Below are 56,019 nucleotides of genomic sequence, written 5' to 3' on the forward strand. Positions count from 1 at the left end.
AGACCGAGCGCGCCGAGCGAGAAGGCGACGGTCCACGAGGTGCTGCCCTCGTAGTCGACCGGGCCCTCGAAGCCGAACAGGCCGTACAGGACGTGCGTGATGCGGTCGGCCAGACTCGGGTCGCCGAGCATGCGCTCGGAGTGGACGCTGACGATGACGAGACCCAGCGCGAGGGAACCGGCGCCCATGAGGATGAAGTTGGCGAGCGCGCGCCAGCGGCTGCGCGGATCGGGCAGGGCCGTGAACTGGTCCCGGTGCCGCAGCAGCGGCGCCAGGAGGGCCAGCGAGATGATCACGCCCACGAGCGAGTGCCGGTAGGTGAACTGGGCCACGGCGCCCGCCGGCAGCAGGGCGACCGCGGCGCGCCACGCCCGGCGCTTGCCGCGCTTGAGGCCGTGCGCGAGCAGCAGGAGCAGGACACCGGCGCTCAGCGAGAGGGCGGCCGCGAAGGGGCCCATCGCGCCGGGCAGCACCTCGGCGAGCGTGTGCATACGGCTGTGCCGGAACCGCGGGAAGACGCCCGCGGCGACGTCCAGCAGGCCCACGAGGGCACAGGCTCTGCCGACGAGGACGGGAACGGACTCGGGGCGCGGCCCCCGGAACGTGTGTCGTAGCCGACTTGATCGGTTCGGAACCCCGCCCGACATTTCCCCATCTTCCGTGACAGACATCGCATCCCGTAGTTCTGCGAGAGACCTTGGATCCGGGCCCGATTCGGGCATCCGGCGACATTGCGCCCTCTAGGACGGTGTCTCGGGGAGAGAGGTTCACTCTCTTCGTCAAAGTCGCTTCAAAGGCGAGGGAAAGCCCGGAACAAGTCCTTGCGAAGGTGTGCTGGTCCGGGCGGAAAGGTGCGGCAGCACCCCATGGGTCTCACGAGCAAGAAAGTGCTGGTGCTGGCGGTTCTGGCCGCCGTCCTGCTGTTCGTCGGCACGGTGTGGTTGTGGCCTCGGCTGGCACGGCGGAACTGGCGGGCCGTCAGTGGGCGCGTCGGTCTGCTGCTCGCCATCCAGCTGGCGCTGTTCGCATCGGTGGGGCTCGCCGCCAACCAGGCCTTCGGGTTCTACGCCAGCTGGGCGGATCTGTTCGGGCAGGAGACCGACCAGGGCGTGGTGGTCGACCATGCGACGGGCGGGCGCCCGGGCGGGCCTCTCCAGGTCCTGGACGCCCGGCGCGTCGAGGGGGTGAGCGGTGTGCGGCCGCACACCGGGGGGCAGGTCCAGGAGGTCGACATCGCCGGCCGGACCTCGCGCATAGCCACGCGCGCGTACGTGTATCTGCCGCCGGAGTACTTCCAGCCGCGGTACCGCACGCGCACGTTCCCGGCGGCCGTCGTCCTCACCGGCTATCCGGGGACGGCGAAGGCGCTCGTGGAAAAGCTGCACTTCCCGCGCACGGCCCAGCGGCTCGCGAAGGACGGTCGTATGCAGCCGATGATCCTGGTGATGCTGCGGCCGACGGTGGCGCCGCCGCGGGACACCGAGTGCGTGGACATTCCGGGGGGACCGCAGACGGAGACGTTCTTCGCGAAGGATCTGCCCGAGGCCGTGACGGCCCACTACAGAGTGGGCAGAAAACCCGGCAGCTGGGGCATCATCGGGGATTCCACGGGTGGTTACTGCGCGCTGAAGATCGCGATGCACCATCCCCAGATGTTCGCGGCGGGCGCGGGTCTGTCCCCGTACTACAAGGCACCGATCGACGCGACGACGGGCGACCTCTTCCAGGGCGACAAGGGGCTGCGCAACCGCGCCAACCTGTGGTGGTACCTCAAGCACATGCCCGCGCCGGACACCTCACTGCTCGTCACCAGCAGCAAGGTCGGAGAAACCAACTACAAGGACACGTTGCGGTTCATAGACGGGGTGAAGGCCAAGGGGCTGACCCGGATCTCGTCGATCATCCTCGACAGCGGCGGGCACAACTTCAACACCTGGCGGCGGGAGATACCGGCGACGCTGGAGTGGATCAGCGGTCGGCTCGGCGGTCACTGAAATCGATCTTGAATTCCCGGGTTTCGGTATGGCTGCGTTTTTACGGGGCGGGGCACCATCATTCGCCTACGCGCGGTAAGTTTCTGGCCATGCCACGTGGACGTCACCGCCATTCCCCGCCCTTGCACAGGCTGTTGCCCCCCTCGGCGATCGCAGGCGTCTCCGTCGTCTGCGCGCTGGCCCCCTGGGTGTTCACGGAGCCGATGGTGCTGCGCGGTCTGGCCGCGGCAGCCGCCGTGACGGCCGTGATCGGCGCGGTCGTCATGCGCCACTGGGACGCACAGGCCGGCAAGCAGGTCGCCGACCTCACGCGCGCGCGTGCGAGTGACGAGTGGCGTTACGAGGAACGCGTCGCCGAACTGGAGACCGACCTCGAGGAGTCGCGCGAACTGCGCGCCAAGCTCGAACAGCGGCTGCGCGCCAAGCGCGGCGAACTGGCGGGCCTGCGCAACGAGCACGCGGCCCTGCTGCGGCGGTACGCCACGGCGGAGACCGAGCGCGCGAGCGCCCTGGAGGGCCGCCGCCTGCTCGAGATAGAGAGCGGGGCCCCGACGACGGCGCACGCGCTGCCGCCGGGCGCGGAGAAGGCGGACGGGACGGCCGACGAGAAGCCCGACGAAAAGCTCGAGGCCGTCGACGAGAAGGCGGTGGCCGCCGAGGCGGCCGAGGGCAAGCCGGTCGCTTCGGTGATCTTCTCCCCGGAGGGCGCCAAGCTGTTCCTGCGGGCGGCCGCCGCGCTGAGCCGCTTCGACGGTGCCACCGCCCCGAAGGACGAGGACTCCGCCAAGGAGGAACTCGCGAAGGCCCCCGCCGCGCGGAGCGCGACCGCGGACAAGGCCGCGGGCGAGACGGAGGCCGCGCAGGAGGACGAGGCGCGGGGGCAGTCCGAGGCGGTCGACGGGCACACGCGCGCGGCCGCCATATCCACGGAGGCCGCGAAGAGCGAGGCACCCGCCCCGGCCGTTGAGGCGGCCGTAGAGGAAACCGCCGAAGAGACCGCCGCGGAGACCGCTGAGGGCTCCGCCGCCACCTCAGTGCCCCCGGCCACGCAGCGGCCCTCGGGGCACTACGCCGTGCCGACCGCGGTGGCCGTCGTACCGGCCGCGCCCGTGCGGCGGCCAGCGATCGGGGGCGGGTTCGACTTCTTCGGTACGAAGACGTCCACGGCGTCCGACGCGCTGGAGGCCGTGCAGAACGAGGACCTCGCCGACGTGGTCGGCCAGGAGGCGCTCGCCCTCCACAAGGCCGACGCCGAGGCGGAGTTCAAGCCGGCCGACGAGCAGTCCCGTGGCATCGGCCAGGTGATCGACCTGACCGCGCACGACGAGACGGAGCAGATCGACCTCCAGGGGCTGCGCAGCGCGGTTTCCTGAGGGCCGGGCGGGGCTGAACCGGGCCGAACAGGGCAGGAGCGGGGCCCGGCAAAGACGTGAGCAGGGGGCGGCTTCCCCAGGGATGCCGCCCCCTGCCGCACGACCGCTACGACGCCATCCACCGGTCCGGCAGCGCGTCCCTGCGCCCCGTCCGTGACCGCTCCGCCTGCCCCCGCAGCAACACCTCGGCCTCCTGAGCGTCCCGCAGACGTGCCGTCACCGTCTTGTCGGCGCCCGTGTCCACGTGCACGTCGGCGAGGCGCCACAGCCGCTGCCAGGGCCCCTGCGCCAGCCGTACGCTCTGCACCTTCGCGTGGGGCACCAGCGCCAGGCTCCGCCGCAGCACCCCGTGCCGGGCCGCGAACACGGCGTCGGTGACCGCGATCCCGTAGCCTCGCCACCACAACGGCACGCACCGGCCCGCCCGTCGCGGCGGCCGTGCCAGCGACACCGCCGGCGGCACGGTCACCCCGGGCAGCACGCGCGCGACGACCGACTCGGCGACCTCGCGCGGAGCGACCGGCACCAGCACCGAGTTGGACGACCCGGCCACGTCCAGCTCCACGCGCACCCACCCCCGCCGCCGCCACAACAGCGGCTGCACGAGTCGTACCGTCTGCACCCGCCCCGGCGGCACCGTCTCGTGCGTGCGGTCCAGCAACCCGTGGTCGATCCGCAGCCCGTCCGGGGACTCGCCCACCGTCCAGTCGTACTCCGCGACGAACCGCCCCACACTGCTCGCCCCCGCCGCGCCGAGCAGTGGCACGCCGGTCGCGAGGACCGTCCACACGCTGTGGGTGGCGAACCACAGCACCGGCGGTACGACGAGCGAGGCGGCCAGCGTGCCCCAGGTCGCCCCGGTCAGCACGAGCGAGATGGCGAGATCACGCGCGGGCACGCGCACCAGTTGACGGGACGGTGCCTCGCCGACCTCGTGCGCGGTCTCGGGCGCGAAACCGGCCGCCCGCGCGAGCAGTTCGGCACGCAGCGCCCGGGCCTCGCCCTCGCCCAGGAAGGCGAGCTCGTCCTTCTTGTCGGTGCCGACGACGTCGAGCCTGAGCTTGGCGACGCCCGCGACCCGCGCGAGCAGCGGCTGGGTGATGTCGACGGCCTGGATGCGTTCGAGCCGGATGTGCGCGGTGCGCCGGAACAACAGGCCGGTCCGTATGCGCAGTTCGGCGTCCGTCACCGCGAAGTGGGTGAACCACCAGGTCAGAAAGCCGTACAGGGCGGCGGCCGGGACGGTCACCGCGAGGGCGATCAGCAGTGTCGTCGTGGTCAGCCGGGTCAGCTGACGCTGCGTCTGGTCCGGGTCGTGCAGAGCCCAGCCGATCACCACGGCCACGGGCGCCCAGGCCCGTCTGAGCGGCGTCACGGGGTGCAGCCGCCGCTCGGACACCGACCCGTCCCGCTGTACGTCGTCCTCGACGCCCGGCGCCGTCACAGCCCCGCCGATCGGGCCTCGCCGAGCTCCGTGAGCCGGTCCCGCAGCCGTTCCGCCTCGGCCGGGTCGAGGCCCGGGATGGTCGCGTCGGTCGCCGCGGCCGCGGTGTGCAGCTGCACGCTGGCCAGCCGGAAGTGCCGCTCCACGGGACCGGACGTGACCTCGACCAACTGCATCCGGCCGTACGGCACCACGGTCTCCTCGCGCCACAGCACGCCCCGGCTGATCAGCAGGTCGTCGGCGCGTTCGGCGTACCGCCAGGACCGCCAGTTGCGGCCGAGCAGCACCCAGCCCCAGGCCATGAGGACCAGCGGCAGCAGTGCGAACGCCGCCCAGGCGGGGCCGACGAGCAGCCCCAGCAGCAACCCGGTGGTGAGGGCCGTGAGTCCCAGCCACACCACCAGCAACAGCCGGCGCATCCGCAGCAGGCGCGGTGGCAGCCCGGTCCACGCCGGTTCGGTTCCGGTCTCCTCGGTCCCGGCCCCCTGGGTCGTCGCCGCCCCGTCCGCCCGCATCGCGCCCCCCGGTCCCGCGTCGCGCGGGCTCCCCGTCTCCATACGGCCAGCGTACGTAGGGGAGACTGGGTTCATGACTCCTACGACGGAGACCACGGTCGGGATCGGCGGTGCCGCGGAGAGCACCGACATGGTGCTCAACATCGGGCCCCAGCATCCGTCCACGCACGGTGTGCTGCGGCTGCGGCTCGTGCTGGACGGGGAGCGCATCATGCACGCGGAGCCGGTGATCGGCTACATGCACCGCGGTGCGGAGAAACTCTTCGAGGCGCGTGACTACCGGCAGATCATCATGCTCGCCAACCGCCACGACTGGCTGTCGGCCTTCTCGAACGAGCTGGGCGTGGTCCTCGGTGTGGAGCGCATGCTCGGCATGGAGGTCCCCACGCGCGCGGTGTGGACGCGCACCCTCCTCGCGGAGCTGAACCGGGTGCTGAACCACCTGATGTTCCTGGGGTCGTACCCGTTGGAGCTCGGCGGCATCACGCCGGTCTTCCACGCGTTCCGTGAGCGCGAGGTGCTCCAGAACGTCATGGAGGAGGTCTCCGGCGGACGGATGCACTACATGTTCAACCGCGTCGGCGGCCTCAAGGAGGACCTGCCGTCCGGATGGGCCTCACGCGCGCGTGCCGCTGTGACCGCCGTGCGTTCCCGCATGGACGTCTTCGACGACCTGGTGCTCGGCAACGAGATCTTCCGGGGCCGTACGCGGGACGTGGGCACCCTCCCGCCTCAGGCGGTGCACGCGTACGGCGTGAGCGGTCCCATCGCGCGGGCCTCGGGCGTCGACTTCGACCTGCGCCGCGACGAGCCGTACCTCGCCTACGGGGAACTCCAGGACACCCTGAAGGTGGTCACCCGGACCGAGGGTGACTGCCTGGCCCGCTTCGAGGTGCTGCTGGAGCAGACCCACAACGCCCTCGACCTCGCCGACGCCTGCCTCGACCGGCTCGCCGAGCTGCCGCCCGGGCCGATCAACCAGCGGCTCCCGAAGGTCCTCAAGGCGCCCGAGGGGCACACGTACGCGTGGACCGAGAACCCGCTCGGCATCAACGGCTACTACCTGGTCAGCAAGGGGGAGAAGACCCCGTACCGGCTGAAGCTGCGGTCGGCCTCGTACAACAACATCCAGGTGCTCACGGAGCTGCTGCCGGGCACGCTCGTCGCGGACATGGTGGCGATCCTGGGGTCGATGTTCTTCGTGGTCGGGGACATCGACAAGTAAGGGCCGGTCAGGTCGCCGTGCCGAGTGGGTCCGGAATTCCAACCGGCTGGAGCAGCCATCCGAAGTCGCCCAGTCCGCCCGCCGCGGTGAGCTCGGCGGCCTCTCCGGCGCTCGCGAGGGCGCGTACGTAGGCCGGCGGGTCGGTGGAGGCGAGCGCGAGCGGGGGGCGCGCGCCGGAGAGGCCCAGGGCGCGCAGCGCCTCACGTTGCGGGAGCAGGCGCGCGCCGGGGAGCGCGCACGCGTCCAGCGCGACGTGCGCCGTGATGTCGCACGACCCGTCCGGCACGGGCGTCGTCTCGCGGCCCTCCCGGAAGCCGGTGAGCGTCCCGAAGGCGGGCCGTGTTCCGGCCGTGTGCGCGTAGTCGACGGCGACGGCCAGCCCCCGGTCGACGGCCGCGACCGCCGAGGCCCACGCGTCGTCCCTGGGCAGGCCGATCTCGGCCCGCAGGCCCTCCTCGGGCGGCAGCGGCCACCACCGCCCCAGCCAGCGCGCCTCGGCGCCGCCGACCGGCTCGCCGAGCCGCTCGTCGCCGTCCTCCCGTACGAGCACCTGGCGTGCCACGCCCGCGGAGTCCACCTCGGCGACCTCCACCGGCACGTTGTCCAGCCACTCGTTGGCGAACAGCAGCCCCGTGATCCCGCGCGGGGGCTCGGTCAGCCACTCGATCCGGTGATCCAGCCCCTCGGGCCGGTCGGCGATCTCGACGGCGTACGCGCGCGTGCGGGCGGTCAGGTCGGCGGGCAGCGCGGCGAGGACCCCCGTGACCAACTCGCCCCGACCGGCCGCCATGTCGACGAAGTCGAGGGTCGCGGGCCGGCCGAGGGCTTCGTCCACCCGGCCCAGCAGCCGGGCCACGGCCCGCGCGAACAGCGGGGACGCGTGCACGGAGGTACGAAAGTGCCCGACCGGCCCCTCGGGCCCACGGTAGAAGCCGCCCGGCCCGTACAGAGCGGCCTGCGTCGCCGCCCGCCACCCATGCCACTCGTCGGTCGTTCCTGAACTCACCGGGCAAGGCTAAGTGCACGCAATCAACAAAACTCCACCTTGCGGAGTACGCGCGCCCGATACGGATCGGTCCTCCGGCTGACCCTCACACTCACCAGGCTTCCCTACGCTGGGTTACGTGCAGCGCCTCTACGACTTCCTCCGACGGCACCCGACCTGGGTGGACAGCTTCTGGGCCGTCTTCCTGCTCGGGATCTCGCTCGTCCGCGAGGTCGCCCACCAGGAGGCCGTCGGCAACGACTCCCCGGTGGCGACCGTGCCGGTCGTCCTCCTGTTGTGCCTGGTGATCGCGCTGCGTAGGCGCATGCCGGAGCAGATGCTGCTGCTGACGATCGCGGTCGGAGTGGCGCAACTGGCGCTGGACGTCCGGACGGGGCCGGCCGACTTCGCCATGCTGGTGATCGTCTACACCGTGGCCGCGACCGGCGCCCGCTGGGCCTCCCGGCTCGCGCTGGCCATGAGCCTGGGCGCGGCCGCCCTGGGACATCTGCGCTGGCCGAACCAGCAGAGCAGCGCACTCGGCAACCTCGCGGAAGTGGTCTTCCTGACCGTTCCCTTCGCCCTCGCCTGGGTGCTCGGCGACTCGATCCGCACCCGACGCGCCTACTTCGCGCAGCTGGAGGAGCGCGCCGCCCGGCTCGAGAAGGAGCGCGAGGCGCAGGCGAAGGTCGCGGTCGCCGCCGAGCGCGCCCGGATCGCGCGGGAGCTGCACGATGTCGTCGCCCACAACGTCTCGGTGATGGTCGTGCAGGCCGACGGCGCCGCCTACGTCCTCGACGCCGCGCCCGACCAGGCGAAGAAGGCCCTGGAGACGATCTCCTCCACCGGCCGCCAGGCCCTCGCCGAGATGCGCCGCCTGCTGGGCGTGCTGCGCACCGGCGAACACCAGGAGGGCGGCGAGTACGTTCCGCAGCCCGACGTCGAGCAGATCGACGACCTGGTCGAGCAGTGCCGTACCTCCGGCCTCCCCGTCGACTTCAAGATCGAGGGCACCCCGCGCCCGCTGCCCAGCGGCGTCGAGCTCACCGCGTACCGCATCGTGCAGGAGGCGCTCACCAACACGCGCAAGCACGGCGGGCCGAACGCGGGTGCGAGTGTGCGCCTGGTCTACTTCGACGACGGTCTCGGCCTGCTCGTCGAGGACGACGGCAAGGGCGCCCCGCACGAGCTGTACGAGGAGGGCGGCGCCGACGGCCAGGGGCACGGCCTGATCGGCATGCGGGAACGGGTCGGCATGGTCGGCGGCACCCTGGACGCGGGCCCGCGCCCGGGCGGAGGATTCCGCATCAGCGCCCTGCTCCCCCTCAAACCGGCGCACTGACACCGACGCACGCCCCTTGTTGACACCTGTCACGCCCCCGCAGACCGCCTGCTGACGAAAACGGAAGAAATGGAAGAGGACTCGATGACGATCCGCGTGATGCTCGTCGACGACCAGGTGCTGCTGCGCACCGGGTTCCGGATGGTGCTAGCCGCCCAACCGGACATGGAGGTCGTCGCCGAGGCGGGCGACGGCGTCGAGGCCCTCCAGGTGCTGCGCTCGACCCCCGTCGACGTCGTGCTGATGGACGTACGCATGCCCAAGCTCGACGGTGTGGAGACGACCCGCCGGATCTGCTCGGATCCCGAGCCGCCGAAGGTGCTGATCCTGACCACCTTCGACCTCGACGAGTACGCCTTCTCGGGGCTCAAGGCGGGCGCCTCCGGCTTCATGCTGAAGGACGTGCCGCCCGGCGAACTCCTCGCCGCCATCCGTTCCGTGCACAGCGGTGACGCCGTGGTCGCCCCGTCCACCACGCGCCGTCTCCTCGACCGGTTCGCGCCGATGCTGCCGACCTCCGGGGAGCCCCGGCACAAGGAGCTGGGGCGGCTCACCGACCGCGAGCGCGAGGTCATGGTGCTGGTCGCCCAGGGTCTGTCCAACGGGGAGATCGCGGCCCGCCTCGTGCTGTCCGAGGCGACCGTGAAGACCCACGTGGGCCGCATCCTGACCAAGCTGGGGCTGCGGGACCGGGTGCAGGTGGTCGTCCTGGCGTACGAGACCGGACTCGTACGGGCCGGTGGCCACGGCTGACCCCCGAGGGTTGAGGTCCCGCGCGGGCCGGGACCCTACCTGAGGACCCCCTCCAGGAAGTCGCTGCCCAGCCGGGCCACCACCGTGACGTCCAGCTGGTGCAGGACGTACCGCCCGCGTCTGCGGGTGGTGACCAGGCCCGCCTTCTTCAGGACGCTCAGGTGGCGGGATATCTCGGGTGCGCTCATGCCGTGCACCCGGGCCAGCTCGCTGGTGGTGTACGCGCTGCGGGCCAGATTGCGGCAGATGCGCATGCGGACGGGGTGGGACAGCGCGGTCATCCGCAGGGCGACCTGCTCGACCGACGGCGGGGCCGCGAGCTCAGGCGACCCGACCGGGTAGTGCAGCACCGGCTGCCAGCCGTACCGGTAGAGAACGCTCAGGTGGGGCCAGCCCAGGCTCGTCGGGACGAGCAGGAGGCCGCCGTCCCCGGTTGCGGTGCGGCCTCTGGCCAGCTTGTCGACGGCGATCCGCGCGGCGGCCTCATGGAGGGTCAGCGCCGGGGACACCGAAGCCAGCGCCTCGCCCAGGCCCCTGCGCCGCAGCACGTCGGTCTTGTGGCGGGCGTCCGCCGCGAGCTGGTGGCGCAGCCGGGACCACGTGTCGGCGAAGAACGCCTGGTCGCAGTCCTCCAGGAACTGCCGCAGCCAGGACCTGATCCGGGGCGGGTCGTTCAGCAGCCGTTCGCTGAACCGCACCTGCTGAGGCCCGCGGGACGCCGCCAGCTCCAGGGCCCGCCGCCGCACGTCCTCGTCGGAGAGCACGTCGGGCCCGTGGGGGTGGTACGGCGGGACGCAGGTGAACTCCAGGGCCGCGTCCACGAACTGCTCGTCCGTCAGCTTGTCGAGCAGGTCCAGTTCCTCGGCCAGGGTGGCGCCCGGGAGCGTGCTCCTGCCGGGGATGCCGGCGCACGGGATGAACAGGTCCGAGAACGTCGTCCGCCACAGGAAGTCCGCCTCGCACATGCGGTCCGCCAGATGCGGGTCGAGCCCGGCGGTCACGCTCGTCACCCAGCCCTGCACACCGGGATGGTGACCCGGCTCGGCCAACGCGTGCAGCGCCATGCCGAGCTCCGCCAGGGGCGAGGGCACGACGGCCACTCTCTCCGGCCGCAGCCCCGCGATGTCGATGTCCACGCTCATGCCCTCATGGTGCACCCCGCCACTGACAGCGCCGCCCTCGATTGACGGCCGCCGTCAATCGGCGCGACTCGGGCCGCCGTACCGGCGCACTGTGGGACCACCGGGGCAGCCGCGGAGCCCGATCACCCCGTCCCGAGAAGGCGATCCGCCATGACCATCACCCAGCAGTACCTCCTCGACACCTACCGCGCCCGGCAGCTCGGCGAGCCCGCGCCGCCGGCGCCCGGCACCAACGACTGGCAGGTCGTGCGCGAGCTGCGCGATCTCCGCCAGTTCAGCGCGGTCGTCGCGGGACGCCCGGCCCACGGCCGCATACGGCGGACTCTGCGCCGGTGGCTGCGCCCGCGGGCCCGCTCCACCGGCTGACCTCCTCGGCCGCGCGCCACTGGCTGAGCTACTCGGCCGTGCTCTCCCGGACCGCATCCCCGGCCGCGCTCTCCCGGCCGACCTCCTCGGTCAGCCGGGCGACGAACTCCGCGACCGCCGCCTTCACGTCGTCGGCCGTCCACTCCAGGCCGGGGGAGCGGACGCCGACCTCGGTCCAGGACATGCCGGGGAGCCGCTCGTTCCAGGCGTTGCCGAAGAGCGTGGTCCCCGTCTCCTCGGCCGTTCGGATCGCGGCCTCGGAGAGGGGGCGGGCGTCGTACGGCAGCCAGACCTGGAACTCGAACGTGTGCGGCTCGGCCGGGTGCACGCGCGACCAGGGCAGCCCGGCCGCCGCGAAGCCCTCGCGCAGCGCGGCGGCCACCACGCGCGCGTGGCGCACGTAGTCGGGCAGCCGGGGCAGTTCACGCTCCAATCCGATGAGCGCCGCCAGCGCTGTGGGGAACTGCTGGAACACCATGCCGCCGTACCGGTGCCGCCACGCCCGCGCCTCCTCCACCAGCGTCTTCGGGCCGGCGAGGGCGGCCCCGCCGAAGCCGTCGAGGGACTTGTAGAACGACACGTAGACGCTGTCGGCCAGGTCCGCGATCTCCTCCAGGGGACGGCCGAAGTGGACGGTCGACTCCCACAGGCGCGCGCCGTCGAAGTGCACCACGGCGTCACGCTCGTGCGCCGCCGCCACCACCTCGGTGAGCTCCTCCCAGGTGGGCAGCACGAACCCGGCGTCCCTGAGGGGCAGTTCCAGCATCAGCGCACCGAACGGCTCGTCGAAGTCACGCACCTCGTCGGCGGTGGGCTGGCGGTGCTCGCCGCCGATGTGGACCGGACGCAGTCCGCTGACCTGGCTGAAGGCGTGGCGCTCGTACAACTCCGGGTGGCCGAGCGGGTGCAGGGCGACGGTCGGGTTCCCGGTGCGGCCCGCCCAGCAGCGCAGGGCGATCTGCTGCGCCATGGTGCCCGTCGGGAAGAACGCGGCGGCCTCCTTGCCGAGCAGCCCCGCGACCTTCTCCTCCAGGGCCTCGACAACGCCATTGCCGTAGATGTCGGACCGTTCCTCGAGGTCGTAGACGTCGGGGGCGTGGTCCAGCAGCGCCAGGCGCTCACGGAGTGTGCCGAGGAAACCGGCGCGCGAGAGCGCGCGCTTCGAGCGCTGGTGGGCGCTGATGCGCCGCTCCCGGTGCCGCGAGCGCCACTCCTCCTCCGAGGGCTGCTCCGTCTCGCCCGCCACCTGCTCCGTCGCCCGCGCGCCTTGGTCCGCCGTATCGCTCATGCCCGGGATCATGCCGTGCCTCCCGGACGGCGGGCACCCGTATTTCCGCCCGTTTCCCGGACCCTCATCCAGGGACCCGCGCCGTGTGGAACTACCCACAGCCTGTGGACAACCGATCGGCCCTTCGAACCGATCGCGTTAACATGACGAGAAATCGTCCGGTACCCAGAGCGGACTGGAACGGGAAGGCCGCCGTCGCGTGAGTACAGTCCAACAGCCAGACCCCAGGGACCGCCCCGCGCGGCTCACCGTCGGCGTCGTCGGCGCCGGCCGCGTGGGCCCCGCGCTCGCCGCGTCACTCCAGCTCGCCGGACACCGCCCGGTCGCCGTCTCCGCGGTCTCCGACGCCTCCAGAAGGCGCGCCGCCGAGCTGCTCCCCGACGTGGCGGTCGTGCCGCCCGCCGAGGTCCTCCAGCGCGCCGACCTGGTGCTGCTGACGGTTCCCGACGACGCCCTGCCCGACCTGGTCACCGGCCTCGCCGAGACCGGCGCAGTGCGGCCGGGACAGCTGCTCGTGCACACCTCCGGGCGGTACGGCGCCAAGGTCCTGGCCCCCGCCCTGCGCGCCGGCGCGCTGCCGCTGGCCCTGCATCCGGCGATGACCTTCACCGGCACCCCGGTGGACGTGCAGCGCCTGGCCGGATGCTCCTTCGGTGTGACCGCGCCCGACGAACTGCGCCTGGCCGCCGAGGCCCTCGTGATCGAGATGGGCGGCGAACCGGAGTGGATCGCCGAGGAGAGCCGCCCGCTCTACCACGCGGCACTCGCGCTGGGTGCCAACCACCTGGTGACGCTGGTCGCCCAGTCCATGGAGCTGCTGCGCGCGGCAGGCGTCGCGGCCCCCGACCGGATGCTCGGCCCGCTGCTCGGCGCCGCGCTCGACAACGCCCTGCGCTCCGGCGACGCGGCCCTCACCGGCCCCGTCGCGCGCGGCGACGCGGGCACCGTCGCCGCCCACATCTCCGAACTGCGCAGGCATGCCCCGCAGGCCGTGGCCGGCTATCTGGCGATGGCCCGCGCGACGGCCGACCGCGCGCTCGCCCACGGGCTGCTGAAGCCCGAGCTCGCCGAGGACCTCCTCGGGGTACTCGCCAACGGGACCGACGGCGCCGAGGGAGAAGCCGGATGACCACGACCCTGCTGAGCACCGCCGACGAGCTCCACGCACGCGTGCGCGGCGGCCGCCGTGCCGTGGTGATGACGATGGGCGCCCTGCACGAGGGCCACGCCACCCTCGTCCGTACCGCCCGGGAGATCGCCGGTCCGGACGGCGAGGTCGTGGTCACCGTCTTCGTCAACCCGCTGCAGTTCGGCAAGGGCGAGGACCTGGACCGTTATCCGCGCACCCTGGACGCCGACGTCAAGATCGCCGAACAGGCAGGTGCGGACGCCGTGTTCGCCCCGTCCGTCGACGAGGTCTACCCGGGTGGCGAGCCCCAGGTCCGCATCAGCGCGGGTCCCATGGGGGAGCGCCTGGAGGGCGCCTCGCGCCCCGGGCACTTCGACGGCATGCTCACCGTCGTCGCCAAGCTGCTGCACCTCACCCGTCCCGACGTCGCCCTGTTCGGGCAGAAGGACGCCCAGCAGCTCGCGCTGATCCGTCGCATGGTCCGCGACCTCAACTTCGGCGTGGAGATCGTCGGAGTGCCGACCGTGCGCGAGGACGACGGCCTGGCCCTGTCCAGCCGTAACCGCTACCTCTCGCCCGCGGAGCGGCACACCGCGCTCGCCCTGTCCGGCGCGCTCTTCGCGGGCCGCGACCGGCACGCCGCCCAGGAGGCGCTGCGCGCGCGGGCCCGCGAAGTGCCCGCCACGCACGCGCGAGCCGAGGCGCTCAGCGCCCTGGGGGAGTCCCGCGCGGCGGCCGACGCCCACGCCGTCGCCAAGGCCGCCCCCGGTGGCCCGGCGGCCGTCCGGGCGGCCGCCCGCCTCGTCCTCGACGAGGCACTCCGGCTCTCCCCGCCGCTCGTCCTGGACTATCTGGCCCTGGTCGACCCGTCCGACTTCACCGAGATCGGTGACGACTTCACCGGCGAGGCCGTTCTCGCCGTCGCCGCCCGGGTCGGAACGACCCGGCTGATCGACAACATCCCGCTGACCTTCGGAGCCGCCTCGTGACCAGCACAGGCATACGACTGCACGCGCCCGCCCCCGGGTGGTCGATCTCCGCGGACGTGGTGGTCGTCGGCTCCGGCATCGCCGGCCTGACCGCGGCCCTGCGCTGCGAGGCCGCGGGCCTGAACACCGTCGTCGTCACCAAGGCCCGTCTCGACGACGGCTCGACCCGCTGGGCGCAGGGCGGCATCGCCGCGGCCCTCGGCGAGGGCGACACCCCCGAACAGCACCTCGACGACACCCTGGTGGCGGGCGCGGGTCTGTGCGACGAGGACGCGGTACGACTCCTCGTCACCGAGGGCCCCGACGCGGTACGGCGGCTGATCGCGACCGGCGCCCACTTCGACGAGTCCTCCGAAGGCGGACTGGAGCTGACCCGCGAGGGCGGCCACCACCGCCGCCGCATCGTCCACGCCGGCGGCGACGCGACCGGCGCTGAGGTCTCCCGGGCCCTCGTCGAGGCGGTCCGCGCGCGTGGACTGCGCACCATCGAGAACGCGCTCGTCCTGGACCTCCTCACGGACGCCGACGGCCGCACGGCCGGCGTCACCCTGCACGTCATGGGCGAGGGCCAGCACGACGGCGTGGGCGCCGTGCACGCGCCCGCGGTGGTCCTGGCGACCGGCGGCATGGGCCAGGTCTTCTCCGCGACCACCAACCCGTCCGTCTCCACGGGCGACGGCGTGGCCCTCGCGCTGCGCGCGGGCGCGGAGGTCAGCGACCTGGAGTTCGTGCAGTTCCACCCCACCGTGCTCTTCCTCGGCCCGGACGCCGAGGGCCAGCAGCCCCTGGTCTCCGAGGCGGTACGCGGCGAGGGGGCCCACCTGGTCGACGCCGACGGGGTGCGCTTCATGGTGGGGCAGCACGAGCTCGCCGAACTCGCCCCCCGGGACATCGTCGCCAAGGGCATCCTGCGCCGCATGCAGGAGCAGGACGCCGAGCACATGTTCCTGGACGGCCGGCACTTCGGCGCCGACATGTGGGAGCACCGCTTCCCGACCATCCTCGCCGCCTGCCGCGCCCATGGAATCGACCCCGTCCACGAGCCCATCCCGATCGCCCCGGCCGCCCACCACGCCTCCGGAGGCGTCCGCACCGACGACCACGGCCGTACTACCGTTCCCGGCCTGTACGCGTGCGGCGAGGTCGCCTGCACCGGCGTGCACGGCGCCAACCGGCTCGCCTCCAACTCCCTCCTGGAGGGCCTGGTCTACGCCGAGCGCATCGCCGCCGACATCGCGGACGGCCGGGCCGGCGACGGCCTCCACGCGCGTGTGCCCGTGCCCGTCCCGACGCCCGAGCAGCCCGCACATCCCCTGCTGGGCGCCGAGACCCGGTTCGCGATCCAGCGGATCATGACGGAGGGCGCGGGCGTCCTGCGCTCCGCCGACTCCCTCGCCAAGGCCGCCGACCAGCTCCAGCGACTGCACACCGAGGCCCGCGACGCGCTCGCCGAGAACGGCAAGACCGCCGAGCCCGGCGTCGACGCCTGGGAGTCCACCAACCTCCTGTGCGTGGCCCGCGTCCTGGTCGCCGCGGCCCGGCAGCGCGAGGAGACCCGCGGCTGTCACTGGCGGGAGGACCACGCCGACCGCGACGACTCGGCATGGCGCCGCCACATCGTCGTACGGCTGAATCCGGACCGCACCCTCGCCGTACAGACCACCGATAGCGCAGACTTCCCCCCGACCCGGCAGCAGCCGGCTCAGCGTCCCCAGGAGCAGTGACAGAAGTGACCACCCCCGACCTTCCCCTCGCCCAGAGCGGCGGCTGCGGCGACGGCTGCGCCTGCGGTGCCGACACGGACGAGGGCTACGCCGAATACGTGGAGTGCGGGCTCGACCCCGCGCTCGCGCAGCTCCTGGCCGACGCCGGACTCGACCCCGTCGAGGTCGAGGACATCGCCAACGTCGCCATCCAGGAGGACCTCGACCACGGTGTGGACGTGACGACGGTCGCGACCATCCCCGAGGACGCCGTGGCCACCGCCGACTTCACCGCGCGCGAGGCGGGCGTCGTGGCGGGCCTCAGGGTCGCCGAAGCGGTGATCTCCGTGGTCTGCACCGACGAGTTCGAGGTGGAGCGGCACGTCGACGACGGCGACCGGGTGGAGGCCGGGCAGAAGCTCCTGTCGGTCACCACACGCACGCGTGACCTGCTGACCGCCGAGCGCAGCGCCCTCAACCTGATGTGCCGCCTGTCCGGCATCGCCACCGCCACGCGCGCGTGGGCGGACGCCCTGGACGGTACGAAGGCCCGGGTGCGTGACACCCGCAAGACGACGCCGGGCCTGCGCGCCCTGGAGAAGTTCGCCGTCCGCTGCGGTGGCGGCGTCAACCACCGCATGTCCCTCTCGGACGCGGCCCTCGTCAAGGACAACCACGTGGTCGCCGCGGGCGGCGTCGCCCAGGCCTTCAAGGCCGTACGGGAGGCCTTCCCCGACGTGCCGATCGAGGTGGAGGTCGACACCCTGCACCAGCTGCGCGAGGTCGTGGACGCGGGCGCCGACCTGATCCTCCTGGACAACTTCACGCCCCTGGAGTGCGAGGAGGCGGTGGCCGTCGTCGGCGGGCGGGCACTGCTGGAGGCGTCGGGCCGGCTGACCCTGGAGAACGCCGAGGCGTACGCGGCCACCGGCGTCGACTTCCTGGCCGTGGGGGCCCTCACCCACTCCTCGCCGATCCTCGACATCGGCCTGGATCTCCGAGCGGCCGAGTAGGAGCGGGAGCCGGCCATGCTGCTGACGATCGACGTGGGGAACACCCACACCGTGCTCGGTCTGTTCGACGGTGAGGACATCGTCGAGCACTGGCGGATCTCCACGGACGCGCGCCGTACCGCCGACGAGCTGGCGGTGCTGCTCCAGGGACTCATGGGCATGCACCCGCTCCTCGGAGAGGAGCTGGGGGACGGCATCGACGGGATCGCGATCTGCGCGACCGTGCCGTCCGTGCTGCACGAGCTGCGCGAGGTGACCCGGCGCTACTACGGAGACGTCCCCGCGGTGCTCGTGGAGCCCGGCGTGAAGACGGGGGTGCCGATCCTCTTCGACAACCCCAAGGAGGTCGGCGCCGACCGCATCATCAACGCGGTGGCGGCGATCGAGCTGTACGGCGGTCCCGCGGTCGTCGTGGACTTCGGTACGGCGACGACGTTCGACGCGGTCAGCGCGCGCGGGGAGTACGTCGGCGGGGTCATCGCGCCCGGTATCGAGATCTCGGTGGAGGCGCTGGGCGTCAAGGCCGCGCAGCTGCGGAAGATCGAGGTGGCCCGGCCGCGGAGCGTCATCGGCAAGAACACGGTCGAGGCGATGCAGGCGGGGATCGTCTACGGGTTCGCCGGGCAGGTCGACGGGGTCGTGAGCCGGATGGCGCGCGAGCTGGCGGACGATCCCGACGACGTGACGGTGATCGCGACGGGCGGGCTCGCGCCGATGGTCCTCGGCGAGTCGTCGGTGATCGACGAGCACGAGCCCTGGTTGACGCTGATCGGGCTGAGACTGGTGTACGAGCGGAACGTGTCGCGGCTCTGAGGGAGGGGGCGGGCTCTTGGGGCCTGTCCGCGCGGACGCCACGTGGTGGTGAGCGTGCGCTGGTGGTGAGGGCGGGCCACGCGGGTGGCTCGCCGCGCCACACCCGCCCCCCTCTGTCTAATTTGTCCGATTAGCGCGTATCGTCGCTGCATGCCCACGCCATACGGATCCCGCGGCGGCATGGCGTTCGGCGCGGAGGAGCTGCGTGTGCTCCGCCGCGCTCTCGCCCTCGCCCTTCACCCCGGCCCCGCCTCGCCCGAGGACGTACAGGACTGTCACCGTCTCGCCGAGTCCCTGGACGAGGCGATGCGCGAGGGCGCCCGGCTGCGGGCCTTCCTGGTGGCCGACCTCGCCCGGTACCGCGCCGCCCTGCCCGGCACCGCGGCCGGATACCTCGCGCTCCTGGAGGAGGTCCTGGGCACCGGGTACCGCCCCGCCCCCGACGACCTCGCGGCCCTGGGTGCCCTACGCGGCAACCCCACGGCGGCCGCCCTCCTCCTCCGCTGCCAGGCCCTCACCGAACGCGACACACCCACCCGCCTGACCCACCGCCCCCCACGCCAGGCCACCCAGCCCGACCGGGCCGCCCGGCAGCCCCACGGCGCCGCCGAGCCTGACCGGGTGCCGCAGCCGCCTCACTGGGCCGCTGAGCCCGACCGGGTTGTCCGGCAGCCTCACTGGGCCGCTGAGCCCGACCGGGTTGTCCGGCAGTCTCACCGGGCCGTACCGCGCCGCCAAGCCGACCAACCGCCCCATCTGGCCACCCAGCACCTCCGTCGGGCCGTGCAGTCTTCTGGCCAGGACGGCCGGCCCGTCCATGGCGCTGACAAGCCTCCTGCCGGCGCGGCGCGGTCCGCCCCTCAGGGCGCCGAGACGCTCCGTCAGGGCGTCGAGCCGCCCCGGACGGCAGTGCGGCCCGCCCCGGTCGTTCCGGGGTCCCGTGCCCGCCTCCTGGCGCTTCCGGGGGGTCTTTCCGGTGGTCTTTTCCATGGCCTTTCCGGGGGAGAACCCGGGGGCATTTCCGGCCCTGTCCACGACAGTCGGCACGGTGACCTGTCCGACCCGGCGGATCGCCCCACGCCGAAGCCGCGGAAGAAGCCCGCCGAGAAGCCGGCTGCCCCCGCCCCCTCCCCCAAGCCGGCACCCGCCGAGCCCGGCCCGGCGCGCCGCCCGATCCCCACCCCGGGCGAGGTCTTCCCCCGCCGCAAGCCGACCCCGCCCCCGGACGACCCCCCACAGCAACTGGCAGCGGGCTGACACCTCGACCAACGGGCCTCGGACGCCTCGGCTCCGATGCCACCGCCCGCTGCCCCTGCCCCTGGCTGTCGTAGCGCCACCCCCTCCGCCCTCCGAGGCCCCGGCGGTGCGGCCGGGGCCTTGCAGGCTCCGCCCGGCGCGGGCTGCGGCGCGCCTTCGGGCCGCTGTCGCCCCACGGGGGACTGCCACCCCCTCCGCTTGCCTCCCCCCGCGCCGACCCCCACCCCCGCCGTAGCTACTCTGGATCCATGGACTACGTCTCCGCGCTCGTGCCCCCGGTCGTGATGGCCGTGTTCTTCATCGGTGTGATCAGGGTGATCGTGAAGACCCAGGGTGGTGCCAACAAGGCCAAGGAGGACGCCGTCGTGGACGCGGCGCTCGCGCGGGCGGAGGGTGCGAGGCAGACCTCCGCCGGCACCGACGCCTGACGGCGCCCGCTTCTGAGGCGTACGGCTCCCGGGGTGGAAACACCGCCCCATCCGAGCCGTACGCCCTTTTTGTTCTTGTTTGCTGCTGAAAGTGCACGTCCGGCACGCCATTGCCGAGATCTCCCACTATTGTTCTGAGGTGTGCCTCGCCCATTGGGAGAACTCGAAGACGCGGTCATGACGCGGGTGTGGAAGTGGAACCGCCCGGTGACCGTTCGAGAAGTCCTGGAAGACCTTCAGCAGGAACGGTCCATCGCGTACACCACGGTGATGACCGTTTTGGACAATCTCCATCAGAAGGGCTGGGTGCGCCGCGAGGCGGAAGGCCGCGCCTATCGATATGAGGCGGTCTCCACCCGGGCCGCCTACGCGGCCGCCCTGATGAACGACGCCTGGTCGCAGAGCGACAACCCCGCCGCCGCTCTCGTCGCCTTCTTCGGCATGATGAGCGAGGAACAGCGACAGGACCTGCGGGACGCTGTACGGATCGTCCAAGGACCGGAAACACCCGAACCCGCACAACCGAGTGAAGCGCCCGAGGAGAACCCCGGCTCGGCAACGGAGGAGCGCGGGCGATAGCGTCCGCTCATGTCCGCAGAGAGCCCCGAAGTCCACGCTAAAGCCATCACCGTCCGCAGGGCCCGGACCGGCGATGTCCCCGCCGTGCGCCGTCTCCTTGACGCGTACGTCCGAGGCGGCATCCTGCTCGACAAAGCGACAGTGACCCTTTACGAGGACATCCAGGAGTTCTGGGTCGCGGAACGGGACGACAACGCCGAGGTGGTCGGCTGCGGCGCACTGCACGTGATGTGGGAAGACCTCGCGGAAGTCCGCACTCTCGCCGTGAAGCCGGGACTGAAGGGCGCCGGCGTCGGCCACCAGTTGCTGGAGAAGTTGCTGCACACCGCGCGTTGGCTGGGCGTTCGTCGCGTTTTCTGTCTCACCTTCGAAGTGGACTTCTTCGGCAAGCACGGCTTCGTGGAGATCGGTGAGACCCCCGTCGACACCGATGTCTACGCGGAGCTCCTGCGTTCCTATGACGAGGGTGTCGCGGAGTTCCTCGGCCTCGAACGAGTGAAACCGAACACCTTGGGCAACAGCCGGATGCTTCTGCATCTGTGATCGACAAGGGACCCGGCAAGGGAACGTCCACAAGGGAACGTCGACAAGGACTATTCGCCCGGACGCCCGGGCCGAGGTGCCCTATGTCCGAAACGCGTACGTTTCCGGGCGGGGGAGGGGCGTCGGTCTCTGTCGGGGGTTTGTGTTTTTCAGGGAAAAGCGGTTTGCTTTCCGACGTACTGCAGTACTGCATATAACAGGGGACGGCGAAACGGGGACGCCGCGCACCCCGGGCCCTCACGTTATCGATGAAAGGAAATCCGGTGGCACAGAAGGTTCAGGTCCTTCTTGTCGACGACCTCGACGGCGGCGAGGCAGACGAGACCGTGACGTTCGCGTTGGACGGCAAGACGTACGAGATCGATCTCACGACTGCCAATGCGGACAAGCTGCGCAGCCTTCTCGACCCCTATCTGAAGGGCGGGCGTCGTACCGGAGGCCGTGCTTCGGGTGGGCGTGGAAAGGCGCGTGCCGCTTCGAGCGGCAGCCAGGACACCGCTCAGATCCGCGCGTGGGCGAAGGAGAACGGATTCGAGGTCAACGACCGCGGCCGTGTTCCCGCGACCATTCGCGAGGCCTACGAGAAGGCCAACGGCTGAGCGCACGCGCGCTGAAGCCGGATTCGGTGGCACTGCGTCGCCACCGTGTTCACCACTCTCACGAGATCGGGGGCGCCCCCACCGCCCCCCAGGGCCGACAGCGTCGGCAGCGAGGCCTCGGCCTCGCGCCCCGGGACGGGGGGCCGCAGCCACAGGGCGGCCCCCGCTGCCGTTCCCGCCCTCCTCCGCGGAGGCGGGGGCGTCCCAGGAGGCGACGGCACCACCAGCGGCACGTCCGGCGGCACATCCTGGGACCACCCGCCCGGCGGCGCGTCCAGGGACCCGCCCGGCAGCGGCGCTCCCAGTGGCACCTCCAACGGCGCCTCCATGGCCCCGCCCGCGCCGATCGGCACCAGGTCCAGCGGGAGCCCGCCCCACTCCAGCCAGTCGAGGAGTCCCGGCACCTCCTCCGCGCCGCCCGCGGCCACCAGCAGCTGCATCCGGTCGGCCCGCACGGCCACCGGTGCCCCGGGCCCCAGCCGGCGTAGCGCCGCGACGCCCGCCTCGGCCGGCACGTCCAGCACGTCGAAGCGCAGGCCCGTGGCGAGCCTCAGCGGAGTCCCCGGGGCGCCGGGCACCGTCGTCCAGCCCAGTTCGTTCTCGTACCACCCCCGGATTCGATCGGTCGGGTCGAGCGCCCGACGGGGAAGAGGGACGGGGAGAGAGGTGGTGGAGAGCGTGGGGACTGAACCAGTCATGCCAAGTCCAACCGTCGAAAGAGCCCCGAAGTTACGTTGGGTGCCCGCATGGGCGCACAGCGTGTCGAACGAGGAGGCTCGCGGGGACGTAATAGGACGCAAGGTTGTTCGCCCATAGCGGAGGGAACCAGGGTCTGCGGCATGGAGTGTCAGTCCCAGCGGGTAAGACATCCCTAGTGGGAGGGGGCGACACGCAGGAAAGGACGTCTCACGTTCGCCATCGGCGTACTGGCGACTGGGGTAACTGTCTGGCCTGCGGGAACATCGTCTCGCACCATCGGGTTGGAGCAGATGTCGGCGTTCGGGGTCAGGAGGCCATCGACGGTGTCGGCAGTTGGAATGAGCGGTCCCCGCTTGCGGGACTAAGCTGCGGAAGGACAGGGAGGGGAAGTTCCCCCCACTGCCTGACCGCTCTGAGGAGCGATTAACGATGTTCGAGAGGTTCACCGACCGCGCGCGGCGGGTTGTCGTCCTGGCTCAGGAAGAAGCCCGGATGCTCAACCACAACTACATCGGCACCGAGCACATCCTCCTGGGCCTGATCCACGAGGGTGAGGGTGTCGCCGCCAAGGCCCTTGAGAGCCTCGGGATTTCGCTCGAGGCGGTCCGCCAGCAGGTGGAGGAGATCATCGGCCAGGGCCAGCAGGCCCCGTCCGGGCACATCCCCTTCACCCCCCGTGCCAAGAAGGTCCTGGAGCTGTCGCTCCGCGAGGCCCTTCAGCTGGGCCACAACTACATCGGCACGGAGCACATCCTGCTCGGCCTGATCCGTGAGGGCGAGGGCGTCGCCGCCCAGGTCCTGGTCAAGCTGGGCGCAGATCTCAACCGGGTGCGGCAGCAGGTCATCCAGCTGCTCTCCGGTTACCAGGGCAAGGAGACCGCCACCGCCGGCGGGCCTGCCGAGGGCACCCCCTCGACGTCCCTGGTCCTCGACCAGTTCGGCCGGAACCTCACCCAGGCCGCTCGTGAGTCCAAGCTCGACCCGGTCATCGGGCGCGAGAAGGAGATCGAGCGGGTCATGCAGGTGCTGTCCCGCCGTACGAAGAACAACCCGGTCCTGATCGGTGAGCCCGGCGTCGGCAAGACCGCCGTCGTCGAGGGCCTCGCCCAGGCCATCGTCAAGGGCGAGGTGCCCGAGACCCTCAAGGACAAGCACCTCTACACCCTGGACCTCGGCGCGCTGGTCGCCGGCTCCCGCTACCGCGGTGACTTCGAGGAGCGCCTGAAGAAGGTGCTCAAGGAGATCCGCACCCGCGGCGACATCATCCTGTTCATCGACGAGCTGCACACGCTGGTCGGTGCGGGTGCCGCCGAGGGCGCCATCGACGCCGCTTCGATCCTGAAGCCGATGCTGGCCCGCGGTGAGCTGCAGACCATCGGTGCGACCACGCTGGACGAGTACCGCAAGCACCTGGAGAAGGACGCGGCCCTGGAGCGCCGCTTCCAGCCCATCCAGGTCGCCGAGCCGTCCCTGCCGCACACGATCGAGATCCTCAAGGGTCTGCGTGACCGGTACGAGGCCCACCACCGCGTCTCCATCACGGACGAGGCACTGGTCCAGGCCGCCACCCTGGCCGACCGGTACATCTCGGACCGCTTCCTGCCGGACAAGGCGATCGACCTGATCGACGAGGCCGGTTCCCGGATGCGTATCCGCCGGATGACCGCGCCGCCGGACCTGCGCGAGTTCGACGAGAAGATCGCCGGCGTCCGCCGCGACAAGGAGTCCGCGATCGACTCGCAGGACTTCGAGAAGGCCGCCTCCCTGCGCGACAAGGAGAAGCAGCTCCTGGCCGCCAAGGCCAAGCGGGAGAAGGAGTGGAAGGCCGGCGACATGGACGTCGTCGCCGAGGTCGACGGCGAGCTGATCGCCGAGGTCCTCGCCACGGCCACCGGCATCCCGGTCTTCAAGCTGACCGAGGAGGAGTCCTCGCGTCTGCTGCGCATGGAGGACGAGCTCCACAAGCGGGTCATCGGCCAGGTCGACGCCGTCAAGGCGCTGTCGAAGGCGATCCGTCGTACGCGTGCGGGTCTGAAGGACCCGAAGCGTCCCGGTGGTTCGTTCATCTTCGCCGGCCCGTCCGGTGTCGGTAAGACCGAGCTGTCCAAGGCGCTCGCCGAGTTCCTCTTCGGCGACGAGGACGCGCTGATCTCCCTCGACATGTCGGAGTTCAGCGAGAAGCACACGGTGTCGCGTCTCTTCGGTTCGCCCCCCGGATACGTGGGCTACGAAGAGGGCGGCCAGCTGACCGAGAAGGTCCGCCGCAAGCCGTTCTCCGTCGTCCTCTTCGACGAGGTCGAGAAGGCCCACCCGGACATCTTCAACTCGCTGCTGCAGATCCTGGAGGACGGTCGTCTGACCGACTCCCAGGGCCGGGTCGTGGACTTCAAGAACACGGTCATCATCATGACGACCAACCTCGGCACCCGGGACATCTCCAAGGGCTTCAACCTGGGCTTCGCCGCCCAGGGCGACACGAAGTCCAACTACGAGCGCATGAAGAACAAGGTGTCGGACGAGCTCAAGCAGCACTTCCGCCCCGAGTTCCTCAACCGCGTCGACGACGTGGTCGTCTTCCCGCAGCTGACGCAGGACGACATCCTGCGGATCGTCGACCTGATGATCAGCAAGGTGGACGAGCGCCTCAAGGACCGGGACATGGGCATCGAGCTCTCCCAGACCGCCAAGGAGCTGCTGTCCACGAAGGGTTACGACCCGGTGCTGGGTGCGCGTCCGCTGCGTCGCACCATCCAGCGCGAGATCGAGGACTCGCTCTCCGAGAAGATCCTCTTCGGCGAGCTGCGTCCCGGTCACATCGTGGTCGTGGACACCGAGGGCGACGGCGACTCCAAGACCTTCACCTTCCGGGGTGAGGAGAAGTCGGCGCTGCCGGACGTCCCGCCGATCGAGCAGGCGGCCGGCGGTGCCGGGCCGAACCTGAGCAAGGACGCGTAAGCGGTCCGAACGCCCGAAGGGGGCCGGTGCTTTCGAGCACCGGCCCCTTTCGCATGCCCTGAGTCGCGAGCGGCCAGGGTTACGACAGCTGTCCGTCGTAATCCGGCAGCTTGAACGTCTTCTCGGCGTGGCCACCCGAGAGGTCGGTGGCGCTGTTGCCGATGTTCGCGATGATCGTGTAGCCCTTCTTCTCGATGTCGACGCGCTGGGCCGTCTTGTAGGCGGCGACGTCCTTGAAGAGGTCCAGGAAGCCACGGACGTAGAGACCGGAGACCTTGTAGCCGACGTACTTGAGGTTGTAGTCGGTCACGCCGGAGATGATGCCCGGGCGGGCGGTGACGAAGAACAGCGAGACGCCGTGCTCCTGGGCGTACTTGGCGACGTCCAGGACCGGCTTGTTGGCCGGCGCCGGGTAGCTGAAGCCGAAGTCGGTCTCCAGCGTCGTGTTGTCGATGTCGAGGACGATCGCCTGCTTCTCGCCGGGCTTGGTGGCGGCGATGCGCTGCTTGAGGTACGGCAGGGCCTGGCCCATGACGGTCTGGCAGTCCTTCTGCCAGGTGCCGTAGTCGACGTCCTCAGCGGCGGCGGTACCGCTGGAGGCGGCGACGGTGGAGGCGCCGGTGTTCGTCGCGGCCTGGGCGGCGGTGGGGACGGCCATCGCCGTGACGGCCACCGCACTTATCGCGGTCATGCCAATTCTGCGGGTCCAGGTGCCTCTGGTCATGTGTGTGGGGGTCCTCTCGCGTCCGTGCGCTGCCGGTGTCGTGGGCATGCTGGTGGGTGGGAGTGGCTTGAGGGGAACCAGCGGGTTACTGGACGGTAGCGGCAGGTCGGAGAGCGCTCCCATGGGTCGGACGGCGTTTGTGGTGAGGCTCACAAGGGATGCGGTGCCTCACTCGTGCGTCCTGGGGCGCGCGGCCTCCGTGACGCGCACGGACGTATCCGGAAAGAGGTCGGTCAGGAGGGCGTGCTCCCCTCGGGGTTCGTATCCGTCCCGGGCGAAGACGCTGAGGACGTCCAGCGACGGGAAGGCGTCACGCAGGCAGGCCAGTTGACCGTCCGAGGACAGGTCATAGAGGTAGAGGCTGCCGACCTGGGGAAGGCGGAGCCCCGCGCGGGCGGCCTCGGCGGCGTGCTCGGCGGAGAGGCCCAGCTGGAACAGCCGGGGAAGCCGCTCAAGGGCGGTCAGCGGGACATCGCTCGCGCAGTTGGTGACGTACACGGCCACCAGGCGGGTGTACCGGCCCAGTACGGACATGTCCGTGACGCTGCCCCGCAGGTCGAGCCGGGTGAGCCGGGCGGGGTCCAGGTGGGCGGTGAGCGCCCCGGCCGGGAAGTCCCCCTCCAGTTGCAGCCAGGGGCGGCCGCCCATGCCGTCGAGGAAGGCGAGCTCCGCGGGAGAGTGCGCCACCAGGTACAGGTCGTCGTGGCGGAGGCGGGCGATGACCTCGCGGCCGTACACCTCGGTGTCGAACCGGTGCCAGCTCCCCGACAGTTGCTTGCGCGCCCGCCAGGAAGGGTGGTCGCAGAAGCGCGCCAGGTACGGGATGGCCGCGTCGGTTCCGATCAAGGATGCCGTCAGGACGCAGAGGTGGGCCGGATCGGGGTCGTCGGCCTGCGGCGGCGTCAACTCCTCGGGGCCCGGGAGGAAGTCGAGGATCAGGGGGCCCACCGAGGCCAGTTCGTACGCCGCCTCCGCCGTGCGCGGCGGAACCAGGCGCCCGACGCCGCTCTCGATCTCGGCCCGCACCGACGGGTCCAGCTCCGTGGCCTGCTCCAGGCAGGACGCGGCCAGCAACAGCGCGCGCGGGGAGTCGTCGCGCAGCAGCTGGCGCAGGATCTCCACCCGGTCGCGGGGACGTCCCTGGGCCACCGCCATGCGGATGACGTCCTCCCACTGGTCGTCCGCCGCGTGCTTGTGGACCATCCCGAAGGTGCCCTCGTCGAGCAGCGCGCGGGCCCCGAGGAAGTCCTGGAACGTGCGGTGGCAGAAGTCGATGGTGTCGGCCGAGGGAGCGCGCAACAGGCCGCTGCGGGCGAGGAGACGGGTGAGGACGGCATCCGGATCGCCGAGCGCCGCCATCTCGGGCAGCGCCGGCAGCGCCTTGCCGATCTCGGCGAGCGCGCGGTCGCGAGCCATCTCCGTACGGCCGTCCTTGATCAGCCAGTGGGCCAGGCGCTGCAGGATCTGCAACTGCGGTTCCTCCCGCAGTTCGGGGCCCGGCAGGCCGCGCTCACGGTCGCGGCGGGTGAGCAGCATGGTGAGCGCGGCCTCGTACAACTCCTTGCGGCCGAGGGGCAGGAAACCGCGCCGGTCGCGGTGCAGGGCACAGAGCAGGCCGCACATCAGGGGGTTGGTGGCGAGCCGCCCGAGGTCCGGCTTGGCCCGTACGGCGTGCAGGAGCTGGTTCTCGTACGCCGTGAGGGCGGCGTCCTCCTCGGGGCCGCCGCCCGTGCGCGCGGCCGCGTGCCAGCGGCTGATGAACGACGCCACGTCCCGCGCCCGCATCGGGGACAGGGTGAGTTCGGTGAACCCCTCGTCCGCCAGCCAGTCCTCGCGCACGGCCGACGGGCGGGAGGTGACCAGCCATCGGTTGCCCGGAAAGGCCTCGATCAGGTCCGCCAGCCAGGTGCGGGCGAGGGCCCGTTCGCCTTCGGGTATCTCGTCGAGGCCGTCGACCAGGACGAGTCCGCGTCCGGCGCCGAGCACGCGTGACTCCCAGCCGTCCGGCTGTTCCCCGGCGAGCGGGGCGCCGACGGCGGCGAGGAAGTCCCGCGGGGCGGGCAGGCGTTCGCCGTGCCGGGTCAGGGTGCGCAGCGGCAGCACGAAGGGGATCCGCTCGCGCAGGTAGGCCATACGGCCGTCGGTGTCCTGCCGGGCGACGGAGAGGGCGAGCCACTGCACCAGGGTCGTCTTGCCGGACCCGGCCTCGCCCCGCAGCAGGACGCGGTCGTGGGCGGCGAGGGCCTCGTCGGCGGGGCGGGGTGCGGTCTCCGGAGGAAGTGAGCCCAGGGGGAGTTCCTCGACGGGGACCACCGCGTGCCACGGATCGGCGGGGTCGTCCTTCTCGACGACGACGACCTGCTGCGGCGGGACGAAGTCCTCCCACCGCGCCGGCGAGGACATGCTCCACCACGCGCCCCGTGTCTCCAGGCTCAGATACGCCACGTCCAACGGCCACTTCCCCGGCGAGTTCACCAGGTCCACCCCGTAGATCAGCAACTTGCCGTGCTTGCGGCCGACGTACGCGAGGTACTGCCGTTCGAAGGCCGTGTCGCGGGCGTCCCGGCGGGGGGTGCGGGTGATCAACTCGTCGAGCCTGGCGATGAGTTCGGCCTGTCCCCGGCTCTGCTCGACCAGCGTGCGTGCCACGAAGGTGGACCGCTGGGTGAAGAAGTTCACGACGTGGGCGCAGGCCCACTCGGTGAGGGAGTCGAGGAACAGGGAGGCGTCGGCGGTCAGATCGCGGGTGGGGGAGTGGCGGTGGAGGGCGCGGGCCAGCTCGCGGTGGCCCAGGCGGACGGCCTGTACGTCGTCCATGTCGAGGTCGCCCAGTGCGAGCAGCTTGGCGGTGAGGGCGTCCGTGACGGCCGTCACCTCGTCCGCGGGGAAGGGCGGTTCGCCCGGTGACTCCACCGCCTGCCGGACCAGAACGGCGGCGATCCTGCGTACGTCCCTCTCGGTCAGCGCCCGCTTCTCGCCCCGGAAGGACACCAGCGCGGACAGCCGTACAGGCCGGTCGACCAGCCCTGCGCCGGGCTCCTGACGTTGGAACAGCCGCTTCACCATCGGGCCCATCACGCTCGATGCCAGGCGCGTGCCGATGACCGCGGGATCCATGCCGAGCAGCGTAGTCCCCGTCACATTCAGGGGTCTTTCGATTCGGTGGGCCGGTGACATGACGCACAGCCGATTTGTCCGGTACTACGCGAAATAGTGATGGCGGAAATAGGGGCAAAACGGACTTTAGGTACGGGCGTAGTGCTGCAATTCCCGTGCCACGAGTAGTTCGGTGACGAATGGGCGTTGTGTCAATAAACGTGCGATACAGACGTTTAGTACTAGATACCGTCGTAGGTCACACATTTGGGCGTTATTGCCCTCGGGGGTTACCAAGGGATGACCCATTCGGCGGATGTCCGTCCGCCGGGTGGTTTCTTCTGTCCCCTTCCCCATGAGGTTTCGATGTTCCAGCGCGTCTCGTCCCGTTCTGCTCGTACGTCCACGCTTCGCACCCGGGTGGCCGGTGTGACCGCCGCCGTCGGCGTGTCGGTCGTGCTGGGAACCGGGGTCGCGTCGGCCGCGTCGGCCCCGTCGGCCTCCTCCTGGATCGACCCGGTGGCGAAGTACAAGCTCAGTGCGAGCTTCGCGCAGGCCGGTGGCATGTGGGCGCACAAGCACTCCGGGCAGGACTTCGCCGTGCCGAGCGGCACCAAGGTCATGGCCGCGCACGGCGGCACGGTCGTCAAGGCCGGCGGCAACGGCGCCGGCGACGGCCCCGCCTACGGCAACGCCATCGTCATCAAGCACGGCAACAAGACGTACTCCCAGTACGCCCACCTCTCCCGCATCGAGGTGAAGGTCGGCCAGGTCGTGAAGACCGGTCAGGAGATAGCGCGGTCGGGCAACACCGGCAATTCCAGTGGCCCGCACCTGCACTTCGAGATCCGCACCACCCCGAACTACGGCTCGGCGATAAACCCGGTCAAGTTCCTGCACTCCAAGGGCGTGAAGGTCTGACCGGCCTCACCTGATCAGGCGCCCTGATGCGCCTGGGTCACCAGATCGACGGCGACCTCCAGGACGGCCCTGCGCTTGTCCTCGGGGTCGCCTTCGAGGTCCTGCAGGAAGTGCATGCCGGCGTGCAGTGTGAAGAGGGCGCTGATGCAACGGACCTGGTCGATCAGGGGAGTGTCCGGGTCGATGATGATGTCGCGCAGACCGCGCATGCGGTCCTTGAACGAGTCGCCGATCTGCAGTTCCCGTACCGTCGCCTGGTTCTCCTGCATGAAGCGGAAGAGCGGGGCCGCGCCGGCGAGGTGCTCGCTGTAGCGCCGTACGATCTCGTGCTTGGTCTCCAGTGTGTGCGGCTGGGCCGCACCCCACTCGATCAGGTCCTCCATCGGCTTCGTCAGATCCTGGAAGATGCTGACGATGATCTCTTCCTTCGTCTTGAAGTGGTAGTAGAGCGCCGCCTTGGTGACGTCCAGGTGCTCGGCTATCTCGCGCAGCGAGGTCTTCTCGTAGCCCTGTTCGGCGAAGAGTTCGAGTGCCACGTCCTGGATGCGCTGGCGTGTGTCGCCGCGCCGCTGCCGCTTGTTGCCGTCCATCGTGCCGCCCATCTTCATGCTCCCCGTGCCCCACTCGAAACTTACTTGACGCCCGGCTAGTTACGGGGCTACTTTCCTGAGTGTAGTGAACTAGCCGGGCGGCAGGTAAGTGGGCCGTGCACCGGGGGGAGTAGAAGGCGATGGCGGACACACAAACTGTGGACAAGCAGGTAGAGGAAGAACCGGGCGAACAGCCCAAGAGCGTGCGCGTGGTGCTGCTCGCGCTCATGATCACCATGATGCTCGCGATGCTCGACAACATGATCGTGGGCACCGCGATGCCGACGATCGTGGGCGAGCTCGGCGGGCTCGAGCACCTGTCCTGGGTGGTCACGGCGTACACCCTGGCGACGGCGGCCTCCACCCCGCTGTGGGGCAAGCTCGGCGACATGTACGGCCGCAAGGGCTCCTTCATGACGTCGATCGTGATCTTCCTGGTGGGCTCGGCGCTCAGCGGCATGGCGCAGAACATGGGGCAGCTCATCGGCTTCCGTGCCGTTCAGGGGCTCGGCGCCGGTGGTCTGATGGTCGGCGTCATGGCGATCATCGGCGACCTGATCCCGCCCCGGGAGCGCGGCAAGTACCAGGGCATGATGGCCGGCGTCATGGCGCTGGCGATGATCGGCGGCCCGCTGGTCGGCGGCACCATCACCGACCACTGGGGCTGGCGCTGGGCGTTCTACATCAACCTGCCGCTCGGCGTGGTGGCGCTGCTCGCCATCAGCGCGGTGCTGCACCTGCCGAAGAAGCGGGCCCAGGCCCGGATCGACTATCTGGGCGCCGCGCTGCTGACCATCGGCATCACCGCCATCGTCCTCGTCACCACCTGGGGCGGCTCCGAGTACGCGTGGAGCTCCGCGCGGATCATGGAGCTCATCGGGATCGGCGTGGCCGCCCTCGTCGGCTTCGTGTTCTGGCAGACCCGCGCCGCCGAGCCGGTCGTGCCGCTGCACATCTTCCGCAGCCGCAACTTCACCCTGATGTCGATCATCGGCTTCATCACCGGCTTCGTGATGTTCGGGGCGACGCTCTTCCTGCCGCTGTACCAGCAGTCCGTGCAGGGCGCGTCCGCGACCAACTCCGGGCTGCTGCTCCTGCCGATGCTCGGCGCGATGCTCGTCACCTCGATGGTCGCCGGCCGGGTGACCACGAACACCGGCAAGTACAAGGTCTTCCCGGTGATCGGCGGCACGCTGATGATCGTCGGGCTGTACCTGCTGTCGCTCATGGACACCGACACGAGCCGCCTCACCTCCGGTGTGTACATGGCGGTCGTCGGTCTCGGCATGGGCTGCCTGATGCAGATCACGATGCTCGTCGCGCAGAACAGCGTCGAGATGAAGGACATGGGCGTCGCCTCCTCGTCCACCACCCTGTTCCGTACGCTCGGCTCCTCCTTCGGCGTCGCGATCATGGGCGCGCTGTTCAACAACCGCGTCCAGGACGTCATGGCCGAGCGGGCCGGCGCGCTGGGCTCCAAGGTGACCGAGCGGTCCGCGCAGCTGGACGCGGCGAGCCTGAAGTTGCTGCCGGTGCCGGCGCGGGAGGCCTACCAGCACGCGGTGTCTGCCGGTACCCACTCGGCGTTCCTGCTGGGGGCGATCGTGGCGGTGGGCGCGCTGGCCGCGGCCGTGTTCGTGAAGGAGGTCCCGCTCAAGGGGGCGGGACCGCAGAAGGCGGACGACGGATCGGCGGACGGCGCGGCATCGGCACAGCCGCCCGTGGTCGAGGCCGTCTGACCCGACCCGACCCCGAAGGCCCCCGGCGCGTGTCCGCCCCGGGGGCCTTCGTCGTGCCCGGTACGAGGACGGTGCCGGTGTCGTTCCCGAGGCCCGTGCGAGGCCGGTGCCGGTGTCGGTCCCGCGTGCCACCATCGGCCGTATGGACAAAGTGCGGCTGTTGCGGCTGGCCAAGGACGCCATGGACCGCGACTGGGCCGACCCCGAGCTCGACCTGAACGCGGTGGCCGCGCACGCCGGGTACTCGCGCTACCACTTCGTACGGGCCTTCAAGGAGGCGTACGGCGAGACACCCGGCCAGTACCTCACGCACCGCCGCATCGAGCGTGCCGAGGAGATGCTGCGCGGCGCCAACCTGACGGTCACCGAGATCTGCCACCTGGTCGGCTTCAGCAGCCTCGGCACCTTCTCGACCCGCTTCAAGGCACGGACCGGACTCACGCCGAGCGAGTACCGGATCAGGCACGTGGGCCGCGGTGCCGCCCTCATCCCCGGGTGCTACGCGATGCTCTGGGCCGGGGGATTCAAAAGGGCAACTTTGAAGAAGCGCCCCGACTCTCCCGCTGCCTACGGTGACGAACAGGAACCGCAAGCCCCGGAGCAAGCACCGTCGCAAGCACCCGAGCAAGCCCCAGAGGAGAGCGCAGAGCCATGATCAAGGGACTGGGCATCACCACCGTGTGGACCTTCGACCAGCAGCGCACCAAGGCCTTCTTCACCGAGAAGCTCGACTTCGAGGTGCGCACCGAGCTCGCTCTCGGAGACATGACCTGGATCACCGTGGGCGCCAAGGACCAGCCGGACGTCGAACTCGCCCTGATGAGCCTGGACGGCCCGGGCCTCGACCCCGAGTCCGCGGAGGCGCTGAAGAAGCTCGTCGGCAAGGGGGTCATCGGCGGGGGCGCGTTCCACTCGGACGACTGTCGTGGCGACTACGAGACCTTCAAGGCGCGCGGTGTGGAGTTCATCCAGGAACCGGCCGAGCGCCCCTACGGCGTCGAGGCCATCTTCCGCGACGACAACGGCAACTGGTTCTCGCTGACCGAGCGCAGCGAGGAGCTCGACTTCTCCAAGGACTTCGGCTGAACCGGCTCAGGCTGGCCCCGGCCCCTCGGCGATGCCCCGGCGGCTCCTCAGGGCAGCGTCTGATAGCTGCCCGTGTTCGTCGGTGCGTGCTCCGGTAGCCACAGGACGGCGACCGCACCCTCCGCGGGTATGTGCTCGGGGGCGCCGGCCGGCCGGATGTTGCGGAACGTCAGTCGGGCGCCCAGCACCCGCGCCTGACCCGCGGCGATGGTCAGGCCGAGGCCGTGACCGGCGCCGGAGCGGTCGCTCCTGCCGGTGCGGAAGCGGCTCGGGCCGTCGGCGAGGAGGTCCTCGGGGAAACCGGGGCCGTGGTCACGGACCCGGATGACCCGGCCCTCGACGGTCACCTGGATCGGCGGCTTGCCGTGCCGAGCGGCGTTGGCCAGCAGGTTGAACAGCACCCGCTCCAGGCGCCGCGGGTCGGTGGTGACCTCCGACTCGTGCACCACGCGCACCTCGATGGCGGGGTCCTTCGCCGCCACCCGGCGCGCCACGAACTCACCCAGCACGATGTCCTGCAGCTCGGCCCGCTCGGACGCACCGTCCAGCCGGGCCACCTCCAGGACGTCCTCCACGAGCGTGCGCATCGCCTTCGCCCGGTCCAGCACCAGCTCCGTCGGCCGACCGGGCGGGAGCAGTTCGGCCGCCGTCAGCAGGCCCGTCACCGGAGTACGCAGCTCATGGGCGATGTCGGCGGTGACCCGGCGCTCCGCCTCAAGGCGCAGCTGCAACGCGTCCGCCATCGCGTCCACCGCGCTCGCGAGGTCGTCGGTCTCGTCCCGCACGACCCCGCCGATCGCGTCCCGCACCCGCACGTCCGTCTCGCCCCGGGCGACCTGGTTGGCCGCGGCGGCCGCCTTGCGCAGCCGGCGCGAGAACTGCCCGCCGATGAGCACCCCCAGCGCGCTGCCGCCGAAGACCACCGCGATGGACCCGATCACCAGGGCCTGGTCGAGGTCCTTGAGGATGTTGATGCTGCGGTCGGTGAACCCGGTGTGCAGGGACAGCACATGACCGTCCTTGACCGGCACGGCGGCCCAGATGTCCGGCACACCGCCCGGCCGGTCGGACACGAACGTCGCCCGGCGCCCTTCCTCGACCTTCTGCCGCAGCGCGTACGGCAGATCCGGGTCGTCGATCTTGATGCGGGGGAAGTTGGGGCGCCCCGACAGCTCGTAGTTGCGCTGGGCGATCCAGACCCGCTCGTCGGCGAGATCACGCGCGTTGTCCAGCATCGACACCCGCGCGGCGTTGTGCACGACCAGACTGAGCGCGATCGCCACCAGCGCGCCGACCAGCGCGATCGCCGCGCTCAGCTTCCACTTCAGGCCCGTACGCATGCCCGCGTGCTCCACGCGCCCCCCGTGCGTCGGACTCAGGTGCCGCAAGATCCCCCGCATGACGCCCCGCTCAGGCCTTCAACTTGTAGCCGAAGCCACGGACCGTCTCGACACGGTCCTGGCCGATCTTGGTCCGCAACCGCTGCACATGGACGTCGACCACGCGGGTGTCCCCACCCCAGCCGTAGTCCCACACCCGCTCCAGGAGCTTGTCGCGGGACAGGACCGTCCCCGGCGCGGAGGAGAACTCCAGCAGCAGCCGCATCTCGGTGGGCGTGAGGGCCACCGGCTGCCCGGCGCGGCGCACCTCCATGCCCTCGGTGTCGATCTCCAGCTCGCCGAAGGTCAACACGCCGCCGTGCGCCCCCGAGCCGCCTTCGTCCGGCCTCTCGCCGCCGGTGGCGTGCCCGAAGCGGCGCAGCACCGCGCGGATCCGGGCGACCAGGACGGCACCGTCGAAGGGCTTGGTCACGTAGTCGTCGGCGCCCGCCTCCAGGCCCAGCACGACGTCGATGGAGTCCGCACGCGCCGACAGCATGATCACCGGCACGGTGGACTCGTCCCGGATGCGCCGGCAGAGGCTCACACCGTCCAGGCCGGGAACCATGACGTCCAGCAGCGCGATGTCGGGGCGGTCCGCCCGGAACGCCTCCAGGCCCGACAGCCCGTCGGGCATGGCGGTGACCACGAAGCCGTCCCGCTCCAGGGCGAGCTGGGTGGCCTCGCGGATGACGTCGTCGTCCTCGACGAACAGGACGTGGGTCTGGTCTGCCATCCCGGTGCTCTCAGTCCTCGTGTCTGTCTTGGTGTCGGTCTCGGTGCGGGTCTTGTGTCGCCTGCCTTCACCCATGCATCGGATCGAGTGGGCCGATCGGTTCACGCAGTCGGGAGATTGTTGCTCAACTGCTCTCGGGTGCCACCGCGGGATTCTCGCCGACGGAGTTGTTGTAGTCGTTGTGCATGCGGTACTTCTCGGCGAAGCGGCCCGCCGCCCAGTGGTACGTGATCACGTTCTCGCCGGACGGGTCCGACACCGGGTCGCCCCTCTCGTAGACCTGCTTGGTCACGACCAGGTCGCCCCGGTCGATCTCCGCGTAGACCGGGGGTGCCTCGGCCTTGAAGACGTTCTCGTACCGGCCGTCGGCCTCGCGGTACACGTACGAACCGACGCCGACCGCGTCGCTGCACGTGAGCACGTTGACCACGATGTCCTCGGCGGCTCCCCCGGTGAGCTCGCCGTAGGACACTTCGACCGGGTACTTGTCGGCGACGCACGGCTTCAGCTCGCGCTTGACCTCCGCCGAGACCCGCGGGTCGTCCTTGACGAGCCGGACCGCCTCCGCCCGGTCGGGGCTGGGGGAGGGGGAGGGCATCGCGGCGGGTGACGCCGCACCGCCCGCCACCGCGTCCGCGTGCGCCGGGCCCTCGTCACGGGCTCCGGTGCCGCCGGTGGCGCACGCGGCGACGAAAAGGGCGAGGGCGGCGAGCACGGCCACCGCCGTGATCGCCGCCTGGAAGGTTCCTCGGGCCCGCGTGGGCCCGGGCCCGGTCAGGCCGCCGCGCAACGCTCCCGCTCCTCACGCTCCAGCGCGCGTGCGTCCAGATCGCGGGCTTCCAGCTCCTCGCGGAGCCGGGCGAGCGCCCGGTGCAGCGTGCTCTTGACCGTTCCGGCCGACATGCCGAGGGCGGCGGCCGTCTCCTCCGTGGACATCTGCTCCCAGTGTCGCAGCACCACGACACTGCGCTGCTTGGGAGCGAGCACCTTCATGGCGTCCATCAGGAGGGCGCGGTCCGCGTGCTGCTCGGTGGAGTCGTCCACGCAGGCGTCCGGGAGCTGCTCGGTCGGCACCTCCTCCAGCTTGCGGGCCCGCCACCACTCGGTCCGCGTGTTGATCATCACGCGGCGCAGGTAGGCGTCCGCCAGCCGCTTGTCCGCTATGCCGTCCCAGCGGCCGTACGTCCGCGCCAGCGCCGTCTGGAGGAGGTCCTGGGCGTCGACCGGGTCCGGGACCAGTCGGCGGGCGCTGCGCAGCAGCGCGTCCTGCCGGGTGCGGACGTACTCCTCGAATTCGAGCACCTCGCCCTGCGCCATGATCGACCGCCTCCCGCTCCCCGTTTTCCCGGCCTGTTCGTCGGGCCGGTTCTCACTTCTTGGGGGACGGCTCGCGGTGCGTGTGGTCTGCCGATGTGGCCGTGTGGTCCGCAACCGTCCCGTGCCCGTCGGGCACGAGGAAGAAGCTACGGAGCGGTTGTCACGGCGCTGTCCGAAGCAGCCTGCGGACAGCGCTCGGCTGTCCGTCGGTTGTGTAACGAAAGCACGAAACGGGTAAGGCACCGCACCGGTTCATGTGCTTATGGGGTGATTTGGCGGTCCGGGACGCCGTTACGACGGCCCGTCCGCCTGTGATGTGTCTGTGCGTCAGCTCAGCGGCAGCCGGTAGAGCCCGCCCGGCAGCGGCTCCACCAACCCGTCCGCGACGAGCCCGTCCAGGGCCCGGGCGCGCTGCACCGGCTCGTGCCACACCCGGTCGAGCGCGGCCTGCGGCACCGGCGCGTGGGCCTCCCTGAGCACGGCGAGCAGCTTGCCGCGCACCTGGCGGTCCGTCCCGGCGTACGTCTGCCCGCGCCGCGGCGGGCCCTCGTGCTCCGGCTTGCCCGCGAGCCGCCAGGCACACAGCGCGGCGATCGGACAGCGGTGGCACGTCTCGCTCTTCGCCGTGCACACCAGGGCGCCGAGCTCCATGGAGGCGGCGGCCCAGCGCGCCGCGGTCTTCTCGTCCTCGGGCAGCAACGCGCGCGCGAGCCTGCGTTCGGCGGCGGTGGTGGCGTTCGGCGGGTACTGCACGCCGCTGACCGCGCGCGCGAAGACGCGCCGCACGTTGGTGTCCAGGACGGCGTGCCGCCGCCCGTAGGCGAAGGACGCGACGGCCGCGGCCGTGTACTCGCCGATGCCGGGCAGTGCCAGGAGCTGCGCGTGGTCGGACGGTACGTCGCCGCCGTGCCGCTCCGTTATGGCGACCGCGGCGCCGTGCAGGCGCAGGGCACGGCGCGGGTAGCCGAGCCGGCCCCAGGCGCGCACCGCCTCGCCGGGTGCCTCCTGGGCCAGGTCGGCGGGGCGGGGCCAGCGGGCCATCCACTGCTCGTAGACCGGCAGGACGCGGCTCACCGGCGTCTGCTGCAACATGAATTCACTGACCATCACACCCCAGGCACCGGCCTCGGGGCGCCGCCACGGCAGATCGCGGGCGTGCTCCTCGAACCAGTCGATGACAGGGGCGTGCAGGCTCTCTCCGGGCGACGGGTCCTCGCCGCGGCGCGGGCCGGAGACGGCGTCGGCGGGGCTGCTGTGCGGGGGCTTCGTGGGTGCAGTCATGACCTTCCGATCCTCCCACGACGACAGGCACACACGCGTGTACCGCACCCGCTCCCGCGGTTCGCGTTCGGCCGCACGGGCCCGTACGGCACCCCCGCGACCCCCGCACCACCGCCCCGCGGCACCTGACGATCGGCAGCAGTGCCGCCCCGTCCCCCGCTTGTAGCGTCGGGCGGATGGAACGACCTCGCCCGCGTGACACCCTGCTGTGGGCCGCCTTCGCGCTCCCGGCGGTCGGCGCGGACCGCCTCGGGCTGAACGAGCCGCGCCCGGCCTGGCAGCAGGCGGCCGGGCTCGGCGCGCTGGCCGTGGCCGTCGCCGTGTCCCGGCGTCGGCCCCTGGCGGCCTTCACCCTGACGGCGGCGCTGAACCTGGCCGCCGCCCCCGCCCTGTTCGACGTGTCCTACGGCCCCGCCCTGGGCGTCCTCGCCCTGCTGCTCGGCCTGCGCGCGGACCGGGTGCGCCCCGCGGCCCTCGTCTTCGCCGCCGTCGCCGGTGCGGGCCTCGCGAAGATCGCCCTCGTCGGGGTCGACCCGGCGCCGGAAGGGGTGGTGCTGCTGGCCACGCTGCTCTTCGGCTGTGTCTTCCCGTGGCTGGGCGGCCGCTACTGGCGGCAGAGCCGTGAGCTGGCCGAGGCGGGCTGGAACCGGGCCGCCCGGCTGGAGGACGAGCGGCGCGGCGCCGAGGAACGCGCCAGGCTGCGGGAACGCGCGCGGATCGCCCAGGACATGCACGACTCCCTGGGACACGAACTGAGCCTGATCGCCCTGCGCGCGGGTGCCCTCCAGGTCGCCGCGGACCTCCCCGAGCACCACCGCGCCGCCGTCGCCGACCTGCGCGCGGCCGCCGCCGACGCCACGGACCGCCTCCACCGCATCATCGGTGTCCTGCGCGAGGACGACGAGCCGGCACCCCTGACCCCCGCGGGCGAGAGCGTCGAACAACTCGTGGCCCGCGCCGCCGAGTCGGGACTGCCGGTGCGCTGGGAACCGACGGGAGCCGCCCCGGCCGTGGCGCCCGGCGGGGTCACCGAGCGGATCCTGTACCGCGTGGTCCGCGAGGCACTGACCAACGCGGCCCGCCACGCCCCGGGTGCCCCGGTCACCGTGACGGCGGTGAGGGACGCCGAGGACGCCGCCGGCACGACCGTCACCGTCACCAACGGGCCTCCCACACAGGAGCGTTCGGCGTCCTCCGGCGGCTCGGGCCTGCGTGGCCTGCGCGCCGCGGTGACCGTGCTGGGCGGCGTCTTCGAGGCCGGCCCGCACGAGGACGGCTTCCAGGTCCGGGCCCACGTCCCCGCACAACCCGCGCCGCCCACGACCCGTCCCGCCCCCACGGCGCCCTTCACCCGCGCCCGCCGCCGCGTCGTCCTGGCCTTCGCGGGCGCCGCCTGCGCGGGGGCCGTCCTGCTCGGCGGCGGCTTCGGCTGGTACGCCTACACGAAGACCCGTTCCGTTCTGGCTCCCGCCGCGTACGCGAAGCTGCGCCCCGGCGCGTCGGCCGAAGAGGTCGCGCGTGTGCTGCCGGAGCGAGCCGTCACGGACCCGCCCACGGAACGGGCGCCGACGCCACCGCCGGGCGCCCACTGTCGCTACTACCGGGCGAGCGGCGAACTCCTCGTCTCCGTCGACCACTTCAGACTGTGCTTCGACGACGAGGGGCGCCTGGTCGCCAAGGACGTGGTCCCCAGAGCCGGTCTGTCCGGCGAGGGGCGCGAGGAGTACAGGGAGTTCGCAGGATGATCCGCGTACTGCTGGCCGACGACGAGGCGATGGTACGGGCGGGGGTGCGCGCCATCCTCGCCGGCGGCGGGGAGACGGAGGTCGTCGCCGAGGCCGGCGACGGACGCGAGGCGGTCGAACTGGCCCGCGCCCACCGCCCGGACGTGGCCCTGCTGGACATCCGTATGCCGCGCCTGGACGGCCTGGCCGCCGCGGAGGAGATCGTACGGACCGTGCCCGGGACCGCCGTGGCGATGCTGACCACCTTCTCCGAGCAGGCGTACGTGGCCCGGGCGCTCGGCGGCGGCGCCACCGGGTTCCTGCTCAAGTCCGGCGACCCGTACGAGCTGATCGCGGGCGTACGGGCGGTCGCCGGCGGTGGCGCCTTCCTGTCGCCGACGGTGGCCCGCTACGTCGTGGACGGCCTGGGCGGCGGACGGCTCGCCCGTGAGTCGGCCGCACGCGCGCGTGCGGGACGGCTCAGCCCGCGCGAGCGCGAGGTCCTCGCGCTGGTCGGCGCGGGGCTGTCCAATCCGGAGATCGCCGCCCGGCTGCACCTGGTCGAGGGCACCGTGAAGGCGTACGTGAGCGCGGTCCTCGACCGGCTCGGCGTCCGCAACCGGGTGCAGGCGGCGATCGTGGCGTACGAGGCGGGGTTGGTGGAGGGCTGAGGGCCGCGGGCCGGGGGCCGGGGCTCAGCGGTGCTCCACCGACGCGTACGCGGTGGTGGGGGACGGCACCGGCCCGGGCCCGGTGAGCCACCGTACGAGGCCCGCCGACGACCCCCGCATCGCCTCCGCCACCCGCGCCGCCGGACGTGTGCACAGGCGTACGGCCATGGCGGCGACGACCGCGCCGAGCAGGAGCCCCGCGGCGACGTCGTGCGGGTAGTGCACGCCGACGTAGACCCGGGAGAAGGCCATGAGAAGGGCCATCGGGGCCGTCAGCCACAGCAGTGCGCGCCGGGCGAGCGCCAGGGCGACGGCGGCGGCGCCCGCGATCGTGGCGTGGTTGCTGGGGAACGACCAGTCGCCGTGCGGCGGGCAGGGCGTGAGGGAGGCCGCCGCGTCGGCGACCGCTCGGCACGGACGTTCCTCGGTGACGGCCGACTTCAGCACTTCACTGCAGACGTACGCCACAGCAGTGGCCAGAGGTGCAAGGACCGCGATCGCGAAGGTGCGGGGTGTGGCGCCGCGGGACCGCCACCACGTCGTGACGAACAGCGCGGCGAAGAGCAGCAGGCCGGCTTCCGTCCAGGCCTCGGTCAAGTGCTGTACCCACGCGGGGGTGTCATGGGCGAAGTCGGTGATGTCGCGGTAGAGCCCGGCGTCCTCGGAGTTCATGGTCACGGACGGTAGGCGACCGGCCGTCGCCGTCACACCCTGCGATCGTCGCGTACCGCACCTGACGAAAGACAGGGGTGGGACGGCAGTTCGCGGAATGATGATCGTGAAAACTTGTGCGCTCCGGCGGCGGGTGACGCGAGCGAACCGGGTGATCTCTCGTACAGTTTGCGCCGTGGGATCTCTGCGCAATCCGGTCGGGCCGCTTCCCTCCTCCATCTACTGGCGTCGGAGGGCCGTACTGCTGTCCGTGGTAGCACTGTTGACGCTTCTGGTCGCCTGGATCGTCCTCGCGGGCGGAGGGGGCGGGAAGGACCAGGGCGACGGCTCCAACGGCAAGAATCCCGCGCCCACGATCACGCCGGGCCCCTCCAGTTCGGGGCCCGCGATCAGTCAAGCGCCGGGCGGACGCGACGAGTCGGGCGGCGGGGACTCCAGCGGCTCCGGCTCCGGGTCGGGCTCCGGGTCGGGGTCCGGCTCCGACGACGGTTCCGGAAGCGGGTCGGGCTCCGGCTCAGGGGGCTCCGGTGGGGCCGGCGGGAGCGGATCGGGCTCCGGGGGTTCCGGCGGGGCGGGCGAGGTCACTGTCGGCTCCGGCGGCACGGGAACCGCGTTGCCCGCCGGTTCGACCCTGCCCAACTGCACGTCCAGTGTGGTCACGTTGACCCTGCGCAGCGTCCACAACACGTACTCGCCCGACCAGACGCCGACCTTCCAACTGGTCGCGAAGAACACCTCCGCACATGACTGCAAGGTCGATCTCGGCCCGAAGAGCGCGGTGTTGACGGTCACTCAGGCGGGCAGCGAGGACGACTACTGGTCCTCGGCGGACTGCCCCAAGACCTCCGGCAGCCTGCTGTACCGGGTGCCCGCGGGCACCAGCATCACCTACACCGTGAAGTGGGACCGCAAGCCGAGCGCCCCGGAGTGCGCGACGCCGCCGTCCGGGTCGGCGGCCGCGGGGACGTACCTCCTGGAAGCGAAGGCGCCGGGGTTCGCGAAGGCACAGGCGTCCTTCGTGCTGTCGGCCGACTGAGCAGGGACTCTGCGGGCCGTCCGGGACGGCCGGGAAAGGGGACACCCCCGGTCTCGACGAGGCCGGGGGTGTCTCTTCACTGTGGTGTGAACTGAGGTTCAGCTCCAGTGCTGGGCCGAGTTCGTGGAGGCGCCTCGCCTGTCGGTGTAGACCACTCCGGTGCCCCCCGTGTCGAGGACGAGCCCGGTGGCCTTGTTCTTGAGGACCCAGCCGGTGGACTCGTGGATCTCGTGCCACTTCTGGTAGTCGCCACCGTTGCAGTCGAGAAGGTACACGTCACCGTCGCTGTTGCTGTCGAGGCACTTCCCGTTGCCAGTGAACTTCATCAAGTAGGTGCCGTCGGACTGCCTGTACTCGGTCCACTGTGTGGAGTAGCCAGTGCCGGAAACCAGACGGACGCGGGAGTTGTTGTACGCCAGGTAACCGTCGGTCCAGTTGTTCTTCCAGGTGACCGGGTTGCCGGCGGCGAACGCCTGCCCTGAGCCCGCAAAGATTAACGCTGGGGCGAGAACCGCCGCCGCGGCGAACGTTCCCATCAGGCGCTTCTTCATGGATTTCCCCCTCAGAGTTCGAATTGAGAATCGAACGAAATGGTCGGCGTCAAGCTACCTCGCATGATCAGTCCACGCAACGGTATTTGGGTCAACCGGGGGGGAAGGCCCGGACGTTGGGGCATCGGGCCAGGAACTCAGACGTACCGCTCCAGAATGGAGGACTCGGCCAGCCGCGACAGACCTTCCCGAACGCTTCGGGCCCGGGCCTCGCCGACGCCGTCGACCGTCTGGAGGTCGTCGACGCTTGCGGCGAGCAGTTTCTGCAGGCCCCCGAAGTGCTCCACGAGACGGTCGATGATGGCGCCCGGGAGGCGCGGCACCTTGGCCAGCAGGCGGAAGCCACGGGGCGAGACCGCGGAGTCGAGCGCCTCCGGCGAGCCCGTGTAGCCCAGCGCCCTTGCCACCGTGGACATTTCGAGAAGCTCGGCGTGGGAGAGGGCGTCCAGCTCGTACAGCGCCTCGTCGACCGTGCGGGAGCGCTTCGCCGTCGGCTCGGGGACGTAGTCCCGTACGACCAGCTCACGCTCGGGCTCCACGCCCGCGATCAGCTCGTCGAGCTGGAGGGCGAGCAGCCGACCGTCCGTGCCCAGTTCGACCACGTATTCAGCGATTTCGGTGGCGATGCGGCGCACCATCTCCAGCCGCTGGGCCACCGCGGAGACGTCCCGGACCGTCACCAGGTCCTCGATCTCCAGCGCCGACAGCGTGCCCGCGACCTCGTCCAGGCGGAGCTTGTAGCGCTCCAGGGTCGCCAGGGCCTGGTTGGCACGGGACAGGATCGCCGCCGAGTCCTCCAGGACGCGGCGCTGGCCGTCGACGTACAGGGCGATCAGCCGCATGGACTGCGAGACCGAGACCACCGGGAAGCCGACCTGCTTGGAGACGCGGTCCGCCGTACGGTGCCGGGTGCCCGTCTCCTCCGTGGGGATCGTCGCGTCCGGCACGAACTGCACGCCCGCGCGGAGGATCTTCGACAGGTCGGAGGAGAGCACGATGCCGCCGTCGAGCTTGCACAGCTCGCGCAGCCGGGTCGCCGTGAACTCGACGTCCAGGACGAAACCGCCCGTGCACATCGTCTCGACCGTCTTGTCGAAGCCGAGCACGATGAGACCGCCGGTGTTGCCGCGCAGGACCCGCTCGAGGCCGTCACGCAGCGCCGTGCCGGGAGCGACCGCGCTCAGCGAGGCGCGCATCAGGCCGTCGGCACCGGAGCTCCCACCGGACTTTCCGGGAGCTGCCGCCCGGTCGTTGGCTGCCACTGCACTCCTCCGGTCGCAGGTTCTGGGGCGCTCCCGTTTCGCGCACTCGTTCGTACGGACGGGCGAGACCTGGGCAAAGTCTACCGGCGCTCCTCCGCGTCCCGTGGGGCCTCTCGCCGACGGGAGCGCGGCAGCACCCGCAGGGCGTCCCCCATGTCCGCGACTTCCAGGACCTTCATACCGGCGGGGATCTTGCCCGGATCGCCCGGCACGAGCGCGTGCGTGAAGCCCAGACGGTGCGCCTCCGCGAGCCGGCGCTGAACGCCCGTGACCCGTCTGACCTCGCCCGCGAGGCCCACCTCGCCGATCGCGACGAGGTTCTTCGGCAGGGGGGTGTCGCTGGCCGCGGAGGCCAGGGCGAGGGCGATCGCCAGGTCCGCGGCCGGCTCCGAGAGCTTCACGCCGCCGACCGTCGCCGAGTAGATGTCCCGTTTGCCGAGAGCGCTGATCCGGCCCCGCTGCTCCAGCACGGCCAGCATCATCGAGACACGGGAGGTCTCCAGGCCGGACGTCGTGCGCCGGGGGGAGGGGATCTGTGAGTCGACCGTGAGCGCCTGGACCTCGGCGACCAGGGGGCGGCGGCCCTCCAGGGTGACCGTCAGGCAGGTGCCGGGGACCGGTTCGTCACGACGAGTCAGGAAAAGTCCACTTGGGTCGGCCAGGCCCGTGATGCCCTCGTCGTGCAGTTCGAAGCAGCCGACCTCGTCCGTCGCGCCGTAGCGGTTCTTGACGCCTCGCACGAGACGCAGGCGCGCGTGCCGGTCGCCCTCGAAGTGCAGGACGACATCCACGAGATGCTCCAGGAGGCGAGGTCCGGCGATGGCGCCGTCCTTGGTGACATGGCCCACCAGGAGTGTGGACATCCCGCGGTCCTTGGAGGCCCGGATCAGGGCGCCCGCGACCTCCCGCACCTGCGCCATGCCGCCCGGCGCGCCGTCGATCTCCGGGGAGGCCACCGTCTGCACGGAGTCGAGGACCAGCAGCGACGGCTTCACCGCGTCCAAGTGGCCGAGCACGGCGGAGAGATCGGTCTCGGCGGCGAGATACAGGTGGTCGTCGAGGGCCTTGATGCGGTCGGCGCGCAGCCGGACCTGGCTCGCCGACTCCTCACCCGTCACATACAGCGTGCGATGTTCGTCACTCGCCGCCTTGGCCGCCACGTCCAGCAGCAGCGTCGACTTGCCGACGCCGGGCTCGCCCGCGAGCAGCACCACCGCGCCGGGCACCAGCCCGCCGCCGAGCACCCGGTCCAGCTCCGGCACACCGGTGGAGCGGGCGGTCGCCTGGCGGCCGTCGACCTGGCCGATGGGCAGGGCGGAGTTGGTGACCCGCCCGGGCGCCGTCGTACGGACCGCGGGCGCGCCGTACTCCTCGATCGTCCCCCAGGCCTGGCACTCGGGGCAGCGACCGAGCCACTTGGCCGTCTGCCAGCCGCACTCGGTGCAGCGGTAGGACGGGCGGTCCTTGGTGGTCTTCGTACGGGCAGCCATGGACGAACCGTAACCGCCGCCACTGACAACGCGGGCGGCACCCGGCAACCCGCCCGGAGGCCCACCCCGGGACCCACCCGGCCCGCTCCGTCCGCCGCCCGGGGCGCCCTCAGGGACGTCCGAGCAGCGGAATAAACCGTTCCGCTCCCCGTATGAGGGATCGTTTCACCCGTACGAATTAAAAGTGCTCAAGGGGGGAGAACGGGACATCTCCCGCCACCTACGGTCGCACGGGTGATGAGCAGCAGTCCGGAGATTTCGACCCGCACCACAGGCGCACACCGGGCGCACCGCGAGGCGCGCGATCGGGGCGCGGCGCGCACGGTGGCACAGCGGCCGCCCGCGCGCTACGAGCCGTACCTGGACGGCCTGTTCACCTACTGCCTGTCGGTGCTGTGCGACCACGACGCGGCGACCGCCGCCCTCGGTGACGTCCTCGCGCTCGCCGAGCGGCGCGGGCAGCGCTTCCCGGAGGCCACCGGCGACCGCAGGGCCTGGCTGTACGCGATGGCCCGCTGGGCGTGCCTGCGCAAGCTGGCCGAGGCCAAGCAGAAACGTCAGGCCACCCACGCGGCGGGCCGCCACGGTGCCCACCGGCTGCCCGCCGCGCAGCCCGCGGGACCGTCCGTCCCGGGCGACGTCCAGGAGGAGCGGCGGCGCGAACTCGCCCGGCTCGCCTGGCCGGAGGCCGCGGGGACGACCCCCGAGCAGCGTGAGGCACTCGAACTCGCCGTGCGCCACCACCTGGCCGCCCACGAGGTCGCCGCCGTCCTCGGCATGGACCTCGCCGCCGCCCGTGACCTGCTCGCCTCCGCCGCCTGCGAGGTCGAGCGCACCCGCGCGGCCCTCGCCGTCGTGGAGACCGGCACCTGTCCGAGCGTGGCCCGCCTCACCGGCGACAACCAACTGGTGCTCGGCTCGGCCCTGCGCCGCGAACTCGTCCGGCACGTCGACGACTGCCCGCGCTGCCGCCACACCGCCGAGCGCGCGGTCCCCGGCCGCTGGCCCGGCGCCAGCGTCACGCCCGCCGAACTGCCCCTCCTGGAGGCGCCCCGTGCGGCGCTGCACCGCGCCCTGGCGCACCACCCACGCGCGCGGGGCGCCGGCGTCCCGCGCTTCGACCGGCGCGGTTTCCCGATGGACCCCAAGGACCGCGCGGCCCGAAGGGACCGCCTACGCGCGCGTGCCGTCACGACGACCGTGGTGGCCACCGTCGTCGCCGCCCCCGTGCTCGCCCTGTGGGCCGCCTACCGGGGCACGCCGACCGCCGAGGGCGCCGACGGCCGCGCGGCCAGCGCGAGCGAGCTCCAGGGGCCCGACAGCCTCGACGGCGAGGCGGTGGGCGGCTACCAGAACGCGGGCAACGCCAGCACCCAGCCCGGCCGCCGCCTCGGCAAGGGCGACGAGCCCGACGTGTCCGTGGAGGTGATCAGCGCCACGCGCGCCGGCCGGAAGGGGGCGGGGCACCTCTCCGTTCAGGCCGGCACCAGCGGCGACACCACATTCGTCACCCTCACCGCGACCGGTGACGCGCCGGTGCGCTGGTCCGCGTCCACCTCGGCGCCCTGGCTCTACCTGAGCCGGTCCTCGGGAACGCTCCGGCCCGGCGAATCGTTGACGATCAAGGTGTACGTCGACGCCCTGCGCGAGCCCTCAGGGCACTGGAGCGCGCGCGTGGCGATCTCCCCGGCGGGCGCCGTCATCTCCATCGAGGGCTACGGCACCGCCCCCGGCCCCCACCCCCAGCCCACCGACCCCGGCGACCCACCCCCACCCCACCCGGACCCGAGCCCCACGAACCCACCCACCACGGCCCCCACCCCGACGCACCCACCACAGTCCCCGGAGCCCACCCCCGACACCTCGACCCCACCCGCCACGGCGGACCCCACACCGTCCCCGAGCGAGAGCGACCAGCCGAGCCCGTCGGGATGAGGCCTGACAAGGGCAGGGGAGAGGCGGAGCCCCCCTCGGCCCCTCGGCCCCTCACCCCAAGGCCCCACCGGCCCTACACCCCCGCAGCCCCCTCAGGCCCCACCGGCTCCATCGGCGCCACCGGCCGTCGGCCGCGCCGGATCCGGATCCGCCGGATGCGGTGCCATCAGCGGCAGCTGCGACGCCAGTCGCGCCTCGCACAGCTCCACGAGACGGTCGTAACCGGCCTTGCCCATCAGTTCGGTCAGTTCGGGGCGGTAGGACACGTACACCGGGTCGCCGGCGCCGTGTGCCGAGGTCGCCGAGGTGCACCACCAGTGGAGGTCGTGGCCGCCGGGGCCCCAGCCGCGGCGGTCGTACTCGCCGATCGACACCTGGAGCACCCGCGTGTCGTCGGGCCGGTCGATCCAGTCGTAGGTGCGCCGGATCGGCAGCTGCCAGCACACGTCCGGCTTGGTCTCGAGCGGCTCGCGGCCCTCCCGCAGCGCCAGGATGTGCAGCGAGCAGCCCGCGCCGCCGGCGAAGCCGGGCCGGTTCTGGAAGATGCAGGAGCCGTTGAACGGGCGGGTCTGGCGGGAACCCTCGTCGTCCTTCGAGACCCAGCCGTTCTCCGTGCCCTCGTCGTAGTGCTGCCAGATCTCCGGAGTGAGCCTCGCCACATGTTCGGCGACGCGTTTCTCGTCGTCCTCGTCGGAGAAGTGGGCCCCCAACGTGCAGCAGCCGTCGTCGGCGCGGCCCGCCTGGATGCCCTGGCAGCCGCTTCCGAAGATGCAGGTCCAGCGAGAGGTCAGCCAGGTCAGATCGCAGCGGAAGACCTGCTCGTCGTCCGCCGGATCCGGGAACTCCACCCACGCGCGCGCGAAGTCGAGGCCCTTCTCGTCCGCGGCCAGGGCCTTCTTCGACATCTTCGGTGAACCGCCGGTGGATTTGTCAGGCTTCGCCTTTTTCGTCTTTGGCACCCGTCCAGGGTAAGTCGCCGAAGGCCGCAGTGGGGACTGCCCGCGGCCTCGCGGGCAGTAGCGTGCCCTCCATGAGACTCGGTGTCCTCGACGTGGGATCGAACACGGTGCATCTGCTGGTGGTGGACGCGCACCCCGGCGCACGGCCGCTGCCCGCGCATTCGCACAAGGCGGAACTTCGCCTCGCCCAACTCCTCGACGGGGACGGAGCCATCGGCCCCGAGGGGGTCGACAAACTGATCTCGGTCGTCCAGGAGTCGCTCCAGGCCGCCGAGGACAAGGGCGTCGAGGACCTGCTGCCGTTCGCGACCTCCGCCGTGCGCGAGGCCAGCAACGCCGACGACGTCCTCGCGCGCGTGCAGGACGAGACCGGCGTCGAGCTCCAGGTCCTCACCGGCGCGGAGGAGGCCCGGCTCACCTTCCTCGCGGCCCGCCGCTGGTTCGGCTGGTCGGTCGGGAAGTTGCTGGTCCTGGACATCGGCGGCGGCTCCCTGGAGATCGCCTACGGCATCGACGAGGAGCCGGACACCGCGGTCTCCCTGCCCCTGGGCGCGGGCCGGCTCACCGCCGCCTGGCTGCCCGGCGACCCGCCCGACCCCGAGGACATACGGGCGCTGCGCCGGCACGCACGCACCGAGATCGCTCGTACCGTCGGCGAGTTCAGCCGCTTCGGCGCCCCCGACCACGTCGTCGCCACGTCGAAGACCTTCAAGCAGCTCGCCCGCCTCGCCGGCGCCGCCCGCTCCACCGAGGGCCTGTACGTCCAGCGCGATCTCAAGCGGGAGTCCCTGGAGGCCTGGGTACCGCGCCTGTCCGCCATGACGACCGCCCAGCGCGCGGAGCTGCCGGGCGTCTCGGAGGGCCGCGCGGGCCAACTCCTCGCGGGCGCCCTGGTGGCCGAGGGCGCGATGGACCTCTTCGGCATAGAAACGCTGGAGATCTGCCCGTGGGCCCTGCGCGAGGGCGTGATACTGCGGCGCCTTGATCACATGGGCTCGCTGTAGCCACCCGGGGGCGCGGGCCGGCGCCCCCGAAGGAACGCCCCTCCGCGGTCGCCGGGCCGAACCCGTGCAGTCCGCCGCGTCGCCGGTCAGTACGTGGGCTGATCGACATCGAGCTCCACCCGATGCGCTCGGTTTCGCCGCGCGCCTGCCGTCGTCCGTGCGTCCGGTGAACGGCTCCCGAGGCCCGAAGGTGTGTGCGTCCGGCCACAACGGCGCCCTGGAGCACGGCCTCACCCGGGCCCCACCCCGTACGCTGTCCCTCGTGGCAGAACCAAGGGACGTGGTCCGGATCCCGGATGCGAAGGTCGCCCTCTCGACGGCTTCCGTCTACCCGGAGTCGACGGCGACGGCCTTCGAGATCGCCGCGCGCCTGGGCTACGACGGCGTCGAGATCATGGTGTGGAACGACCCGGTCAGCCAGGACATCGACGCGCTGCGCAGACTCAGCGACTACCACCAGGTCCCGATCCTCGCCGTGCACGCCCCCTGCCTGCTCATCACGCAGCGCGTCTGGTCCACCGACCCCTGGGTCAAGCTCCAGCGCGCCCGCACGGCGGCGGAGAAGCTCGGCGCCTCCACGGTCGTCGTGCACCCGCCGTTCCGCTGGCAGCGCCAGTACGCGCGTGACTTCGTCGCCGGGATCTGGCGGATGGCGAACGAGACGGACGTACGGTTCGCTGTCGAGAACATGTATCCCTGGCGCTACCGCGACCGGGAGATGCTCGCCTACGCCCCCGACTGGGACGTGACGAAGGACGACTACCGTCACTTCACGATCGACCTCAGCCATTCCTCCACGGCCCGCGCCGACGCCCTCCAGATGGTCGACCGCATGGGTGACCGTCTCGGACACGTCCACCTCGCGGACGGCAAGGGGTCGGCGAAGGACGAGCACCTCGTCCCCGGCCGCGGCAACCAGCCCTGCGCGGAGCTGCTGGAACGTCTCGCCGTGACCGGGTTCGACGGCCACGTCGTCATCGAGGTCAACACCCGCCGCGCCATGTCCGGCGCGGAGCGCGAGGCCGACCTCGCCGAAGCCCTGGCCTTCGCCCGCCTCCACCTGGCCGCGGGAGCGAAGGTGCCCCGGCGATGAACGGCACCGCTTCCGCAGCGCCGCCCCGCGAAGGTGCCCCGGCGATGAACAGCACCGCCTCCGCAGCGTCGCCGCGCGAAGGTGCCCGGTCATGACCGGAGCCACCGCCCGGCGCCGCGGCCGCCCCCCGCGTACGGAGGCCGCCGACACCCGTGACCGCATCCTGACGGCGGCCCGCGAGGAGTTCGCCGAGCGTGGGTACGACAAGACGTCCGTGCGCGGCATCGCCAAGGCGGCCGACGTGGACTCCGCGCTGGTGCACCACTACTTCGGCACCAAGGAGCAGGTCTTCGAGGCGGCGATCGAGGTCGCCTTCGCGCCCGCACTCAACGCGCCCGAGACGGTCGCCGACGGCCCGCTGGAGGGGGTGGGGGAGCGGCTCACCCGCTTCATCTTCGGCGTCTGGGAGAACCCCACCACCCGTAAGCCCCTGCTGGCTATCGTCCGGTCCGCGGTGAACAACGAGACCGCGGCCGCCGTCTTCCGCCGCCTGGTCGCCACCCAGCTGCTGCGCCGCATCGCCGCCCAGCTCGACCTCCCCGACGCGGAACTGCGCGCCGAGCTCGCGGCCGCCCAGCTCGTGGGGTGCGCGATGCTGCGGTACGTGATCAAGGTGGAGCCGCTGGCCTCGGCGGACCTGGAGCAGATCGTCGCGCGGGTGGCCCCGGTGGTCCAGGGACACCTGACCGCCCCTTGAGCCCGGTGGGCCATCATGAGACGTACATCCCGCATTCCGGACAAGCTGTCCGCCCCCTGGATGACCGGCGTACGCTCGACACAAGTCAGAAGTCTCTGATCGCAGTCTCTGCAGTCCTGGAAATCTGCAGTCCCTAAGGAGCGAGCGACGATGCCCGAGCTGAGGTCCCGCACAGTCACCCACGGCCGCAACATGGCGGGCGCCCGCGCCCTTATGCGCGCCTCCGGTGTACCCGGTGCGGACATCGGCCGCAAGCCGATCATCGCGGTCGCCAACAGCTTCACCGAGTTCGTCCCGGGCCACACCCACCTCCAGCCGGTCGGCCGGATCGTCAGCGAGGCGATCGTCGAGGCCGGCGGCATCCCGCGCGAGTTCAACACGATCGCCGTCGACGACGGCATCGCCATGGGCCACGGCGGCATGCTCTACTCCCTGCCCTCCCGCGACCTGATCGCGGACAGCGTGGAGTACATGGTCGAGGCCCACTGCGCCGACGCCCTGATCTGCATCTCCAACTGCGACAAGATCACCCCGGGCATGCTCAACGCGGCCCTGCGGCTGAACATCCCCACGGTGTTCGTCTCCGGCGGCCCGATGGAGTCCGGCCGGGCCACGCTGGTCGACGGCACGGTCCGCACGCTCGACCTGGTCGACGCGATCTCCGACGCGGTGAACGACAAGATCTCGGACGAGGACATCCTCCGTATCGAGGAGAACGCCTGTCCGACCTGCGGCTCCTGTTCCGGCATGTTCACCGCCAACTCGATGAACTGCCTCACCGAGGCCATCGGCCTCTCCCTCCCCGGCAACGGCTCGGTCCTGGCCACCCACACGGCCCGCAAGCGGCTGTACGTCGACGCGGCCCGCACGGTCATGGACATCACCCGCCGCTACTACGAGCAGGACGACGAGACGGTCCTGCCGCGCAGCGTCGCCTCCTTCGCGGCCTTCGAGAACGCGATGGCCCTCGACATCGCGATGGGCGGCTCGACCAACACGATCCTGCACCTGCTGGCGGCGGCCCAGGAGGCGGGCGTCCCCTTCGGCCTGGGCGAGATCGACGCGGTCTCCCGCCGGGTCCCCTGCCTGGCCAAGGTGGCTCCGAACGTCGCGAAGGACCGCACGTACTACATGGAGGACGTGCACCGCGCCGGCGGCATCCCCGCCCTGCTCGGCGAGCTGCACCGCGCGGGCCTGCTGAACGAGGACGTGCACTCCGTCCACAGCCCGTCCCTGGCCGACTGGCTCAAGACGTGGGACGTGCGCGGCGGCTCCCCGTCGCCCGAGGCGATCGAGCTGTGGCACGCGGCCCCGGGTTGCGTGCGCTCCGCCGAGGCCTTCTCCCAGTCCGAGCGCTGGGAGGCCCTCGACGAGGACGCCGAGGGCGGCTGCATCCGCTCCGCCGAGCACGCGTACTCCAAGGACGGCGGTCTCGCGGTCCTCAAGGGCAACCTCGCCGTTGACGGCTGCGTGGTGAAGACGGCCGGCGTCGACGAGTCGATCTGGACCTTCGAGGGCCCGGCGGTCGTCTGCGAGTCGCAGGAGGAGGCCGTCGAGAAGATCCTGCTGAAGCAGATCACCGACGGCGACGTCGTCGTCATCCGCTACGAGGGCCCCAAGGGCGGCCCCGGTATGCAGGAGATGCTCTACCCGACCTCGTACCTGAAGGGCCGCGGCCTCGGCAAGACCTGCGCGCTGATCACCGACGGCCGCTTCTCCGGCGGCACGTCCGGCCTCTCCATCGGCCACGCCTCGCCCGAGGCGGCCGGCGGCGGCACCATCGCCCTCGTCGAGGACGGCGACCGCATCCGCATCGACATCCCGAACCGCTCGATCGAGCTGCTCGTCGACGACGCGGAACTGGCCCGCCGAGAGCAGGCCCTGAACGGCGTCTACGCCCCGAAGAACCGCGACCGCAAGGTCTCCGCCGCCCTGCGCGCCTACGCCGCCATGGCGACCAGCGCCGACAAGGGCGCGGTGCGGGACGTCAGCAAGCTGGGCTGAGGCACCGTCAACGCATCGGCATCGTGAGGGCCGTCCCCACCGGGGCGGCCCTCACGCACGTCACCACCCGGCCGGATCCCGCGCGTCCACCCCGAACACCGTGCCGTCCGGCGCGCTCGCGAAGACGCGCCCCGCGGAGAGCACCGGCTCGGGCAGCGCGGCCGCGACCGAGTCGGCGTCGGCGGCCAGCCGGGGCGGCGTCTGCCCGACGAGCCTGCCGGTGCGGGCGTCGACGGCGAGCAGCCGCCCGTCGGCCGCCGCGACGTACACATGAGCGGCGTCGGCGACCGGTGCCGAGCCACGGCTGATGGACGTCTCCAGAAGCCACAGCCGTTTGCCCGAGTCGATGTCCACGGCCTCCAGCGAGCCACCGAACGACAGGATGTGCACCACGTTCCCGCGCACGCTCGCATGGGCGTCCGGGCGGGGCACCGGCAGCTTCACCCGGCGTGCGGCCTTCGTCCCCGGGGTGTAGCGCACGACGGCGTCCGCCCGCTGGAAGGCGTTGTCGATGGACAGGAAGAACACCGACCCGTCCTGCGAGCCGACCGGATTCAGCGTCCCCTCGAGCTGCGCCTCCCAGCGCACGTCCCCGGTGGCCGGGTCCAGCGCCGTGACCCGTGTCCGCTTCCCGTCGACGCTGCCGCTCACCGTGTAGGCGAGCGGGTCCCCGGCGAAGGAGAAGAACGCCGGCGTCGCCTGCCCCGGCACCGCCCGCTTCCACTTCGTGTCGCCCGAAGCGGCGTCCACGCCGGTCACGGTCCCGTCGGCGCCGGTCAGCAGAAGCATGCGGCCGACCACCCGCATCCCGCTGTACGGAGGCACCTTCCGCTGCCACCGCGGCTTGCCCGACGCCGGATCGAGCGCCTCCAGCCGCTGCCCGTGCTTCACCGAGGGCTGTACGAGCCCGCCCGCCACGACCGGCGGCCCGTCGTAGCGGGAGGTGGCGGAGGCGTGCTTCCACAGCAGGGAACCGTCGGCCGGATCGAGCGCGAAGACCAGCCCGGGCTGCGCGCACAGCAGCTTCCCGGCGCCGTGGGAGCACTGCCGCAGACCGCGAGCCGCGGAGACCGGCTTCACCTCCCACGCCCGGAACGCGGCCGCCACCGCCTTCGGCGCGGCGGGCCTCGGCGCGCTCGCCTCCGCACCGAACCACTGCACCGAGCCGAGCACACCGCCCACGACCAACACGGTCGCACCGGCGGCGAGCACCGCCTTCCTGCGCAGCCACCCGCCGACACTCCGGTGCCGCTCGCTCCCGGGCTCCGGCCGCCCCGGCGCGTCGATCGCGCCCGCGACCCGGATCTCGCCCGCGACGTCGATCTCGTCCTCGCGCCCGGCCTCGGTCTCGACGGGGACGGACCGCTGTTCCGGTATGAACGCCTGCGTGTCGTACGACGCAGCCACCGACCGCAGTTCGCGCATCAACTCGTCCGGCGTGGGCCGCTCCTCGGGCTCCTTGGCGAGGCAGCGCAGTACCAGCGGCGCGAGGCTCTCCGGGACGCCGGTGAGGTCCGGCTCGTCGTGCACGACCTGGTAGGCGACGACGTACGGGCTGTCGGAGTCGAACGGCCCGCGCCCCGTCGCCGCGTGCACCAGCACCGACCCGAGCGCGAAGATGTCGGCGGCCGGCCCGACCTCCCTCGGCCGCCGGAACTGCTCCGGCGCCATGAACGGCGGAGTGCCGATCAACTTCCCGGTCTCCGTGCGCAGTTCACTGTCCGTGGGCCGCGAGATGCCGAAGTCGATGACCTTCGGCCCGTCGTCGGCGAGCAGCACGTTGCTGGGCTTGAGGTCCCGGTGCACGACACCGACCCGGTGGATGTCCCGCAGCGCCTCGGCGAGCCCGGCCATCAGCCGGCGCAACTGGGCGGGCGCCATCGGACCGTTCCGCTTCACATGCTCGGAGAGGGTCGGCCCCGGGATGAACAGCGTGGCCATCCAGGGCCGTTCGGCCTCCGGGTCGGCGTCGACGACGGGCGCGGTGAAGGCGCCGCTGACCCTCCGCGCGGCGCCGACCTCCTGCCGGAACCGCCCCCTGAACTCGGGGTCCATGGCGAACTGGGCGTGCACGACCTTCACCGCGAGCTTCAGGCCCGAGGTGCTGCGGGCCAGGTGGACGACCCCCATGCCACCGGAGCCCAGACACGAGTCCAGACGGTAGTGACCGGCGTACTCGGGAAGTTCCGCTTCCGCGCCCGCCCCGCTGTCCTGCCGTGGCGCCATGGGACCACCCCCGTGCTGTTCGTCCGCGCGCGCGACGCACGGAGCCTAGTCGATGACTCGTACGAGACCGAGACGACTTGCTAGCCTCCGCGTACGAGTTGCGCACATGTGTTTCATGTCGCGTTTCAGGGGAATCAACGGGATCCCATGTCGGTCATGGGTTCAACGGGGGGAGATTCACATGTCTGTCGAGCACGTGGAAGAGAGAGAAGACAGAGAAGCCGTCGAGGGCGCCACGGCGGTCGCGGCGGCGGCCGTCCACTACTACCCGGTGGCCCCGGGCATCCACCTCAACGTCCGCAGCGGCCCCGGCACCCAGTACGGCATCGTCCGCACCCTCGCCGAGGGCGCCAACGTGCCGATCTACTGCCAGACCCCGGGCACGACGGTCGCCGGCCCGTACGGCACGTCGAACATCTGGGACAACATCGGCAGCGGCCAGTTCGTCTCCGACGCGTACGTCAAGACGGGCGCCGACGGCTACGTGACGTCGCGCTGCGGCTGACCCGCGTACGAGGGCGCAGGCATCCCCGGTCGACAGGGGAGCCTGCGCCACGGCGGCTCGCACACCAGAGCCATAATCGACCCGTGAGCGACGAAACCGGCACCCCGGACACCCGCGCGGGCTCTCCGGCCGCCCCCACCGGCCCCCGCCCCGAGCCCCTGCGCTTCTTCGGCACCACCTGGGTGAA

The 56,019-nt window shown here is 71.6% G+C and carries 50 protein-coding genes and 2 pseudogenes (1 of these 52 only partly in view); 31 read left to right on the top strand and 21 right to left on the bottom strand.

What is annotated here, in order from left to right; genetic code table 11:
• Positions 1 to 647, bottom strand: a pseudogene (locus ACGFNV_RS44945) (hypothetical protein); the annotation flags it as partial.
• Positions 648 to 866: 219 nt separating this feature from the next.
• Between ACGFNV_RS44945 and ACGFNV_RS44950 the strand changes: the two are divergent.
• Both ACGFNV_RS44950 and ACGFNV_RS44955 read left to right on the top strand, forming a co-directional pair.
• Complete coding sequence (locus ACGFNV_RS44950) at positions 867 to 1,994, top strand: alpha/beta hydrolase (protein WP_393631273.1); 1,128 nt, start codon at positions 867 to 869, stop codon at positions 1,992 to 1,994.
• Between the two features lie 89 nt (positions 1,995 to 2,083).
• Positions 2,084 to 3,367 (top strand): hypothetical protein, encoded by a 1,284-nt coding sequence (locus ACGFNV_RS44955; RefSeq protein WP_393631275.1) that lies wholly within the window; start codon positions 2,084 to 2,086, stop codon positions 3,365 to 3,367.
• A 106-nt stretch (positions 3,368 to 3,473) separates the two neighbouring features.
• Here the strand turns inward: ACGFNV_RS44955 and ACGFNV_RS44960 are convergent, their stop codons facing one another.
• Positions 3,474 to 4,811, bottom strand: a complete 1,338-nt coding sequence (locus ACGFNV_RS44960) for a PH domain-containing protein (protein WP_393631276.1) — start codon at positions 4,809 to 4,811, stop codon at positions 3,474 to 3,476.
• Entirely contained in the window at positions 4,808 to 5,368 is a 561-nt protein-coding gene (locus ACGFNV_RS44965; protein ID WP_393631278.1) for a PH domain-containing protein, read from the bottom strand. Before ACGFNV_RS44965 ends, ACGFNV_RS44960 begins: the two co-directional genes overlap by 4 nt.
• Positions 5,369 to 5,399: 31 nt before the next feature.
• Between ACGFNV_RS44965 and ACGFNV_RS44970 the strand changes: the two genes are divergently transcribed.
• Complete coding sequence (locus tag ACGFNV_RS44970) at positions 5,400 to 6,551, top strand: NADH-quinone oxidoreductase subunit D (protein ID WP_393631279.1); 1,152 nt, start codon at positions 5,400 to 5,402, stop codon at positions 6,549 to 6,551.
• 7 nt (positions 6,552 to 6,558) lie between these two features.
• Here the strand turns inward: ACGFNV_RS44970 and ACGFNV_RS44975 are convergent, their stop codons facing one another.
• Positions 6,559 to 7,557, bottom strand: coding sequence for an SAM-dependent methyltransferase (locus tag ACGFNV_RS44975; protein ID WP_393631280.1), 999 nt, complete (start codon positions 7,555 to 7,557; stop codon positions 6,559 to 6,561).
• Between the two features lie 118 nt (positions 7,558 to 7,675).
• Between ACGFNV_RS44975 and ACGFNV_RS44980 the strand changes: the two genes are divergently transcribed.
• The gene (locus ACGFNV_RS44980; RefSeq protein ID WP_393631281.1) at positions 7,676 to 8,878 is read left to right on the top strand and encodes a sensor histidine kinase; all 1,203 of its coding nucleotides are present in this window, start codon (positions 7,676 to 7,678) and stop codon (positions 8,876 to 8,878) included.
• Between the two features lie 84 nt (positions 8,879 to 8,962).
• A complete protein-coding gene (locus tag ACGFNV_RS44985; protein ID WP_393631283.1) occupies positions 8,963 to 9,631 on the top strand; it encodes a response regulator in 669 nt (222 codons plus the stop codon).
• Positions 9,632 to 9,666: 35 nt separating this feature from the next.
• Here ACGFNV_RS44985 and ACGFNV_RS44990 read toward each other — a convergent pair whose 3' ends face one another.
• Positions 9,667 to 10,773, bottom strand: a complete 1,107-nt coding sequence (locus tag ACGFNV_RS44990; protein WP_393631285.1) for a DUF5937 family protein — start codon at positions 10,771 to 10,773, stop codon at positions 9,667 to 9,669.
• Between the two features lie 150 nt (positions 10,774 to 10,923).
• Here ACGFNV_RS44990 and ACGFNV_RS44995 point away from each other — a divergent pair, with 150 nt between their 5' ends.
• Positions 10,924 to 11,139 carry a hypothetical protein gene (locus tag ACGFNV_RS44995; RefSeq protein ID WP_393631286.1) on the top strand — a complete coding sequence of 72 codons (216 nt, stop codon included), beginning with the start codon at positions 10,924 to 10,926 and terminating at the stop codon, positions 11,137 to 11,139.
• A gap of 28 nt (positions 11,140 to 11,167) precedes the next feature.
• On the opposite strand, the gene ACGFNV_RS45000 is transcribed toward ACGFNV_RS44995, so the two are convergent.
• On the bottom strand, positions 11,168 to 12,427 hold the full coding sequence (locus ACGFNV_RS45000) for a threonine aldolase family protein (RefSeq protein ID WP_393631288.1): 1,260 nt from the start codon (positions 12,425 to 12,427) through the stop codon (positions 11,168 to 11,170).
• Between the two features lie 199 nt (positions 12,428 to 12,626).
• Here ACGFNV_RS45000 and ACGFNV_RS45005 point away from each other — a divergent pair, with 199 nt between their 5' ends.
• From ACGFNV_RS45005 to ACGFNV_RS45050, 10 genes and pseudogenes are all read left to right on the top strand, one after another.
• On the top strand, positions 12,627 to 13,556 hold the full coding sequence (locus tag ACGFNV_RS45005; protein ID WP_393631290.1) for a Rossmann-like and DUF2520 domain-containing protein: 930 nt from the start codon (positions 12,627 to 12,629) through the stop codon (positions 13,554 to 13,556).
• A complete protein-coding gene (gene panC, locus ACGFNV_RS45010) occupies positions 13,553 to 14,545 on the top strand; it encodes a pantoate--beta-alanine ligase (RefSeq protein ID WP_393631292.1) in 993 nt (330 codons plus the stop codon). Before ACGFNV_RS45005 ends, panC begins: the two co-directional genes overlap by 4 nt.
• Complete coding sequence (locus ACGFNV_RS45015; RefSeq protein ID WP_393631294.1) at positions 14,542 to 16,269, top strand: L-aspartate oxidase; 1,728 nt, start codon at positions 14,542 to 14,544, stop codon at positions 16,267 to 16,269. Before panC ends, ACGFNV_RS45015 begins: the two co-directional genes overlap by 4 nt.
• A 5-nt stretch (positions 16,270 to 16,274) precedes the next feature.
• Positions 16,275 to 17,261, top strand: coding sequence for a carboxylating nicotinate-nucleotide diphosphorylase (gene nadC / locus ACGFNV_RS45020; RefSeq protein WP_393631295.1), 987 nt, complete (start codon positions 16,275 to 16,277; stop codon positions 17,259 to 17,261).
• 15 nt (positions 17,262 to 17,276) lie between these two features.
• A complete protein-coding gene (locus ACGFNV_RS45025; protein WP_133933347.1) occupies positions 17,277 to 18,074 on the top strand; it encodes a type III pantothenate kinase in 798 nt (265 codons plus the stop codon).
• 180 nt (positions 18,075 to 18,254) lie between these two features.
• A pseudogene (locus tag ACGFNV_RS45030) lies at positions 18,255 to 18,603 on the top strand (hypothetical protein); the annotation flags it as partial.
• A gap of 976 nt (positions 18,604 to 19,579) precedes the next feature.
• Positions 19,580 to 19,759 carry a hypothetical protein gene (locus ACGFNV_RS45035; RefSeq protein WP_393631297.1) on the top strand — a complete coding sequence of 60 codons (180 nt, stop codon included), beginning with the start codon at positions 19,580 to 19,582 and terminating at the stop codon, positions 19,757 to 19,759.
• A 153-nt stretch (positions 19,760 to 19,912) separates the two neighbouring features.
• Positions 19,913 to 20,338, top strand: coding sequence for a BlaI/MecI/CopY family transcriptional regulator (locus ACGFNV_RS45040; RefSeq protein WP_393631298.1), 426 nt, complete (start codon positions 19,913 to 19,915; stop codon positions 20,336 to 20,338).
• Between the two features lie 9 nt (positions 20,339 to 20,347).
• Positions 20,348 to 20,881 (top strand): amino-acid N-acetyltransferase, encoded by a 534-nt coding sequence (locus tag ACGFNV_RS45045; RefSeq protein ID WP_393631300.1) that lies wholly within the window; start codon positions 20,348 to 20,350, stop codon positions 20,879 to 20,881.
• 263 nt (positions 20,882 to 21,144) lie between these two features.
• A complete protein-coding gene (locus ACGFNV_RS45050; RefSeq protein ID WP_133933351.1) occupies positions 21,145 to 21,480 on the top strand; it encodes an Lsr2 family protein in 336 nt (111 codons plus the stop codon).
• On the opposite strand, the gene ACGFNV_RS45055 is transcribed toward ACGFNV_RS45050, so the two are convergent.
• On the bottom strand, positions 21,459 to 22,178 hold the full coding sequence (locus ACGFNV_RS45055; RefSeq protein ID WP_393631301.1) for an SCO3374 family protein: 720 nt from the start codon (positions 22,176 to 22,178) through the stop codon (positions 21,459 to 21,461). The two genes, ACGFNV_RS45050 and ACGFNV_RS45055, sit on opposite strands and share 22 nt — an antisense overlap.
• A 430-nt stretch (positions 22,179 to 22,608) precedes the next feature.
• Here ACGFNV_RS45055 and ACGFNV_RS45060 point away from each other — a divergent pair, with 430 nt between their 5' ends.
• A complete protein-coding gene (locus tag ACGFNV_RS45060) occupies positions 22,609 to 25,134 on the top strand; it encodes an ATP-dependent Clp protease ATP-binding subunit (RefSeq protein ID WP_393631303.1) in 2,526 nt (841 codons plus the stop codon).
• A gap of 79 nt (positions 25,135 to 25,213) precedes the next feature.
• On the opposite strand, the gene ACGFNV_RS45065 is transcribed toward ACGFNV_RS45060, so the two are convergent.
• Together ACGFNV_RS45065 and ACGFNV_RS45070 are read right to left on the bottom strand one after the other, a co-directional pair.
• Positions 25,214 to 25,858: an HAD family acid phosphatase gene (locus ACGFNV_RS45065; RefSeq protein ID WP_393631305.1), complete on the bottom strand. Its 645-nt coding sequence runs from the start codon at positions 25,856 to 25,858 to the stop codon at positions 25,214 to 25,216.
• 168 nt (positions 25,859 to 26,026) lie between these two features.
• Positions 26,027 to 28,975 carry an NACHT domain-containing protein gene (locus tag ACGFNV_RS45070; RefSeq protein WP_393631306.1) on the bottom strand — a complete coding sequence of 983 codons (2,949 nt, stop codon included), beginning with the start codon at positions 28,973 to 28,975 and terminating at the stop codon, positions 26,027 to 26,029.
• A gap of 345 nt (positions 28,976 to 29,320) precedes the next feature.
• Between ACGFNV_RS45070 and ACGFNV_RS45075 the strand changes: the two genes are divergently transcribed.
• A complete protein-coding gene (locus tag ACGFNV_RS45075) occupies positions 29,321 to 29,875 on the top strand; it encodes a M23 family metallopeptidase (RefSeq protein ID WP_393631308.1) in 555 nt (184 codons plus the stop codon).
• Between the two features lie 14 nt (positions 29,876 to 29,889).
• Here the strand turns inward: ACGFNV_RS45075 and ACGFNV_RS45080 are convergent, their stop codons facing one another.
• A complete protein-coding gene (locus tag ACGFNV_RS45080) occupies positions 29,890 to 30,477 on the bottom strand; it encodes a TetR/AcrR family transcriptional regulator (RefSeq protein WP_393631310.1) in 588 nt (195 codons plus the stop codon).
• A gap of 128 nt (positions 30,478 to 30,605) precedes the next feature.
• Here ACGFNV_RS45080 and ACGFNV_RS45085 point away from each other — a divergent pair, with 128 nt between their 5' ends.
• From ACGFNV_RS45085 to ACGFNV_RS45095, 3 genes are all read left to right on the top strand, one after another.
• Positions 30,606 to 32,204, top strand: a complete 1,599-nt coding sequence (locus ACGFNV_RS45085) for an MDR family MFS transporter (protein WP_393631311.1) — start codon at positions 30,606 to 30,608, stop codon at positions 32,202 to 32,204.
• A 142-nt stretch (positions 32,205 to 32,346) separates the two neighbouring features.
• Positions 32,347 to 32,859: a helix-turn-helix transcriptional regulator gene (locus ACGFNV_RS45090; protein ID WP_393631313.1), complete on the top strand. Its 513-nt coding sequence runs from the start codon at positions 32,347 to 32,349 to the stop codon at positions 32,857 to 32,859.
• A complete protein-coding gene (locus ACGFNV_RS45095) occupies positions 32,856 to 33,290 on the top strand; it encodes a VOC family protein (RefSeq protein WP_133933359.1) in 435 nt (144 codons plus the stop codon). Before ACGFNV_RS45090 ends, ACGFNV_RS45095 begins: the two co-directional genes overlap by 4 nt.
• A gap of 47 nt (positions 33,291 to 33,337) precedes the next feature.
• On the opposite strand, the gene cseC is transcribed toward ACGFNV_RS45095, so the two are convergent.
• The 5 genes from cseC to ACGFNV_RS45120 form a co-directional block, all read right to left on the bottom strand.
• Positions 33,338 to 34,690, bottom strand: a complete 1,353-nt coding sequence (gene cseC, locus ACGFNV_RS45100) for a two-component system sensor histidine kinase CseC (protein ID WP_393631315.1) — start codon at positions 34,688 to 34,690, stop codon at positions 33,338 to 33,340.
• A 10-nt stretch (positions 34,691 to 34,700) separates the two neighbouring features.
• The gene (cseB, locus tag ACGFNV_RS45105; protein WP_393631317.1) at positions 34,701 to 35,405 is read right to left on the bottom strand and encodes a two-component system response regulator CseB; all 705 of its coding nucleotides are present in this window, start codon (positions 35,403 to 35,405) and stop codon (positions 34,701 to 34,703) included.
• A 124-nt stretch (positions 35,406 to 35,529) separates the two neighbouring features.
• On the bottom strand, positions 35,530 to 36,195 hold the full coding sequence (locus ACGFNV_RS45110) for a hypothetical protein (RefSeq protein ID WP_393631319.1): 666 nt from the start codon (positions 36,193 to 36,195) through the stop codon (positions 35,530 to 35,532).
• The gene (locus ACGFNV_RS45115; RefSeq protein ID WP_069773156.1) at positions 36,180 to 36,722 is read right to left on the bottom strand and encodes a SigE family RNA polymerase sigma factor; all 543 of its coding nucleotides are present in this window, start codon (positions 36,720 to 36,722) and stop codon (positions 36,180 to 36,182) included. Before ACGFNV_RS45115 ends, ACGFNV_RS45110 begins: the two co-directional genes overlap by 16 nt.
• A gap of 327 nt (positions 36,723 to 37,049) precedes the next feature.
• Entirely contained in the window at positions 37,050 to 38,003 is a 954-nt protein-coding gene (locus ACGFNV_RS45120) for an A/G-specific adenine glycosylase (protein WP_393631321.1), read from the bottom strand.
• A 176-nt stretch (positions 38,004 to 38,179) separates the two neighbouring features.
• Here ACGFNV_RS45120 and ACGFNV_RS45125 point away from each other — a divergent pair, with 176 nt between their 5' ends.
• The gene (locus ACGFNV_RS45125; RefSeq protein ID WP_393631322.1) at positions 38,180 to 39,748 is read left to right on the top strand and encodes a sensor histidine kinase; all 1,569 of its coding nucleotides are present in this window, start codon (positions 38,180 to 38,182) and stop codon (positions 39,746 to 39,748) included.
• On the top strand, positions 39,745 to 40,398 hold the full coding sequence (locus ACGFNV_RS45130) for a response regulator (protein ID WP_393631324.1): 654 nt from the start codon (positions 39,745 to 39,747) through the stop codon (positions 40,396 to 40,398). Before ACGFNV_RS45125 ends, ACGFNV_RS45130 begins: the two co-directional genes overlap by 4 nt.
• Positions 40,399 to 40,422: 24 nt before the next feature.
• On the opposite strand, the gene ACGFNV_RS45135 is transcribed toward ACGFNV_RS45130, so the two are convergent.
• Positions 40,423 to 41,070 carry a phosphatase PAP2 family protein gene (locus ACGFNV_RS45135; protein WP_393631326.1) on the bottom strand — a complete coding sequence of 216 codons (648 nt, stop codon included), beginning with the start codon at positions 41,068 to 41,070 and terminating at the stop codon, positions 40,423 to 40,425.
• A gap of 175 nt (positions 41,071 to 41,245) precedes the next feature.
• Between ACGFNV_RS45135 and ACGFNV_RS45140 the strand changes: the two genes are divergently transcribed.
• Complete coding sequence (locus ACGFNV_RS45140) at positions 41,246 to 42,106, top strand: hypothetical protein (protein ID WP_393631328.1); 861 nt, start codon at positions 41,246 to 41,248, stop codon at positions 42,104 to 42,106.
• A gap of 98 nt (positions 42,107 to 42,204) precedes the next feature.
• Here the strand turns inward: ACGFNV_RS45140 and ACGFNV_RS45145 are convergent, their stop codons facing one another.
• The 3 genes from ACGFNV_RS45145 to radA all read right to left on the bottom strand — a co-directional run bounded on the left by ACGFNV_RS45145 (position 42,205) and on the right by radA (position 45,409).
• Entirely contained in the window at positions 42,205 to 42,657 is a 453-nt protein-coding gene (locus ACGFNV_RS45145) for an RICIN domain-containing protein (protein WP_393631329.1), read from the bottom strand.
• Between the two features lie 137 nt (positions 42,658 to 42,794).
• Positions 42,795 to 43,919, bottom strand: coding sequence for a DNA integrity scanning diadenylate cyclase DisA (gene disA, locus ACGFNV_RS45150; protein ID WP_393631331.1), 1,125 nt, complete (start codon positions 43,917 to 43,919; stop codon positions 42,795 to 42,797).
• An 80-nt stretch (positions 43,920 to 43,999) separates the two neighbouring features.
• Complete coding sequence (gene radA / locus ACGFNV_RS45155; protein ID WP_393631332.1) at positions 44,000 to 45,409, bottom strand: DNA repair protein RadA; 1,410 nt, start codon at positions 45,407 to 45,409, stop codon at positions 44,000 to 44,002.
• Positions 45,410 to 45,646: 237 nt separating this feature from the next.
• On the opposite strand from radA, the gene ACGFNV_RS45160 reads away from it, so the two are divergent.
• Positions 45,647 to 47,344: a hypothetical protein gene (locus ACGFNV_RS45160; RefSeq protein WP_393631333.1), complete on the top strand. Its 1,698-nt coding sequence runs from the start codon at positions 45,647 to 45,649 to the stop codon at positions 47,342 to 47,344.
• A gap of 92 nt (positions 47,345 to 47,436) precedes the next feature.
• Here the strand turns inward: ACGFNV_RS45160 and ACGFNV_RS45165 are convergent, their stop codons facing one another.
• The gene (locus tag ACGFNV_RS45165) at positions 47,437 to 48,303 is read right to left on the bottom strand and encodes a hypothetical protein (RefSeq protein ID WP_393631335.1); all 867 of its coding nucleotides are present in this window, start codon (positions 48,301 to 48,303) and stop codon (positions 47,437 to 47,439) included.
• A gap of 71 nt (positions 48,304 to 48,374) precedes the next feature.
• Between ACGFNV_RS45165 and ACGFNV_RS45170 the strand changes: the two genes are divergently transcribed.
• The 4 genes from ACGFNV_RS45170 to ilvD all read left to right on the top strand — a co-directional run bounded on the left by ACGFNV_RS45170 (position 48,375) and on the right by ilvD (position 53,101).
• The gene (locus tag ACGFNV_RS45170) at positions 48,375 to 49,307 is read left to right on the top strand and encodes a Ppx/GppA family phosphatase (RefSeq protein ID WP_393631336.1); all 933 of its coding nucleotides are present in this window, start codon (positions 48,375 to 48,377) and stop codon (positions 49,305 to 49,307) included.
• A 262-nt stretch (positions 49,308 to 49,569) separates the two neighbouring features.
• Positions 49,570 to 50,400 (top strand): sugar phosphate isomerase/epimerase family protein, encoded by an 831-nt coding sequence (locus tag ACGFNV_RS45175; protein ID WP_393631337.1) that lies wholly within the window; start codon positions 49,570 to 49,572, stop codon positions 50,398 to 50,400.
• A 91-nt stretch (positions 50,401 to 50,491) separates the two neighbouring features.
• Positions 50,492 to 51,097 carry a TetR family transcriptional regulator gene (locus tag ACGFNV_RS45180; RefSeq protein ID WP_133933371.1) on the top strand — a complete coding sequence of 202 codons (606 nt, stop codon included), beginning with the start codon at positions 50,492 to 50,494 and terminating at the stop codon, positions 51,095 to 51,097.
• Positions 51,098 to 51,247: 150 nt separating this feature from the next.
• Positions 51,248 to 53,101 (top strand): dihydroxy-acid dehydratase, encoded by a 1,854-nt coding sequence (gene ilvD / locus ACGFNV_RS45185; protein ID WP_393631339.1) that lies wholly within the window; start codon positions 51,248 to 51,250, stop codon positions 53,099 to 53,101.
• Positions 53,102 to 53,161: 60 nt separating this feature from the next.
• On the opposite strand, the gene ACGFNV_RS45190 is transcribed toward ilvD, so the two are convergent.
• The gene (locus ACGFNV_RS45190) at positions 53,162 to 55,327 is read right to left on the bottom strand and encodes a serine/threonine-protein kinase (protein ID WP_393631340.1); all 2,166 of its coding nucleotides are present in this window, start codon (positions 55,325 to 55,327) and stop codon (positions 53,162 to 53,164) included.
• Positions 55,328 to 55,508: 181 nt separating this feature from the next.
• Here ACGFNV_RS45190 and ACGFNV_RS45195 point away from each other — a divergent pair, with 181 nt between their 5' ends.
• Together ACGFNV_RS45195 and ACGFNV_RS45200 are read left to right on the top strand one after the other, a co-directional pair.
• Positions 55,509 to 55,832 (top strand): SH3 domain-containing protein, encoded by a 324-nt coding sequence (locus ACGFNV_RS45195; RefSeq protein WP_393631342.1) that lies wholly within the window; start codon positions 55,509 to 55,511, stop codon positions 55,830 to 55,832.
• 83 nt (positions 55,833 to 55,915) lie between these two features.
• Positions 55,916 to 56,019: the start of an EamA/RhaT family transporter gene (locus tag ACGFNV_RS45200; protein WP_393631344.1), read on the top strand. Its footprint extends 412 nt past the window's final position; the window shows 104 of its 516 coding nt (coding positions 1-104); its start codon is at positions 55,916 to 55,918; its stop codon lies beyond the right edge, outside the window.

The organism is Streptomyces sp. NPDC048751 (assembly GCF_043198595.1).
Lineage (GTDB): Bacteria > Actinomycetota > Actinomycetes > Streptomycetales > Streptomycetaceae > Streptomyces.

What these genes read in the sequence shown, in the direction of transcription:
- ACGFNV_RS45180 (WP_133933371.1), top strand. Translation starts at nt 50,492, where the DNA reads ATGACCGGAGCCACCGCCCGGCGCCGCGGCCGCCCCCCGCGTACGGAG.
- ACGFNV_RS45000 (WP_393631288.1), bottom strand. Translation starts at nt 12,427, where the DNA reads ATGAGCGATACGGCGGACCAAGGCGCGCGGGCGACGGAGCAGGTGGCG.
- ACGFNV_RS44970 (WP_393631279.1), top strand. Translation starts at nt 5,400, where the DNA reads ATGACTCCTACGACGGAGACCACGGTCGGGATCGGCGGTGCCGCGGAG.
- ACGFNV_RS45045 (WP_393631300.1), top strand. Translation starts at nt 20,348, where the DNA reads ATGTCCGCAGAGAGCCCCGAAGTCCACGCTAAAGCCATCACCGTCCGC.
- ACGFNV_RS45025 (WP_133933347.1), top strand. Translation starts at nt 17,277, where the DNA reads ATGCTGCTGACGATCGACGTGGGGAACACCCACACCGTGCTCGGTCTG.
- ACGFNV_RS45130 (WP_393631324.1), top strand. Translation starts at nt 39,745, where the DNA reads ATGATCCGCGTACTGCTGGCCGACGACGAGGCGATGGTACGGGCGGGG.
- cseC (WP_393631315.1), bottom strand. Translation starts at nt 34,690, where the DNA reads ATGCGGGGGATCTTGCGGCACCTGAGTCCGACGCACGGGGGGCGCGTG.
- ACGFNV_RS45060 (WP_393631303.1), top strand. Translation starts at nt 22,609, where the DNA reads ATGTTCGAGAGGTTCACCGACCGCGCGCGGCGGGTTGTCGTCCTGGCT.
- ACGFNV_RS44995 (WP_393631286.1), top strand. Translation starts at nt 10,924, where the DNA reads ATGACCATCACCCAGCAGTACCTCCTCGACACCTACCGCGCCCGGCAG.
- ACGFNV_RS45085 (WP_393631311.1), top strand. Translation starts at nt 30,606, where the DNA reads ATGGCGGACACACAAACTGTGGACAAGCAGGTAGAGGAAGAACCGGGC.
- ACGFNV_RS45055 (WP_393631301.1), bottom strand. Translation starts at nt 22,178, where the DNA reads ATGACTGGTTCAGTCCCCACGCTCTCCACCACCTCTCTCCCCGTCCCT.
- ACGFNV_RS45035 (WP_393631297.1), top strand. Translation starts at nt 19,580, where the DNA reads ATGGACTACGTCTCCGCGCTCGTGCCCCCGGTCGTGATGGCCGTGTTC.
- ACGFNV_RS45115 (WP_069773156.1), bottom strand. Translation starts at nt 36,722, where the DNA reads ATGGCGCAGGGCGAGGTGCTCGAATTCGAGGAGTACGTCCGCACCCGG.
- ACGFNV_RS45195 (WP_393631342.1), top strand. Translation starts at nt 55,509, where the DNA reads ATGTCTGTCGAGCACGTGGAAGAGAGAGAAGACAGAGAAGCCGTCGAG.
- ACGFNV_RS44990 (WP_393631285.1), bottom strand. Translation starts at nt 10,773, where the DNA reads ATGAGCGTGGACATCGACATCGCGGGGCTGCGGCCGGAGAGAGTGGCC.
- ACGFNV_RS45120 (WP_393631321.1), bottom strand. Translation starts at nt 38,003, where the DNA reads ATGACTGCACCCACGAAGCCCCCGCACAGCAGCCCCGCCGACGCCGTC.
- ACGFNV_RS45190 (WP_393631340.1), bottom strand. Translation starts at nt 55,327, where the DNA reads ATGGCGCCACGGCAGGACAGCGGGGCGGGCGCGGAAGCGGAACTTCCC.
- radA (WP_393631332.1), bottom strand. Translation starts at nt 45,409, where the DNA reads ATGGCTGCCCGTACGAAGACCACCAAGGACCGCCCGTCCTACCGCTGC.
- ACGFNV_RS45065 (WP_393631305.1), bottom strand. Translation starts at nt 25,858, where the DNA reads ATGACCAGAGGCACCTGGACCCGCAGAATTGGCATGACCGCGATAAGT.
- ACGFNV_RS44955 (WP_393631275.1), top strand. Translation starts at nt 2,084, where the DNA reads ATGCCACGTGGACGTCACCGCCATTCCCCGCCCTTGCACAGGCTGTTG.
- ACGFNV_RS45095 (WP_133933359.1), top strand. Translation starts at nt 32,856, where the DNA reads ATGATCAAGGGACTGGGCATCACCACCGTGTGGACCTTCGACCAGCAG.
- ACGFNV_RS45160 (WP_393631333.1), top strand. Translation starts at nt 45,647, where the DNA reads ATGAGCAGCAGTCCGGAGATTTCGACCCGCACCACAGGCGCACACCGG.
- ACGFNV_RS45070 (WP_393631306.1), bottom strand. Translation starts at nt 28,975, where the DNA reads ATGGATCCCGCGGTCATCGGCACGCGCCTGGCATCGAGCGTGATGGGC.
- ACGFNV_RS45170 (WP_393631336.1), top strand. Translation starts at nt 48,375, where the DNA reads ATGAGACTCGGTGTCCTCGACGTGGGATCGAACACGGTGCATCTGCTG.
- ilvD (WP_393631339.1), top strand. Translation starts at nt 51,248, where the DNA reads ATGCCCGAGCTGAGGTCCCGCACAGTCACCCACGGCCGCAACATGGCG.
- panC (WP_393631292.1), top strand. Translation starts at nt 13,553, where the DNA reads ATGACCACGACCCTGCTGAGCACCGCCGACGAGCTCCACGCACGCGTG.
- ACGFNV_RS45125 (WP_393631322.1), top strand. Translation starts at nt 38,180, where the DNA reads ATGGAACGACCTCGCCCGCGTGACACCCTGCTGTGGGCCGCCTTCGCG.
- ACGFNV_RS44985 (WP_393631283.1), top strand. Translation starts at nt 8,963, where the DNA reads ATGACGATCCGCGTGATGCTCGTCGACGACCAGGTGCTGCTGCGCACC.
- ACGFNV_RS44965 (WP_393631278.1), bottom strand. Translation starts at nt 5,368, where the DNA reads ATGGAGACGGGGAGCCCGCGCGACGCGGGACCGGGGGGCGCGATGCGG.
- ACGFNV_RS45135 (WP_393631326.1), bottom strand. Translation starts at nt 41,070, where the DNA reads ATGAACTCCGAGGACGCCGGGCTCTACCGCGACATCACCGACTTCGCC.
- ACGFNV_RS44950 (WP_393631273.1), top strand. Translation starts at nt 867, where the DNA reads ATGGGTCTCACGAGCAAGAAAGTGCTGGTGCTGGCGGTTCTGGCCGCC.
- ACGFNV_RS45145 (WP_393631329.1), bottom strand. Translation starts at nt 42,657, where the DNA reads ATGAAGAAGCGCCTGATGGGAACGTTCGCCGCGGCGGCGGTTCTCGCC.
- ACGFNV_RS45080 (WP_393631310.1), bottom strand. Translation starts at nt 30,477, where the DNA reads ATGGGCGGCACGATGGACGGCAACAAGCGGCAGCGGCGCGGCGACACA.
- ACGFNV_RS45075 (WP_393631308.1), top strand. Translation starts at nt 29,321, where the DNA reads ATGTTCCAGCGCGTCTCGTCCCGTTCTGCTCGTACGTCCACGCTTCGC.
- cseB (WP_393631317.1), bottom strand. Translation starts at nt 35,405, where the DNA reads ATGGCAGACCAGACCCACGTCCTGTTCGTCGAGGACGACGACGTCATC.
- ACGFNV_RS45090 (WP_393631313.1), top strand. Translation starts at nt 32,347, where the DNA reads ATGGACAAAGTGCGGCTGTTGCGGCTGGCCAAGGACGCCATGGACCGC.